Source organism: Carboxylicivirga linearis, assembly GCF_018271995.1.
In the GTDB taxonomy this organism is placed as follows: Bacteria; Bacteroidota; Bacteroidia; order Bacteroidales; family Marinilabiliaceae; genus Carboxylicivirga; species Carboxylicivirga linearis.
The window spans coordinates 1-57,671 of the sequence record NZ_JAGUCO010000025.1 but is presented as its reverse complement, the minus strand read 5'-3'; the positions used below and the strand labels follow the sequence as shown (position 1 = coordinate 57,671).

Below are 57,671 nucleotides of genomic sequence, written 5' to 3'. Positions count from 1 at the left end.
GATGTCGATGTTATATTATCATGCTGAGGCATTGCATTATGCTGTTATTGGTACGCCAAATAAACATGAAGTGGAGCAGGGCTTTTTTGTAAAATTTGGTGATGGAGGTGCAGATGTGATGCCTATAGGAAATCTGTTCAAAACCCAGGTGTATGAAATTGCACGTTATCTGGGAGTTCCTCAGGAAATTATAGATCGCACACCGACAACTGATACCTACTCTGCTGAGCAGACTCAGGAGGAATTCTTTTATCAAATGCCATTTGAAGATATGGATTTGCTTTGGTATGGATGGGAAAACGGATATAGTGCAGCGGAAGTGGCTCCTGTAATGAACTTGACTGAAGAAGCTGTTGTAAAGATTTTTAAGAATTTTGAGCGCAAAAAGAAGACAACTGATTATTTGCGTCGTCCTCCTATTCATGATTATCTATGCTAATCAATTAATAACAACGGATTAGCCTACATGATCTATGAAGATTTTGCCTTTAAACTTTAAACTTGTTTTAATGAACTGTGTTGATTATTTTCTTTCGGAACAAATAATAAATGAAGAACTATTTATACTGGGGCGATCAGAAGAGGTTAGTTTTAAAGAATTGGCTCAATTGGTTGCGAAATTAGCGGATTGGTTGAAAAATAATATTGGGGTGGATAATAAAATTTTGTTGTTATCCCCCAATAATTCATTCTTTATCACAGCCTATCTGGCTATAATGAAGTCCGGAAACGTAGTTGTGCCTTTAAATCCCGGAATTGAAAAGGATCAATTTGATTATATCAAAGAATTGTGCGAAACAGATCATGTGTTTATGGTAAAACAGGTCTGTAAAAGATTTCAAATTGATATAAATGATGTTTGGAATGAAGATTTCATAAATAACATAAAAACTACTAGCAATGAAACAGAATGGATAGATAATGCGATTAATGAGAATCAGTTAGCTCAAATTATATTTACTTCCGGATCAACTTCTTTGCCTAAAGGAGTTATGTTGTCACATAAGAACCTGATTGCCAATACTCAATCTATAATCACCTACCTGAAGTTGAACGAAAGTGATATAATGGAAGTGGTTTTACCATTTTTTTATTGTTATGGATTATCCTTGCTGCACACGCATCTAAAAGTTGGTGGAAAAATAGTTCTTAATAATACCTTTATCTTTTTAGGTTCGGTAATTAGTGATTTGCAGAAGTATAAATGTACGGGTTTTGCAGGGGTGCCAAGTCATTTTCAAATACTGTTGAGAAAATCTGAAACGTTTAAAAATACTGAATTTCCGAATCTGAGATATGTGACTCAGGCCGGAGGAAAACTACATACTACCTTTATTAAAGAATTTAGAGAATCAAAGCCTGAAACTCAGTTTTATGTGATGTATGGGCAAACAGAAGCAACAGCACGACTTTCATATCTTTCGCCTGATTTATTAGAAACTAAGTTGGGCTCTTTAGGAAAAGGTATTCCTGATGTTGAACTAAAAGTTGTGGATGATAAGGGTGAGAGTGTTCAATCCGGTGCGGTTGGAGAAATTGTGGCTCATGGAGATAATGTGATGTTAGGGTATTTTAAGGATGAGGAAGAGACGAAGAATGCCCTTGATAATGGCTGGCTGCATACAGGAGATTTAGCAACAATTGATGATGATGGTTTTATCTATCACGCTGCCCGTAAAAAGGAGATTATAAAAGTTGGAGGACGGAGAGTGAGTCCCAAGGAGATTGAAGAAGTAATTGTTGGTATTAATGGGGTTATTGATTGTACCATTGAAGCAGTTTCTGATGAATATTTGGGTGAATCCATAAAAGCAATAGTGGTGATGAATAAAGATTATAAGGAGGTGACGGATATATCAATTAAAGAGTATTGTGCTTCAAAACTGGCTTCCTACAAAGTGCCTGGAGTCATCGAATTTAAAGATAATGTTGATGTGAATGCAGCGGGTAAAAAAGTGAAAAAGAACTAACTCTCATGGAATAATAGCTTTTAGTCGTCAAATAAATTATACCTGTTACTCTTTTTTGAGTATACTTACAAAAAGGTTTGGGTGATGACTTCACGAGGGGCTACCATATCACGATTTTCTTCTGCAAGGCTTGTTGAAAAACAAAGTACTTTTGATGCTCGGTATACAACTATACAAAATCAAGGCAAAGAAGTCTATCGTTTCATAACCGAAAATGCATCTTTATCACAGGACAAAATTGTCGTCCGTAAATTAAATCAATCAAAATCAAGTTTAACGCAATCCGGTTTAAATGTGCTGGTTGATTTAAATCCTCTAACATTTGAAGATGGACAGAGATTTCTTTACCAGATTAATCACCTGCTTCTTGATGGTGGGATTTTCTTTTGTAATGTGAATGTATCTGGTATCAAAAAGCAAAGTCTTACATTTAAGAAACGAAAATCAAAGGCGGAAGTGTTAGGGCGATTGGTTAATTCAGGATTTTCAATTATTGATTTTAAGAATATCAATGGGGCACTTCATATCTGTGTAATGAAGACTGCTTTACCCAAATTAGAGCCGGGTTATCATCAGCGTTATATCATACCAATGATGCGTATTGGTAAAAACGGCAATAAGCTTAAAGTTTTTAAAATTCGTACAATGTATCCCTTTTCGGAGTATTTACAGGAGTATGTGGTTGGAATGAATGGTTATAATACCAAAGGGAAACCAAACAATGACTTCAGATTGACTCCATTGGGTAGATTTATTCGTAAATATTGGATTGATGAATTACCTCAGGTCTATAATCTGTTAAGAGGAGAGTTGGCCTTAGTGGGAGTAAGACCATTGAGTGAAGCTCGTTTTAAGGAGTTACCTATAGATATAAGAGAAAGAAGAATTCATTATAAACCGGGCTGTATACCTCCATACGTTGCACTTTTAATGCCAGATAGTAAGGGGAATATTGAGGCTGAGAGGATTTATTTATCAGAGAAAGAGAAATATCCACATTGGACCGATATTAAATACTTTTTTAAAGCTATATTTAATGTTTTATCCGGAAAAATTCTAAGTTCATAGGAGTAATAAATAAAATTAACTGATATCTAAAAGCTGCTTTTGTTAAAAGGCAGCTTTTGTTTATTTTGCTAACTCCTAAATCATCTGATTCTATGAAAAGATCCAACATTTATAGGTTTAGCTTTTTCCTTTATATACTTTCTCTGTTTTCGCAATTGTCTTTTGCTCAAAAAGTAGGACTTCCTGAAATTGAATATTTTAACAGAAGGCAATATGGCGCCGGAACCCAGAACTGGGGAATTAGTCAGAATGATAATGACTTTCTTTATTTTGCCAATAACGATGGGGTGGTAGAGTTTGATGGTGTAAGCTGGCAGCTTCATCGCGAAGAATCACCATTTGTTATCAGAAGTGTCGAATGTATTGATGACAGAATTTACGTCGGCTTGTTCAATAAAATAGGTTACTATCAATATGATGATTCTCTACGTCATTTAGTGTTTCATTCCTATCCTTTAAACGATGAACTTCAGAAGAGCGGAGATTTCTGGAATATTCATCAATGGAATAATAAAGTTGTCTTTCAATCTGAGAATAATTTATGCTTTTTTGAAGATGATCAACTGGTTAATACTATTTCGGCTAAGACACGTTACTCCTCTTCCTATATTGTTAATGGTTTATTATTGGTTCACGATGAAAGTGATGGATTGAAGGAAGTAAGAGGAGACAAGGCTTACCGTGTGTCAGGAGGAGACGTGTTTAAAGATAAGATGATTAACTCAGTTATGTCACTTTCTGATGATAAGATTGTTATTGGCACAATGACAGATGGTCTTTATATCTGGGATATGAATACCATAAAACCATGGAATATCCCTGCAAATGAAATGCTTACCAATGCAAATATTTTTAGTGGAACCAGCTATAAAGATGATTTTCTGGTTTTTGGTACCATACAAAGTGGTATTGTAATCCTAAATAAAAAAGGAGACATCGTAATGCATGTCGACAAAGATAAGGGGCTGAATAATAATACAGTACTAAGTGTTTTTGTGGATAAGGAAGGGAATATATGGGGTGGTTTAGATAATGGAATTGTCCGCTTAAATTTTAATTCAAGTATTACATTTTTGCAAGGGTATTATGATATCGGTACTGGTTATGTCATAAAAAATTATGAAGGGGAGTATTATATGGGTACCAATCAGGCACTGTTTACAATTGATGAGAAAACTTTGCATAATCCTTTAAAAACAAGAAAGGATTTTAAAAAGATTGCCAACTCAGAGGGACAGGTGTGGAGTTTGTATAAAGAAGGGAATCAAATTTTATGCGGACATAATTTGGGTGTTTTTGAAGTTGAAGGTAACAACGCTCGTCTGATAACGCCTCCTGTTATTAAGGGGGCCTGGTTATTTAAACCTGTACCCAATAGAAGTAACCTTATGCTTGTGGGAACATATAGCGGCTTGTTGCTTCTAGAGAAGAGTGATTCACGATGGAAGTATAAATGGAAAATAGAAGGTTTTGAAATATCGTCGCGTTTTATGGAGTGGGATAAAGAAGGAAATCTTTGGATCACGCACGGCTCAGAAGGGATTTTCAAGTTAAATTTTGATGTTGATTTCAAAAAAGTTCTCCTATCTAAAAAGTTTTCTTTTGATGATGTTGATAATAATTCAGAAGATGCGATTGTTACAAAAGTTGCTGATGATTGTTTATTCGTTGGAAATCAAGGGATGTATAATTATAATTTAAAGACGAAAACTTTTGAACGATATGTAAAATGGGATCATTTTTTTGAAAAGGGGGAGTTTCCTAAAATTGTTTATTTAGATGATTTTCAAAATTTATGGTATTTCCATTATGGAATGGTTGGGGTGCTAAGGCATATGGAGGATGCCACTTATAAAAAGATTGATTTTCCCTTTAAAGTTTTGCACAATAAACTGGTTAACAGTTTTGAATCTATATTAGTCCCTAATAATAATGAAACATTTTTCGGTGTTGAAGATGGTTTTGCGCATTACCTGGTAGATGAGGTGAAAAACTATCGTAGGCCATTTAAAATTAACATACGTTCTTTTAAAGGAGTTACTGATACGATACCATTTTTATTAAATCAAACAGATGATCATAAAGCTCAGCAGTCAGTCGTTCCGGTTTATGAATTTAAAAACAATTCATTTACAGTTCAATATGCAGCAAGTTACTATGAGGATAATGAAGTTGTATATTCATCCTATTTAAAAGGAGTGGATGTTTCATTTACTCAATGGTCCAATAGAACCATGAGGGAGTTTACCAAACTAAAAGAAGGTTCTTATGATTTTGTTGTTAAAGCTAAAAACAGGTATGGTGTTCAAACAAGTCCTATTACTTTTTCATTTGTAGTATTGCCTCCATGGTACAGAACATTGACCGCCAGAGTAGTATACCTTGTACTCATTTTAGGAATAACATTAACAGTTTTCTTGATATTTAATAAGAGATTAGAAATTAGTAGAACTAAGGAAAAGTTGAAGCAAAGAGAACTCTTTAAAGAGAAGGAAGAGGCATTGCAAAAAGAGGCCCTGAGAGCAGAAAAAGAAATGATTAAGATGCGAAATGAGAAGTTACGTAATGAAATGGTTCATAAAGAGAAGGAGTTAGCTAATTCAACGATGAATATTATTCGCAAGAATGAGTTTTTAAGTTCACTGAAATTGCAATTAAAAAAACTGAAATCAATTAGTGATAAATCGGAATTGGAAAGTAAAATACAGGGCCTAATAAGAAAAATAGATAAAGATTTGGATAGTGAGAGTTATTGGGAAGTATTTGAAATGCATTTAGAGCAGGTTCATGAGTCTTTCCTTGATCGTCTGAAAGAAGTTCATCCCGACCTGACTCCGAGAGAGCAAAAGTTAGCTGCCTATATACGAATGGGGATGTCTTCTAAAGAAATAGCTTCATTAATGAATATAACATCAAGGGCAGTTGAAAATAACAGGTATAAACTACGTCAAAAACTAAATATTGGACAAGGTGAGAATCTGGGAAGGTATATTTCAAATTTAAAATGAGGTTTCAAATCGTAAGTTGTGTTATTAGTTAATAAATGTAAATAATTTAGTTTGCTTTATTTTTGTAGAAATGAGTTGTATGTATGAGTAAAAAATTTGATTTAAAAAATTATAAAAAGCTGAAATAAAGCATTATATAATTTTAAATGTGAGTTTTTAGTGAGGTGAATGTTGGGTGTGAGTGAGATTAATGTGTGTCATTAAATTATAGAACGTTAACATTTAGTTCTATTTTTGACTCAGTTTTTATCATTAAACCCAAGTAATTATGAAACATCTGTTAGGGATTTTCCTTCTCTTTCTGACTATAACTAGTCAGGCACAAGAAATGACAGTTACCGGTACGGTAACAGATGCATCGGATGGTATGCCAATACCTGGTGTAAGTGTCATTGTTAAAGGTACTACAACGGGAACCATTACAACTGTTGAAGGTACCTACTCTTTAATGGTCAATCAGGGCGATTTATTATTATTCTCTTTTGTTGGTATGACCGACCAAGAAATTACGATAGATCGCGAAATTATTAATGTAGCCATGGAATCAGACATAACCGACCTGGATGAGGTTGTAGTTGTTGGTTATGGAGTTAAGAAAAAGGCGTTGGTAACCGGAGCAAATATTAATGTTAAAGGTGATGAAATTGTTGAAAAGAATACCGGAACCGCGATGGAAGCATTGCAAGGTATTACACCTGGAGTTAGTATTACCCGGAATAATGGTGCTCCCGGAGCAGGAACAAAAGTTACAATCCGTGGATTAGGTACCATTAATAATGCAAATCCATTATATGTTGTGGATGGTATACAAGTTGACGGTGGTATTGATTATTTAAATCCATCGGATATTGAATCAATAGATGTTCTTAAAGATGCAGCTTCATCTGCAATCTATGGTTCTCGTGCTGCTAATGGTGTTATTCTGGTTACGACTAAAAAGGCCAAAGAAGGTGCTAAAACCAGAGTAACATATGATGGTTATTACGGAGTTCAGAATATTTATAAGAACCTAACTCCTCTTAATGCGCAAGAATACATGTTTATAATGGATGAAGGGCGCACGAATGATGGTTTGGAACCATATGATTGGGAATCAATTCTTTTAAATAATAGTTGGCTAAATAACAATTATCCAAATGAATTGGGAACTCAATTAGGTGAAGATGTTTGGAGTATGCTTCAAGAAGGTTGGGAAGGAACCAACTGGATAGATGAGATGACTCAAAAAAATGCACCCATTCAAAGCCATTCGATTAACATTACTGGATCACAAAAAGATATGGTTTATGCAATTGGTGTATCTTATTTTGATCAATCTGGAATAATAGGAGGTGATATTACTGATGCAGGAATGAAGCGTATAACCACCCGATTTAATTCAGAAATGGTATTATTTAAGAATGATCGATTTGATATCGTTAAGATTGGTGAAAACTTCACTTATAATAATACTGAAAACAGGAGTGTTGCAACAGGTAATATTTATTGGAATGATCTTCATAATGCTCTCGTTCAGAATCCATTGATGCCGGCTTATTGGGATGAATCACCGGACGCAAATGGTTTTACACCAACCTTAGATGGTTTGGCAAATGATCAAACCAATCCTTTAGCTACTATGTTTTATAGAAGCAATTATGGTTGGGGAAAAAATAATACAATCGTAGGTAATGTTTACGCTGAGATTCAACCATTAAATGGTTTAGTTTTCAGATCATCATTTGGTATAAATGCATGGTATGGCAATAGTAGGTCATGGGCTCCAACATATGCTTTAGGTACTTTATATCAAAATGCAAATGATGCTGTGCAACAGGATGCATATCAAGGTGTTCGACATACCTATACCAATACTGTTAATTATCAGTTTCGCATCGATCAACATGATATCTCTGCATTGGGAGGTATTGAGATGATTAAAGAAGTTGATAATATGAATGTAGGTGGTCGTATTGCAAATACTATTTTTGGATCTCCTGAATATGCCTATTTAGATAATGCACAAAAAGGTGAGACATCGCAAGGTATTGATACTTGGGGTGCCAATTATGGAGCTCAAGGTGGTGGAATTCTTTCCTATTTTGGTAGAGTTTCATATGGTTTTAAAGAAAAGTATTTATTAGATGTTACCGTACGTCGAGATGGATCATCCAATTTCTCTGAAGGTAATAAATATGGAACCTTCCCATCAGTATCGGCTGGTTGGATAATGTCGGAAGAGGATTTTATGAGCACTTTGGATTTCATCTCTTTTGCTAAACTTAGAGCCAGTTGGGGACAAAACGGTAATGAGAGAATTGGAGCTTTTAAGTACAGTGCAAATATGAGTTATATTAATCCTGGATATTTCTTTGGTGATACCAAACCCGTTTCTGGATTAACTACTATTCCTACTAGAGTTCCAAATCCTAACGTTACATGGGAGACATCAGAGCAGTTAAACTTTGGATTAGATGCAAGATTTATAAACTCACGATTGGGATTAACAGTAGATTATTATAAGAAGACAACAAAAGACTGGCTGGTTGAAATTCCTTCTTTGGGAACAGCAGGAGCAGAAGCACCTTGGGGAAATGCCGGGTCGGTTGAAAACTCAGGATTTGAATTAATGTTAAGCTGGAATGACAATTTAGGCGAATTTAAATATGGAGCTACTGTTACCGGAGCTTTTAATAAGAATAAAGTAACACAACTTGATAATGCAGAAAAAACATTTCAAGGTCCAAGTAGTGTGATCTCACAAGGAACATCTTATGTGTCAAGAGTAATGGTAGGTGAACCTATTGGTTATTTCTATGGATATGAGACCGACGGATTGTTGCAAAATCAGGATGATGTAGATGCCTATGTTGCGCCTGAAGGAGCAGCTAATGCAGGACAACCTTATTTTGAAGATTTACGTCCTGGAGATGTTAAATTTGTAGATCAGAACGGAGACGGTGTTATTAATGAGGATGATAAAGTAAAAATAGGAGATCCAAATCCTGATTTTGAATTGGGTATTCAATTAAATGCTGAATTTAAAGGGTTCTACGCAAGTACAACTTTAGCAGGTAAATTTGGAATGCAGGTAATGCAATCATACAGATCTTTTGCTGACCGTTTTGATCAAAACTATACAACCGAAATTTTTGGAAGGTGGCATGGTGAGGGTACTTCAAATCGAATTCCAAGGTTAACATCGGGTTCTAATAGAAATACCAATTATGTATCAGATATCTATGTTCATGATGCAGATTATTTAAGAATAAACAATTTAACTGTTGGTTACAAGTTTGGAAAACTTCTTTCTGATGTTGACTGGGTTCAAGGTGCAAAACTTTATGTTGCGTTTAACAACCTATATACATTCACAAAATATAGTGGTATGGATCCGGAAGTTCGATTTGGACATGATGCAAGTTGGGCATCAGGAATAGACTTAGGTTTATATCCATTACCTCGTACAGTTATGTTAGGTGTAAATGTTACTTTCTAATTTAAACTAAATAACAATGAAAAAAATATTATATAGCGTTGGTCTATTGTTGGTGATGGGGCTTAATAGTTGTGATGATAGCTTCATCGAACAAGAAAACCTGTTTGAAGCCAGTTTGGATTCATATTATAAAACACCGGCACAGATAGAGGAAGCTATGGGCGGTGTCTACAATGCACTTTATGTAAATGGAGCTCATAGTAATGAACACCTCGCTGCCAATTTATTATCTGATTTAATGCTTGGTGGAGGTGGTCCTGATGATAAATCTGCCAAATGGGTTGATAATTTTGAAGATCCTGCTGAAGATACCTATAGAGATTTGTGGAAAGAAACATATAATGGTATTAATAGGTGTAATGCAATTCTTGAGGCAACTGTTGATGCTGATTACTCTGCGTTTTTTAAAACTCAGGAAGAAGCTGATGATTTTAAAAATCAGGCTATTGGTGAAGCTTATTTCATGAGAGGATTCCACTTATTTAGAGCTGCTAAGTTTTTTGGTGGTATGCCTATTATTCCTACAACTGATGCACCAAGGGATGTGCCTCGTTCTACTATGGGTGAGACGTTTGGACAGATTGCATCAGATTTTAAAATGGCGATTGAAACCTTGCCTGCAATAAAAGCAACAGATTTAGATATATCAACTTATGGACATGCCAATAAATGGGTGGCAGAAGCATATATGGCCAGAGCTTTCCTATTCTATACTGGTTATATGACTAATATTGAAAAGGCAGCTACTACAGAAATTGCTTTGCCAGAAGGAGGAACAATTTCAAAAGCTAATGTTGTGGCATATCTTAATGATATAATTGGCGAAAGTGGATATGAATTGTTAAGTGATTTTAGAAATTTATGGCCTTATTCATATGTGAATCAAAGTGCCAGTCAGTTTAATCCAGATGGAACTAATCCCGTCTTGCCTTGGGCTGCAAATCCAGATAATACTGATCCTGCTACTCCTTTGGCATGGGCTGGTCAGGATGGACCTCGATCTTCTATTGGAACTGGAAATACAGAAGTAATGTTCGCATTGCGCTATGCATTTGGAAATTGGGGCTGGACTAAAGGTCAGAGCTATAATAACCGAGTTTGTTTGTTTTTTGGAATTCGTGATAATTCTATGGTTCCTTTCGGACAAGGTTGGGGATGGGGAACGGTACATCCGTTGCTAAAGGCTCAATGGAGCGATGATGATCTTCGTAAAAAAGGTTCCATTCTTGATATGGGGGATGCCGAACAAGGAACAGGTGATTATCAGGCTAATAAAGGAGACCATGAAACAGGTATGTTCAATAAAAAATATACTACAATTCAGCATGGAGGACCAGATGATGTAAAAGGTATGTTTTATTACCTGTATGATATGGATAATGGTGATCCAATGCAGTTGTGGGCTGCACAGGATTTTTACTACTTACGTTATGCTGATGTTCTTTTAATGCATTCAGAGTTGACAGAAACTGCAGATGGAATGAATGAGGTTAGACGCAGAGCTGGTTTAGATGATATTGCTTATTCATTAGATGCGCTTAAGGAAGAACGTAAATTTGAATTTGCATTTGAAGGTTTACGCTGGTTTGATTTGGTTCGATGGGGTGATGTAGAAGATGATAGCAAGAACTTTTATTCAAATGAAGTAGATGTTGTTAATTCGGGTGTTCCAGCTACTTATAGCGTGAATTACCGTTCAGAAACAAAAGGTCTTGTTCCAATTCCTGAATCTGAAATTAGATTATCAGATGATGTGTATAAGCAGAACCCGGGTTGGTAAGCATTTTTTAATGTAAAAATTTAAGCAAAATGAAAATAAATAAAATATATAGTTTGCTCTTGAGTGCAATAGTTTTACTATTTATTGCATGTGAGCCTATTGAAGACAGGGAAGTGTTATCTAATAGCTTCAACCCTGATGAGATAGAATTGGAGGTTGTTCAAACGGCTGATGGTACTGGAAATGGTTTGTCTATTAGAATGAATACACCTGGTATAGCTGGGTATTGGGATTATAATATTGATAAAAAGTTTAGTGATCGGGTTGAGGTAAATTACCCAATCCCGGGAGAACAAACTTTCACTTTTCATGTAACTACTCCTTATATGACAGATGGCAAGCCTTCTGAAAAAGAGTATATTTCAAAAAGTATAACTATTCAGATAGATCAGTTAGATCAGCCACTACCAGATGCTTATTATTATTTAGTAGGTGATGACTTAGCAGGAAAAACCTGGGTCTTTGATGGAGGACCAAATCCTGATGGTGGATTATGGTGGTTTATGTCAGACCCGGCCAATCCATGGGGTATTTGGTGGAATGCGGCAGGTGATTGTTGTCCTCCTGCTGATGCTGCCGGAAAGATGGTTTTTGATCTGGACGGTGCAGCTAACTATACATATTATTCAAACGCAGATGGAGATCCAGTGACTGGAAGTTCATTTAAGTTTAATGCTGATTATTCTAAATTGTACATACAAGGTGATGCTAATCTACTAGGAACGATTGCAGGATCAGGTGGTGGTAATGCCGGAGTATACAATATTGTAGAATTCTCATCAGACAGGCTGGTTCTGCATGTTCCGGATGCTGAATGGGCAACAGGTTGGACTTGGGTGTTTGTGCCACAAGAATAAACGATTTTCATATACACGTCATTAAATTGACACTTAAACTTAGGTTATTGTATTTCCGGGATATGCCCGGAAGTACATAACCTTTCATCAACCTTTTTTATCGGACTAAAATAGTTTTACCTCATTATTTCATTGGCTTAATTAAAAGCTCTTGAAATAACATTGGGTTTCTATTGTCCAAATGATTGTTGCTAAAATGATTATAACCAGAAAAATTTTCTTCCTTATTTCTTTACTTCTTTCTTCTCTTCTAACGAGCGCTCAGGGTTTTTTGAGAACCAATGACAGAGAGATTGTGAACGATAATGGCCCCGTACTTTTGAGAAGTATTGGTACAGGTAACTGGATGATTCAGGAAGGTTATATGATGCAATCGACAAATGCCAGTGTAAATACTCATACTCAGTTTAGGGCAAAGCTGAATGAAATCATCGGTGAAGACAAAACTACAGAATTTTATAATTACTGGTTACTCAACCAGTTTAAGGAATCAGATCTGGATTCAATGAAAAGTTGGGGCTTTAATGCTGTTCGCCCGGCTCTTCACTACAAATGGTTTACATTACCCATCGAACAGGAAAAAAGAAATTTATCAGGAGAATTGGAAAATACCTGGCTATCGCAAGGATTTGAGATGTTAGATAGTTTGGTTGCCTGGTGCAGTAAAAATGAGATGTATGTCATTTTTGATATGCATGGCACTCCCGGAGGTCAAGGAAAAGATGCTAATATTAGCGACTATGATACCAAATACCCTTCATTGTGGGAAAGTGCAGATAATCAGAAAAAATTGGTTGCATTGTGGACTAAAATTGCCAATCGATACAAGAATGAAAAATGGGTTGGGGGATATGATATAATTAATGAACCCAATTGGAATGTTGATGGTACCGGAAACGAAAATGGATGTGGTTGTGAAGAGAATACTCTGCTTTGGGATGTACATCAACAATTAATTTCAGCCATAAGAAAAGTAGATACCAATCACATTATATTCCTGTCAGGCAATTGCTGGGGAAATAATTATGCTGGTGTTGATAACCATTCTTTATTAAAAGAGAATGAGAATATTGCATTGACCTTTCATAAATACTGGAATAGTAATCATTATAACTCAATAGCCTCATGGCTGGAGATGAGAAAAAAATATAACCTACCCATCTGGATGAGTGAATCGGGTGAAAACTCTAACCAATGGTTTGCTGATGCCATACAATTATTTGAAGATAATAATATTGGTTGGTCGTGGTGGCCGGTAAAAAAGAGTCGGCTTAATAACGTAATGAGAGTTACAACACCCCATAGTTATATCGATTTAATTCAATCATGGGAAGATGGTCAAACTCCATTAGATCCTGATAAAACGTATGAAGCTGTTATGGCTTATGCTGAGGCTCACAAAACCGAAAATTGCAGCGTAGGTAAAGATGTGATATTTGCTATGATGCATAATGGAAATAGTGAGGTCACAAAACCTTTTAAAGAACAAAAAGATGGACAATGGATTCAATCTGTTGATTATGATTTGGGAAAGGATGGTTTTGCCTACCATGATGAAATATCGGAAAATATCCATGTGGGAGAAACAAAATGGACGACCTGGAATAATGGTAATCAATATAGAAATGATGGTGTTGATATAGGACAAATAGAAGATGAATACTATGTAGGATGGACGGAAGATGATGAATGGCTTCAATATACTTTAAAGATTTCTAAAGCTGGAGTATATAAAATGCAACTAAAAACATCTGGAGCTGAAGGATCTGTCAATATATTGGTTAACGGTCAAACTGAGTCTGATAATTTTTATGTGGCAGCAACCGGTGATTCTTCGGAATGGACAATCAATGAATTTAATAATATTAACCTGCCTGAAGGTGAGGTACAGCTTCGTATTTATTTTAAAAATGGAGGATGTAATGTAAAATCCTTCAAATTGTTACCGATGTAAATTAAACCCAATGATTAAAACAAACTCAGCATATAAAAAACTATTTTTTAAAACAAGTATATTCTTGTTGGCTGCATCTATTCTGTCTGGATGTGAAAAAGAAGAAAATACACCTTCCTATCAACCCGATTTTGAGTATTCTGAACATACAACCTTAGGGAACACGCTTGTATTTGAAAATACATCCGAGGGTGAATATTACTATGTGAGATGGATCTTTGGAAACGGGGAACGTACGGATCGAATGCCTGTATCAGAAGGTCAAAATATGGAGGTGTTCTACCCTGAAAAAGGTGACTATAAAGTTGAGATGACTATTTGGGGTAGTCAGAGTGACTTAGCGGAGAATAAAACAATAAGTAAAACAATTACTATTAATGAAGATGTTTTTACTGCCTCATTTAATGTACAATTAAAACCGGGGGCGGAAAATGTAGCCGTACTCACAAACACAACGGAAGGCTCTTATGATCATGTAAGTTGGAAAGTAGAAGGAGAGGAGATTGCTGATAACGGTGATGAAGTAGAAGTGTATATGCCTTTGGCAGGAAAGTACGGTATATCAATGGAAATAGGACAGGGAGAGTATACCGCTGCCGTGGAACAAAGTTTTACTATTGCGCAGGATGATCCTGAGTACTTTAACCAATTTAAATTGGTTTGGTCCGATGAGTTTGATGGCACATTGGTTGATGATAGTAAATGGGTGCACGAAACAGGAATGCATGGATGGGGTAATAACGAATGGCAAAACTATACATCGGGTGATAATTCAACAGTAGAGAATGGCTTACTATCCATAACTGCAAAATTAATAGGTGAAGGTCAGCAAGTGGGTGATTACACTTCATCAAGAATGAATAGCATCGAAGATTTTACCTATGGAAAATTTGAAATTCGAGCAAAAATGCCGGAAGATAAAGGACCAGGAATATGGCCTGCCATATGGATGCTCGGAAGAAGTATTCAGAATGGTACATCGTGGCCTTTATGTGGTGAGTTAGATATTATGGAGTACGTAAGTTTCGACCCTAACCATGTATCATGTTCTATTCATACCGAAAGCAATAATCATGCAGCGGGTAACCCAATTGGTTCAGGCCATGTTGCTTTGGAAACTGCAGAAGAAGAATTTCATGTATATGGCTTATTATGGACTGAGCGTTGGTTGAAGTTTTATAGAGATGATGTAGATAATGTATTTCTAACTTATAACCGGCCTAACGAATATAACAAGCAAAACTGGCCTTTTGATGATCCGTTTTATATTCTGCTAAACGTAGCTGTGGGCGGAAATTATGGCGGAGTGCAAGGAGTGGATGACAATATCTTTCCTGCCACAATGGAAATAGATTATGTAAGGGTTTATCAATATTCAGAAGAGTAATGCATTAGGTAATTATATCAAACCATTGAATTATGAAAGGGAAAACAATATTTCAGGTTTCAGTATTAGCACTTTTGGTTTTAGTAAGTGTACTGCAGGGATGTAATAATAGTAAAAAATATGAGCTGGTGTGGAGTGATGAATTTGATTACACCGGGCTGCCAGATTCAACAAAGTGGAGCTACGATACCGAAGGTAATGCCTGGGGCTGGGGTAATAATGAGTTGCAGACATATACCAGCCACCTTTCTAAAAATGTAGAGGTAATCAATGGTAAATTATATTTAACTGCCTTAAAGGAAGATAGTTTAAGACAACCATATACTTCAGCTCGCATAATTAGTAAAGGAAAAGGAGACTGGTTATATGGCAGAATTGAGGTAAAAGCAAAAGTGCCGGGAGGCAAAGGAATATGGCCGGCCATTTGGATGCTACCCACCGATTGGGAATACGGAGGGTGGCCCGAAAGTGGTGAGATTGATATAATGGAGCATGTGGGCTATGAGCCTGATTCGGTTTATTTTACTGTGCATACCGAGGCTTATAATCATGGCATAGGAACCCAAAAATCAAAGCCTGTATATGCACCAGATACCGAGCATAACTTTCATTTATACAGCATTGAATGGACCCCCAAGAAAATAGATTTCTTTTTAGACCATGACAAAGTGTTCACTTTTAAAAATGAGGGGAAAACATCGGCTGAATGGCCTTTTGATAAACGCTTTCACTTATTGTTAAATGTAGCTGTAGGAGGTAATTGGGGTGGAAAACATGGAGTGGATAATTCCATTTTTCCATGTAGAATGATTGTTGATTATGTACGTGTTTACCAGAAGAAATAACAAATAGAAATATTTTAGAGTATGACTAAAAGTGTATTATTCGGAGTTTTTACTTTGATGTTATTGGCAGCCTGTCAATCTTCAAACAAGCCAAAAAATGATATGGATAGTAGAGTTGAAGAATTATTAGCACAAATGACCTTGGAAGAGAAGGTGGGGCAGATGAACCAGTATACCGGCTTTTTTGATGTTACAGGCCCGGCTCCATCAGAAGGAGATGCAAAAAATAAGTATAACCATATTAAAAGTGGTTTAGTTGGATCGATGTTAAATGTGCGTGGAGTAGCCGAGGTGCGTAAAATGCAACAACTGGCGGTTGATAGTTCCCGATTGGGCATTCCAATGATATTTGGCTTTGATGTAATACACGGTCATAAAACACTTTCACCTATTCCATTGGCTGAATCTGCCAGCTGGGATTTGGAAGCCATTGAAAAATCAGCCCGAATAGCGGCTGTTGAGGCAGCTGCCGAAGGTTTAAACTGGACCTTTGCGCCGATGGTTGATATCTCGCGCGATCCTCGTTGGGGACGAGTTATGGAAGGTGCAGGAGAAGATACTTATTTAGGAAGTAGAATTGCCGTTGCGCGTGTTAATGGTTTTCAGGGAGATGATTTAAGTGCTGAAAATACAATAGCTGCCTGTGCCAAGCATTTTGCTGCCTATGGTTTTGTTGAAGGTGGTAGGGATTACAACACTGTTGATGTTAGTTCATCTACCTTATACAATGTTATTTTACCTCCTTTCAAAGCGGCGGTGGAAGAAGCGAATGTGAGAACATTTATGAATGCTTTTAATATTGTAAACGGAGTGCCATCTACAGCCAATAATTTTCTTCTTCGCGACATACTGAAAGGCAAATGGGGATTTGATGGTTTTGTTATTTCTGACTGGAGTAGCGGTGCTGAAATGATGGCTCACGGGTATGCTAAAGATTTGGAACATGTAGCAGAATTAGCTGCCAAAGCTGGATCTGATATGGATATGGAATCGTATTCTTTTGTGAAGCATTTAGCTTCGTTGGTTAAATCAGGTAAAGTACAGGAATCGGTGGTTGATGACGCGGTTCGACGTATTTTACGTGTAAAATTTGAATTAGGATTATTTGATGATCCTTATAAATATTGCAACGAAGAGCGTGAGAAGGAGATGATTTATCATCCTGATCATATGGCTGCAGCCTTGGAAATGGCTAAGAAATCAATTGTCCTGCTTAAAAACGAAAATCAGACTTTGCCACTATCAAAAAGTCAAAAGAAAATTGCTGTTATTGGTGATTTGGCTGATGACAAAGATAGTCCACTTGGTAACTGGCGAATGGCAGGAGAGGATAACACTGCCGTATCTGTTTTAGAGGGATTACAAAAATACAATGCTGATGTAACGTTTGCTCAAGGAGTAAAATTGGTAACCGGTCCAACGGCATTTGCTGTTGAATTAGAGGTTAACACAACGGATAAAACCGGCATAAAAGAAGCTGTTCGATTAGCTAAAAAATCGGATGTTGTAGTAATGGTTCTAGGCGAACATGGTTTGCATAGTGGTGAAGGACGATCAAGATCTGATTTGGGACTACCCGGATTGCAGCAAGAAATGCTGGAAGAGGTGTACAAGGTGAATCAAAATATTGTATTGGTTTTGATGAATGGTCGTCCGTTAACAATCAACTGGGCTGATGAGCATGTGCCTGCCATTATAGAGGCATGGCAATTGGGTACTCAGAGCGGAAATGCCATTGCAGAGGTTCTTTTCGGAGACTATAATCCATCAGGTAAATTACCAATGACATTTCCAAAGAATGTAGCCCATATACCGGTATATTACAATCAATTCAATACCGGTCGTCCTGAACGTGAAGGAGGAGCATTATTCTGGCCTCATTACATGGAGGAATCGCATAAACCATTATATTCATTTGGTTATGGCTTAAGCTATTCATCTTTTTCTTATTCCAATTTAAAAGTGAATGTTGCCGGACCTGAGAAGGTTGAAGTAAGTGTAACAGTTATTAACGATAGTGATGTTGATGGCGAAGAAGTGGTGCAATTATATATACACGATAAAGTGGCCAGTATTGTTCGCCCGGTTAAAGAACTAAAAGGATTTGATAAAGTATTAATAAAAGCTGGAGAAAAGGCTGATGTTAATTTCATATTGACGGATAAAGAACTTGGTTTTTATAATGGAGCAGGAGAGTTCTTATTTGAACCCGGTGAGTTTGATGTGATGGTGGGAACCAGCTCTGATAAAGGTTTAAAAACATCCTTTGAATTATAATTATTAGGGAGGGCTATAAAATTCAAATTAGATTAACTGAAAACTGAAGCAATGCAATGGGATTGCGCATTTGAAAAAGTCCTCCCTTTTTTAATTAAATTCTTATGGTATGGGCATCAGTAGTGATTATAATGATTTGAAATTTAACTCTAGAAAGACCGGGAAGCTGAGAACTTGTTCGAAGATCGCCCGGCCGCACTTGAGTTAAATAATAAGAAGCAATAATCACTAGTGTAGCCTTGATTTTCTTTGTTTCGTTTCTTTTATCAAGAAAAGAAATGAAAAGCCTTGCGGCTTAAGCATTGAAAATAGATTAGAATGCTTGAATGGATTAAGTATTCTTTATTGTAATGACAGTGGCTTTACTGTGAGATAGATTTTAGATTTAATTATCAAGGTTTGTTTACCAAAGGGTAGACAAGCCTTTTTTTAGATCTAATATGCCACACGATGCAATCGGCGGCAGCGGTATCTAAAACTAATAGACAAATCCTTACCATATCCTATAAGATTCTCCTCGCTACCGCGCGAATCTTTCGCGTGGTATTTAAATAACCACATCTACAGCTTATTGCGGTATTTTAGTAAATAAAGGTTAACTTTAAAGTACATGTACCTATGATTAGTAATTAAGGTAGGGTAATGAGTCGTAATTATAAATTCCATAATCCGGAAGGAACTTACTTTGTTAGCTTTGCTGTAATAGAGTGGCTGGATGTATTTACATGCAACGATTATAAAGATATTGTAGTTGATAGTTTACGTTATTGCATTAAAGAAAAAGGCATGGAGATTTTTGCATGGAGCATCATGACAAACCATGTGCATCTGATTTTTAGAAGTGTAGGTGGAAGAAAGCCAGAGCAGTTGTTGGGCGATTTAAAAAGATTTACAAGTAAAGCTATTGTAAAAGCCATTGAAGATAATCCAGGTGAAAATAGGAAGAAGTGGTTGTTGGAACAATTTAAAAAAGAAGGTATGAAATCTTCAAACGTGAATGAATATCAATTTTGGCGCCATGATAATAAACCAGTTGAACTATGGAGTAATAAGGTGATTGATGAGAAACTCAATTATATAAATCAAAATCCTGTTTCGGGTGGATTAGTGTTTCGGGCAGAAGATTATTTATATAGCAGTGCCAAAGATTATGCTGGGGAAGAAGGACTTCTAAAAGTTGTTGTGATCAAGTAGTATGCCATACCAAAGATTATATAAGATATGCCACACGATGTAATCGTGCGGCAGCGAGTGAGTGGGTAGACAGGCCTTTTGTATTATGGCTCCGCTGTTTCGAGTATATCTTTTTTAATACTATTCAATATTCTGACTCTGGTATTTTTTAAGCCGTTTTTTTACAGTGGTATTGTTTTTTAAAATAACTACTTTAATAAAATCAGCATAGCTGCCATAGGTTTCTTTATTAGCTAATATCATTGCTTCGAGATAAACAATAAGCTGGCTGTTGACCTGTTTTAATAGTTTCAATTTTAACTGTGTAGTTTTGGGTTCCTTCTCTTCTTTAACTCTTTGTTTCATTAATACTTGTTCGGTTTGTTTAAAATCATCCTGAGCTATTTTTAGTCTTTCGATGTTTTCTAATACTCCCGACAACTCCTCACTAGCTTTGGAGTAGGGATCTTTTTTTAAACGTAAAAGAATGGCTTGTATATAAGTTGATTCGGCACTAAAGTTTTTATTCAATGTTTCCAACCCAAAATGTATAAACAATTGCATGAGCGTTTCAGCGTGGGTTTTGATGGATTGATCGGGATGATAAGTGTAACCCTGAACCAGATAATAAATGGCTCTAAAACGGTAATCTCTTTCCTGATCCTTGTTAGTTAGTTCCGACTTGTATTTTGTTTTATTAGACGCCTGTAGCAGTTGGTTACTGGTTTCTAAAATAGAAGATGATAATTGATTTAAGTATGTATCATTAATGTTATAATCAGATAACTGTTCGCATATTTTAATTGAAAGCGAATAGGCTTCCAGGGCTCGGGTTTGTGATAATATCTTTGGTATCATAGTTCTGTAATTTAGTCCATGCTTTATTCAAATTTCCCTTTGCTTTGAATGATTATAGTAAGCATATTCAATAAATATCTTCATTTTTACAGGTTCACAATCCACATGTATAATTTACTTATAGTCTTTTACTATTATCATCTCAATTATTTAATCATTATACAATTTATATAAATTTAATATAAAGGTAAATAATAATATAGATCGAGTAAAATATAATTTATGTAGGTATATAATTAATACTAGAAAGATAAAATTTTAAAAAGAGGTAAATACATATTAGGTACTTTTATTAATGTTACAATAAAAGTATTTACCCATAGATGATAATAATTATTTATGATAGGTAATTATTTAGGTGCTTTAAGATATGTTTTTATTTTGCTGCTTTATGAGTGCGAATTCTTTTTTTGATTAAAAGCAATTATTCTAAAGTAGTATGACATGAATAAGATTCGTGCAACAGCAAGTGTAGGCAATCTGTTTTTTATGAATCTTAGTTAATGGGTGTAAAATAAAGGTGTGTTTTAATATCTAATTATCAATTATTACCTTCAACACTTAAAATTTAAACCTAATGAGCAAAAAAATTAACAAATCTATAGGAGTGACTGTGCTTTCATTCCTGATAACTTTTTCGGTATGGGCCGAAGGAAAGAAGACGCTTGATTATACCGTTTATGATTCTTGGAAATCAATTGACAGAGGCTATGTAATTTCAAACGATGGTGATTATATATCATATGTGATCTCACCTCAGGAAGGTGATTCATATTTATATATCTACAACCGAACAACCGGGGCTTTGGATTCTATTTCACGTGGTAAAACACCCAGATTCTCATTTTCAAACAGCTTTTTAGCATTTAAAGTAGTGCCGCAGGCCGATACTGTACGGGCCTTAAAACTCGATAAAGCCAAGAAGGATAAATTCCCTAAGGATTCGTTGTTTATACAGTCTTTTTCTTCGAATAAAATAACCAAAGTAGCTAATTTAAAATCGTGGAGTGTACCGCGCGATGGTGGTGACTGGTTAGCCTATATGCTCGAAAAGGAAATTGAAAAACAAGAAGAAGCTAAAGATACAGCACAAGTGCAAACTGAGACTGCAGAGGTGACTGAGGAAATATCAACAACAGAAGAAGGGCAGCAAAAGGAAGAAAAAGAAGAGAAAAAAGATAAGAAGGATAAGAAGAAGTCGTTTAAATCAAAGGGTAAGCCATTGGTGTTTTTCCGTCCGTCAACAGGCGATAGTCTGTATATCGAAAAGGTATCGCACTATGATTTAGCTGATGATGGATCGGGTGCCTACATTGTGCAAAGTGTGGGTGATACAACCGAGGTGTCGAAGGTGCTGCGCTTTAATCCGGTATCATTTACAGTAGATACCATCTTCAAACAGATTGGTAAAATCAATAAGATATCCTCAGACTATAAAGCTTCGCAATGCGCCTTTTTATTTACTGATGATACTACTAAAGTGAAGGTTGATAGATTGTATCATTTCAAAAATAAGATGAAAGAACCGATTATGGTAATGGATACACTTCATGCCTCATTACCTGCAGAGTGGTCGGTGTTATCAAAAGGAAGTCTGAATTTTTCGCGCGATGGAAGTAAGCTGTATTTTGGTGCCGGCAAGCGTCCTCAGGAAGAGCCAAAGGATACCTTAACAGCTGATGAAAAAGTGCATGTCGACATTTGGAACTGGCAGGATAAGGAAATTCAGCCAATGCAAAAGAAGAATGTAAAACGAGATAAAGATCCTGCTTACAAATGTGTCTATCACATAAAATCGGGTAAGATTGTGCCATTGGAATCATCCAAATATAGATCAGTACGGGTACCAGATAAAGGTAATCTGAATATTGGTTTTAGCGCTGTTGATACCCCTTATAAAAGAGCTCAATCGTGGAGTGCTAAATGGTCGAACGATTACTATAAAGTAGATTTAATTACTGGTAAAAAAGAATTGCTTCAGAAAGATGTTAGTGGAAGAACTGCTTTGTCAGAATCTGGTAAATGGGTTGTTTTTTATCAGGCTGCCGACAGTGCTTATTTTTCAATAAATGTGGCTACGGGAAATAAAACCAATATTAGTAAAGGTGCCGGTGTGATGTGGGTTAACGAATTGCACGATACGCCAAGTGATGCAGGTGCCTATGGTATTGTTGAGTTTACTTCTGATGGTAAAAGTATTGTAGTCTACGATCGTTACGACATTTGGCAATTGGATTTGTCAGGTAAAAAGTCTCCGGTTTGTTTGACCAATGGTGAAGGCAGGAAGAATAATACCAGATTCCGATATATTAAACTCGACAGTGAAGAAGATTACATCGATTTAAATACCGAGTGGTTGTTAAAAGCCTTTAATGATGTAAACAAACAAAGCGGTTATTATAAACTGAAGAAAGGAATTTTGCAAAAGGCAATTGAAGGCGATTACAACATCTACAACCCTGTTAAAGCTAAAAATGCCGATGTTTATGTGTGGCGTAAGTCAACCTTTAAGCAGTACCCCGAACTGTTGCTAAGTGATGATTCATTTAAGGGGGAGAAGACAATTTCAAACACCAATCCACAACAAAAAGATTACCGCTGGGGTGATATACAATTGGTTGAATGGGTTGCCTCAGATGGTTTGACACATCAAGGGCTGTTGGTTACTCCGGAGAACATGGATAAGGATAAAAAGTATCCGATGATCTCTTATTTCTATGAGCGATTATCTGATCGTTTGCATAGTTACTATCGTCCTGCACCCAGCCGATCAACCGTTAACTGGTCGTTTTATGCATCCAACGGATATGTGTTGTTTATTCCTGATATCTATTATCGCGATGGCGACCCCGGGTTATGTGCTTATGAGGCAGTGGTAAGTGGTTGTTTGGCCATGGCTGATCGTTTTGATTTTATCGATCGTGAGCATATGGGCATTCAGGGACAAAGTTGGGGTGGATATCAGGTGGCACATCTGGTTACCAGAACCAATCTGTTTAAAGCAGCCATGGCCGGGGCTCCGGTAAGTAATATGACCAGTGCTTATGGCGGTATTCGTTGGGGATCGGGAATGAGCAGAATGTTTCAGTACGAGCATACACAAAGTAGAATAGGTGGTACTCTTTGGGAAAAGACCAATAAGTATATTGAAAATTCACCGGTGTTTTTTGCCCCTCAGGTGGAAACTCCTTTGTTGATAATGCACAACGATAATGATGGTGCTGTGCCCTGGTATCAGGGGATTGAGTATTTTATGGCTTTACGACGGTTGGATAAACCCGCCTGGATGTTGGTGTATAACAACGAAGAACATAACCTGACTCGTCGAGCCAATGAAAAAGACTTAAGTCGGCGAATGATGCAGTTTTTCGATCATTACCTGAAAGATGAACCTGTGCCTGTTTGGATGCATAATGGAATTCCTGCAGTTAAAAAAGGTGATGATTTGGGGTATGATTTAGTTGAATAGATGATTAATTACTAAATATTCAAACGCTGCTAGTTTAAGGCAGCGTTTTTTTGTTTCCAGAAGAAGAGAAATGAGCTTTATTTCAAAAAACGTTCATGTTTAGGATTGGATTTATCAAGCACAGAACAAACAATAACCTGGTTAGGGAATGCCGCTGTAAACTCTTTCTTTAGTACTTTTAAAGGTTCAGCATCCAACGAAAATTTGTTGAGGTAAAAGTAAATTTGTTTCACTATCAACGAATCTTTATTCTGTCTGATAATTGATTTTTCGATGAGGCTACCTTGATTAAACTTAATCTTGTCAAGTATATCTCCAACTAGTTTAGATGAAGGATGGGTATTAACAGCTGAATAGTAGAATACTTTTCCATCCTTACTTTTATACTCCTGATTGTTGGCCCCATAATAATCCTCAAATTGATTGATGTGCATATGGTATTCGGTGTTAAAACCATCTTCGGGATTGTATTCGCTTGATTTTGATAAATCTCTGTTGATTTCCTTAATACGATGTTTGGCAGGGTAGAAGCTTAAAGCATCCACTATAATTGAATCACCCACCTTTAATTCATCAACTATAATTTCATCTTTCTGATCGAAATAGGTAATGCCTTTATGTTGATAGCAATATTTTAAAGAGTGTGTTTTGTAGTTGCCTCCCACTGAAACATGGTCTCCATATACTTTCCCCTGGCAATGATCGTTAAATATTAATACATAATAGATGAGGTATACCAATAGAGCAAGAATTAATAAAACAATGCCAAAAGAGTATTTTCGAAGTAGGTAAGTAAAGTTAGGTTTGTTTTTCATTTTGTTAGGTTTGTTAATTAGCCGGGATCTGCAAATAAAGGAAGTTCATTTATGTTTTCACTTGTAGGTTCGCCATTGTTATGAGCCAATAAAAGACCTTCCTCTATTATCATCTCGCGGTTTTTAATGTCTTTCTCCTGTAGTCCTTTATTGATACCTTCGTTCACCATTCGTCCGGCTTGTAGCGGGAATTCGAAGAGTTGTGGATAGCTGTTTTCTTTATTTGGCTCATCAAAATAAGTTTTACAACTAGGTTCCGACATTGATAGATAAATTCTACAAGCAATAGGACGAGCAGGGTAGATGCTGCATGAACCATTCACCAGCAAAGGACATGGCATTTTGGAAGATAGTAATTCTTTATTATCCATTCTGCCGCGTTTTTGGTAATTGTTAAAAGCATTTTGCAGTATCACTTTTTGATCTTCCTGCTTCATGTTTAACTTCATGAATTCCCATATAAACAATACTTCATGCGAAGTGGTAAAAACAGGTTGATGGCAACACCAGCTGCAGCCTTTTTTGCAATCCATCGGCATGTTTTGTCGTTTGGCTTCATTGCTTAAAGCATCAACTAATCCGTCAATAGCATCTTGTGCCTGGCGCGTGGTATGTAAAATTGATTTCTTATCTGCATGGTCAGCTAATGAGGCATTAACAAGATTAAGGCCATCGTTAAAAAATATTTTTTCGTGCTCCGACATTTGACTTTCTTCCATTCTTAATTTTATTAGCTGTTATGAAATAACTTTTTCTTCCTGCGAATTAACAAACAAAATATCACCCAATTCATCATATCCATTAAAAACTTCGTTCTGAGAGTGTTTTAATTGTTCCTCCCTGAATCCAACAATGGTTAATCCAGCATCAGCCGAGTGTTTATTGATTAATGATTTTACCGAAACGTTTTCTTCTACGGGTAGTATTTCAATATTAGAAAGCGTAATAGGTAACCTTCCATCTTGCACCAGTTCTTGAAGATCTAGTCGGGTTTCTTCCATTTTTTCTTTTGGGCACATACTGTAAATTTTTATATGGCCTTTTTTCCATTCGGGATGTGAAAGAATGATATAACCCAATAAAATCATTAGGTTGGCATTGGTATGATCCGTTGGACGAATCCACACATGAATGCCATTTTTATATTTGATGGTTTTGTTCGATTGAGCAAACACGCAAACATCATAAGCTCCTGCTCGTGTTAGATTAATGTTTTCAATAATGCGATTCAGTTCATCAGCATATTGTTTATCGTATTCAAAAATCACCATGTTATTTTCCATTCCTGATATACTTGGTGACTGAATAGCCTGAGCAATGGCTGTAGTATAGGATGGCGAGATCATAGTGTCAATATATACCGAATGATCCTCATCATCACTTTGAATGTTAATCAGGCGGTTGAGTTCTTCTTTTGCTTCGGTATAGCTTTTTCTGGAAAAGTAACCTTCAATAAAATGAAAATAAGTGCCAAAACCGTGTTTATAAGATATCCAGTTCATCAACCTGAAAATCTTATCTCGTTCAAACGAGTGTGATGAAATACATAAAGCAGCAGGGCGCCATTCATCCTTTTCGTTTTTACCTTTATTGCGTTGCATGTATACCTGAAGCTTTCTGTTTACCTGAAAGATGGCTTCTTTGAAAATGGCCTCAAATCCTTTTCTGTCTTTATGGTAGCTATTGATATAAAGGTATAAAAGTGTGATGAAGATGTAAGCAATAATAGTGTACAATGCATTGATTTGAAACATCATCCATACGGATAAAACAAACCCGGCCAAACTAATGTACCATTTTGATCTGAAGCGTGGACGATAGGAAGGGGCTGATCCAAAATGATTCAGAAAAGAAATCAAACACAATGATCCATAGGTAATCATAAAAAACATGGAGATGATTTCGGCCACAAAATCTACATTTCCAAGACCCACAAATATGAAGGCGATGATTATGGCTATAAAAGACGCATTAACGGGTTCGCGCGAGCTGCCTTTTCCCTTAGCCAAAAAGGCGTTTACTTTAGTGGTAGGAAAGGAGCGGTCGCCCGCAAGGGCCTGTAAGGTTCGTGGTGCTACCAGAATAGACCCTAAAGCGGATGATATGGTTGACGCAGCCAATCCTATAGGAATAAGGATAAATCCACCAATGGCAATGTTTTTCATTACCAATTGTTGAGTTAACAAATCTTCCTGAGGAGAAGAGATGGCCAGCTTGTATACCACGGCACCATAAAAAAGCATGCCGGCCAGAGTGGCAAACATGGTTCCTTTTGGTATGCTCTTACCCGGATTTTTTAAATCGCCACTGAGTCCAACACCTGCCGTCATTCCTGTGAAGGCCGGAAAACAAATGGCAAAAACACTAAAGAAATCTTTACGGTTGAAAAAGCCAATGTTTTGATTGCCAATGATAGCTGCTTCCGTTTCGCTTGGGCTGCCAATAAAGAACGCTGCTAATGAAATAGCCAGTAAAACCACTACAATATAAAGTGCTTTTACACCCATGTTAGCTCCTTTTTTTAAAATCAACCACGACAGCATGGCCATAACCGGTAGGCTAATTGCCTGACGAGGTAATTCCCAACCAAAATTCTGACTCCACCATTCAAATAAAGGTTCAAATGTTTCGGTGAATGCAATTACATAAAAGGCCACACTGATGGCTTGCGACATAAATAAAGCCATGCCTATTGTTGCCCCAATATTTAATCCAAATGAACGCGAAATAATAAAATATTCTCCGCCTCCCTCAACCCTTTGGTTGGTTGCTATTTCACTAATAGCTAAAGCGGTTGGTATGGTTATTAAATGACCTAATATGATGATTAATATTCCTCCAAACAATCCGGTTGTGCCAACTGCATAACCAAAACGAAGAAATAATATAGCACCCAATATGGTGGAAATGGCTGTGAAGAATACGGGAGCAGTTCCAAAACCTTGCTTATTCGACATACTAGAGGTATTAAACAGTTATTGTTGATTAGGCTAAAAGTAACAACTTTCCATGTATTCTTCTACCGTAATATGATGTATCTAACATTTTTTATGAAAAAACAACCGCCTGTTGAGGAGTGAAGTTTGTGTAAGGGATACAGACGGTTGTGGGGATAATGACTTAATTTCTTAGTCTATTAAAATTTAAACCTATTATTGTTTGCTAAAATATATATTATAATTTATAAAATTTAGTGAGAAAGTGTAAAAAAAGGTGAGTGTAATTAAATTCAGCCTAAGTGTATGCTTTAAGCAATTAAGCGTTTATTGCCATCGTTCTGATAGCTTCTGTTATGGACTTAATGTTTCGATGAGATACAGTAAGCCTCTCATTATTGACTAATAAAATCTTTCTTTCTTTTTTGTTGATTTCAGTAATAGCCAGGTGATTAACAATGCAATTTCGATTGATTCGAATAAATGTGGAAGGAAGCAGATTCTCTAATTCTGATAAACTTTTATGGCATATTTTATCACTTTGGCTAAGTACAAACGTAGTTAGCCCTTGTTGATGATGTATGTAGTAAATATCATCAACTGCAAGTTTCAGAATCTTTTGATCACATTCTAATACTATATACTCAGTTGCCATAAAAAAAATATTAGGGTGCACACCTAATGTTAAGCTGCTTTCGTAGGTTAATTGCAAAAACTCAAAAACGTAACACCAAAAAAGAGAAAAAATGTAATATTTTTTTAGTTGGTTCTGTAAAGTGCTTATAAGTAGTGTTTAGAGTGCAAAAAAAAACCGGCAGTAAGCCGGCTTTTAAATTGGGGTTATTCAATTTCTTATTTCTTTTCTAAAGGGTATTCTTTAAAAATGTTACTAATCATTTTCTTGATTTTTGATTGCTTTTTTTGAGTAGATCCTTTAAATGCATCACTTGAAATACCTTGCCATATTAATTGTTTCTTCTCTCTATCAATAACATCAATAATCATGGTTCCATCGGTATAGGTATCATAACTTACTTTGTTAACATTGGTTCCAATTCCCCAACCGTAAGGGTAGTATTCGCTACCCCAGTAAAAATCGTTATTACGCGTAATCAAAGCAGTTTGCTTTTCTTTTGAAATAATCATCACTTTTACAATTATATCCGGTGATAGGTTTTGTTTCAACCCTCTTTCTTTCAATTCTTCTGCTATCACCTTGCCAATGTATTTTTTAGCCTCTGGTTTTATTTTCTCGGATTCAAGTCGTTCCATAATCAAAAAAGATTGATAGCTGGAAAAGTCAACAGTATGATCGGCGTTTGATATTACTTTAGTTGATGAACAGCCCGATAATATGAGAATAGTTGTAAGAGCTAAAAGCAGGTTTTTTAAATTCATAGGAATGGTATTAAAGTTTAATGATACTTAGTTTTAATGTTTTTAAGGAGTAATATTTAGATTTTACTTTTGAATAATTTGTAAGGTTAAATTATAACTTAAAGAATGTTTCAAATACTTTGGTAATATAGCTGTGATCTTTTACTCCTGCAATTTCGCGAACAGAATGCATTGCCAGCATAGGATTGCCAATGTCTACTGTTCTGATGTCCAGCTTTCCAGTTGAAATATTACCAAGAGTAGATCCACCGACCATGTCTGAACGGTTTACAAACTTTTGGTAAGGAATATCAGCCTTCTCGCACAGACTTTCAAATATGGCTGTACTTTCTCCATCGGAAGTATATTTTTGGTTTGCATGTATTTTAATAACAGGTCCGCCATTAATGGTTGGGTGAAGGACGGGGTCGTGCTTTTCAGGATGGTTAGGATGAATAGCGTGTGCCATATCAGCTGAAATCATATAGGAATTAAAGATAGTACGCTGATAGTCTTCTTGTGATTTTCCCAACTTCTCCATTATTCGCTCAATAATGTTGCGTAAAACGGGAGATCCTGCTCCTTGCTTGGTAAGACTTCCAACCTCTTCGTTATCAAAAATACATAAGAAGTGGGTTGATGTTTTACTGGTTCTGCCAGCAATAGCTTTTAATCCCGCATGTACCATAGCTAAATCATCTAATTTTCCGGATGATATAAACTCCTGGTTGGCCCCGATAACACAACCTTTATCATATTCGTAAAGAAATAAATCAAAGTCGAGTATGTCTTCCTGTTTTACTTTTAATTCTTCCGTAATTAGTTTTAACAGGTAATTATCTTTTTCAAAGGTATTAGATACGCTGGCCATTAATGGCAACATATCAACCTGTTTATTTAGTTCTACACCATCGTTAACTGACCGGTTTAAATGTATGGCCATATTAGGAATAACCAATAAAGGTTTTTTGAAAACGATGAGTTTAGATATTGGCTTTAGTATGTTTTTGCTTTTTATCAGTACTCTACCTGCAATGGATAATGGTCTGTCCAACCAGGTGCTAAGTATAGGGCCCCCATATACTTCTGTATTAAGTTTCAGGAGTCTTCCATCAGCCAGCATTTCAGGATCTGGTTTAATTTTAAATCCCGGCGAATCACTGTGTGCACTAACTAATTTTATTCCATTCTCTTCAATGGGCGTTGAACCCAGTTGAAATGCAAATAAAGCAGAGTCGTTTTTGGTGGTATAGTATTTGGCCCCTTTCTTAAGTTTCCAGCTCTCACCCATATTGAGCTCAATAAAACCGGCTTTGTTTAATATGGTTTTTGCCTGTTCTACCACATGAAAGGCGGTTGGACTTTGGTGTATAAAGTCTATTAATTCGTTAGCTAGTTGTAATTCCTGTGACATATCTTAAATTGTATCGTTCTATAAAAAGCGATTTAAATAAAAAGAGTTCAGATATTCAATGAGATTGATCATACACTGTTGAGCATAAAAAAAGCTGCTTCTCATGAAACAGCTTTTAATGCATTCTTAAAATGATAAATCTATGCTAATTTAACATTTACTGCGTTCAATCCTTTGCGGCCTTCCTGAAGTTCGTATTCAACTTCATCGTTTTCTTTAATTTCGTCGATTAGACCAGTTACGTGTACAAAGTACTCTTTGCTTGATTCTGTATCTTTAATAAACCCGTAACCTTTTGACTCATTAAAGAACTTAACAATACCTTTATTCATTATAAAAAAATTTGTTGAGATCGAGGTTCTTAGTTCAATCTCATAACTATAAAAATGTAATTAAAACAAATGTAGAAACTATTTTTATATAACAATAGTTTTTACCCATATTCTAATAAATATTTAACAACATTTTTACAATACTGTTCAAATCTAAAACTAACAATTTATATATGAAGGTATGAAGCTGGTTGTTAAAAACTCCTTGGAAGAACTTTCCGTATTTTCAATCAGGAAGTGTTATCTTCGCTAGCCACAGATAAGTTTTACAGGAAGTATATATAGGTTAACGTTTTAGTATTCATTTAAATGATAGTTTGTGTAGCAGAGAAACCGAGCGTAGCTTTTGAAATAGCCCAGATTGTTGGGGCCAAATCAAAGCGTGATGGTTACTATGAAGGTAACAACTATCAGGTTACCTGGACATTTGGTCATCTGTGTACCCTTAAAGAACCGCACGATTACTTACCCGCTTGGAAAAGATGGACAATAGGTTCTTTGCCAATGATTCCTTCGCGTTTTGGAATAAAATTAATTGATGACAAAGGGATTGAAAAACAGTTTAATACCATAAGAAAGCTGGTGGGAACTGCCACTGAGATTGTAAACTGTGGTGATGCCGGTCAGGAAGGAGAATTAATTCAGCAATGGGTTTTACTGAAGGCCGGAGCTAAATGTCCGATCAAACGTTTATGGATATCATCCTTAACAGAAGAAGCCATTCGTGAGGGATTTGAGAAGTTAAGAACGAACGAAGAGTTTAAAAACTTATATGCAGCAGGTAGTTCAAGGGCTATAGGCGATTGGCTTCTGGGCATGAATGCAACCCGTTTGTATACATTAAAATACGGCCAGCAAGGGCAGGTACTTTCCATAGGTAGAGTGCAAACACCTACTTTGGCCTTGATTGTAGAACGCCAGAAATCGATAGATGATTTTAAGCCTGAGCCTTATTGGGAACTAAAGACCAAATACAAAGAAGTATTGTTTTCGGCTACCAAAGGGCGCTTTATGAAAAAGGAGGAAGGGGAATCTTTTATGGAAAAAATAAAAGATTCGGAGTTTGTAATAAAAGATTTCTCCCGAAAGAAAGGAAAGGAGGCACCACCGCGTTTGTTCGACCTTACTTCATTGCAGGTTGAGTGCAATAAAAAGTTTGGTTTTTCCGCTGATGAGACATTAAAAATAATACAGTCGTTATACGAAAAAAAGGTAACTACTTATCCAAGGGTGGATACTACCTTTTTGAGTAATGACATATATCCAAAAGTACCCAATATTTTAAAGGGACTTAAAGATCATCATCGTTTAACCGAATCGCTTTTAAAGAGTAAGCTGAAGAAGTCAAAGAAAGTCTTTGATGATAAGAAAGTAACAGATCACCACGCCATTATACCAACGGGTGTATATGCCAATGCTTTAAGCAGAGATGAGAAACTGGTGTATGAATTAGTGACCCGACGGTTTATTGCTGCTTTTTATCCGGATGCTACCATTTCTAATACAGTTGTGATGGGTAACGCAGGCGGTGTGGAATTTAAAGCTACCGGTAAACAATTATTAGAGCCTGGTTGGCGCGTTGTTTTTATGGATAATAAAGAAAGCGAGAAAAAGGATGCTGAAATAATGCCTGAGTTCACAGTTGGTGAATCTGGACCACATGAGCCAGAGCTTTTGGAGAAAGAAACACAGCCGCCTAAACCTTATACCGAGGCAACTTTATTGCGCGCCATGGAAACAGCTGGTAAGCAGGTGGATGATGAGGAGCTGCGTGATGCCATGAAAGAGAATGGCATTGGACGTCCATCAACGCGGGCAGCTATTATTGAAACTTTGTTTCGAAGAAAATATATTTCTAAAGTCAGAAAAAATCTTCATCCAACAATAACCGGAACTCAGTTGATTGATACTATTAGAAACGACCTATTAAAGTCGGCAGAGCTTACTGGTATTTGGGAGAAGAAACTACGTGAAATAGAAAAAGGAGAGTATGATGCCGGTGAGTTTATGAATGAACTCAAACAAATGGTGTCCGACATAGTATTTCATGTTAAGCACGACAGAAGTGCCCGAAAGTTGGCTGTGGTTGATGAAGAAAAAGTTGCAGAAGATAAAAAGAAGTCTAAACCAGCCTCAACCAAAAAAGAAAAGGAGCTTGTTTGTCCGGTTTGTAAAGAAGGTAAAATGTTAAAAGGACATGCTGCCTGGGGATGCTCAAGGTTTAAAGAAGGATGTAAAACCGTTATCACATTTGAGAATTTTGGAAAGAAGCTAACCGACAAACAAATTGAGCAACTCATTCTGAAAGGAAAAACCAACCTGATTAAAGGTTTTACCATTGATGGCAATAAAATAGACGGTAAGCTTGTATTAAAATCCGATGCTACCGTTGAAATAGAAAAGGAGGAAGCATCTGAATGGATTTGTCCTTCTTGTGGAAAAGGAACTATTATTAAAGGAAAATCGGCCTATGGGTGCGATAATTTCAGAAATGGGTGCCGCGTTAGAATACCTTTTGAGATAGGAGGTAAGAAACTAACCGATAAGCAAGTAGAAGCAATAGTGTTGAAGGGTAAGTCGCCTCTAATAAAAGGGGTTGTAGAGGAAGGAGCAAGCGAAAAACACGATGGTTATTTGATGTTGGAATCAGGAGCTGTTATTTTTAAGGCAAAGTAATATACAAGGACTTTGCCGGGTGAGGTGCTTTTCTTACTTTTGAAAGCTTGATTAACTGGAGTGATTTTTGTGAAATAGATTTAAACGATCAACGTTTATACTATTGAGTTCATAAAAATGCTTTTGAAAAAATGAACATGAAACGAATCAATTATATTGTTTTAAAATTATCAATTGCAATGTTATTTGTTGTATTTACTGCTCAGGCGCAGCAATACGACGGTATGGAAAAAATTGTTATTGATGGTGAAGTATATTACCTCTATAAAGTTAAAAAGTCGGAGGGGCTTTACAGAATCAGTGTTAACTATGGTGTATCACAGAAAGAATTATTAGAGGCTAATCCGGATGCTGCTTTTGGACTAAAAGAAGGACAATTACTGAAGATTCCTGTTATTTCAGGCCGAAATAGTACGAAGCAAGAAATTCAATCTACTTCGTACATCTATCATACGGTGGAACAAGGACAAACTGTATATTTTATCTCCAAAAAATACGATGTTCCTCTTAAGGTGATATATGATAATAATCCGGGCAGTGATCAGACTTTAATAAAAGGAACCATCATAAAGATTCCGAAAGAATTACCAAAAGAGCAAGTTACAGAGGAGAACGAAAATGAGAATTACATTATTCATATCGTTCAGCCAAAGGAAACCATGTATGCTCTTTCGAAAACGTATAATGTTTCTATTCCTAAGATAATTGAAAGTAATCCGGCTTTAAAATCAGGAATTCTGGAGATAGGAAGTTCTATTCGTATCCCACAAGAAGCGAAAGAAGTTGCAGTTGTAAAAAATGAAAAGCAAGAGCTGGAAGATGATATGTATATATATCACAGCATTGAAGAAGGAGAAACTTTATATAGCATTGCTCAACATTACAATGCAAAACCCAATGATGTTGTTGAAGCCAACCCTTCGGCTGATGCCAGTGATTTGAAATTAGGTTATTTGGTAAGAGTACCTAAGGCTTCAATAAAGGCTTCTAAGGAAGAGGTTGAAAAGGGTGATAACCTGTTTATTTATCACAAGGTAAAACGAAAGGAGACCTTATTTGCCATATCTAGGAAATACAATGTTGATGTGGAAATTATTAAATCGGTAAATTCCGATAAGGATCTTACGCGTTTACGAAAAGGTGATAAAATTAAAGTGCCTAATCGTTATTGGTTTAAAGCCATTCACGAGAAAGAAGAAGAGTTGGCTGAAGATGCAGCAAAGGAAAGAGAAGAGGTGATGGATTTGACCGAATTGGATTGTAATTCGTATGATTATTATCTTGAAAAACAAACATTAAAAGTAGCTATTATGCTTCCTTTTAATGTGGAAGCTACCTTAAAGGCTAATATTATTGAGGAAGAGGATGATGAGGGTGAAATAACTGAGCGCGAGAGAGAAGAGAAGGTTGTTTCAAGGTATTCGAAAGTTTTTGTTGAGTTTTACCAGGGGGCACTGCTGGGACTGGAGAAATTGAAAGAGCAGGGTGTAAATGTGGAGATGTTTGTTTATGATACGGCGCCAGATTCTAATAAAGTTAAATCGATTTTAAGCAATGCGGAAATGCCGTATATGAATTTGATTATTGGACCGGCCTATCCGCAACATCTTTCATTTGTATCGGATTTTTCAAAAGAGCACTCTATTCCGATGGTGTATCCATTCTCAACCATAAATCATGAGCTGACCGACAATATTCATATGTTCCAGGCTATGCCAATCGATACTTTACTCTTTGATAAAATGGCTGATAAAATGCTTGAATCGTCCGTTGGAAAGCGTATTGTGATTATCAGAACGGAAGATGCAAAGTCAGAGTTTGAAAACAAATTCAGTGAATTAATCAGGAATAAAGTTTATTGGGAGAGTTTTAAAGAAGGAGTAGTTCCGGATTTTGTTGAATACAAATTTAAACAGGATGATTTAGCCAGCCTTGAAAAAATGTTTGCTAAAGATAAGGCCAATACGGTGATTGTTCCATCCATTGAAGAAGCTCAGGTAAACAGAATTATTACAACCATAAAGGGGGCGCAAAGCAAAACAAAAGCGGATGTTACATTATGGGGATTGCCTGAATGGTTAAAATACCAAACTATCAATCCTGAGGATATTCATTCGTTAAAAGGGCATATGTTCAGTTATTACTCTGTTGATTATGAGAATAAGGAAAGTAGTGAATTGATTAGTGAATATAGAAAATGGTTCCGCACCGAGCCTATGGCTATTTCACCTTATTTCCAGAATGCTAATGTTACATCAAATATTAGTCGATATAGCCTTTGGGGATTTGACATTACCTATTACTTTTTAAGTGCCTTAAAAGAGTATGGTAAAAACTTCGAGTATTGTATATCTAAACATCATCCATATGCAGTTCAGTCACCTTTAAATTTTGAACGAACTTCTAATTGGGGTGGGTATTACAATAGTGGATTATATCTGTTAAAATTTGATCCGGACTATAGCCTGAAAGTCGAACAAGTAAATAAATAAGATATACGAAAAAAGTCCTCTTTCGAGGACTTTCTCATTAAAACCAAGTTATTAGGAAAGGGACATTAGAAGTGTTCCTTTCTTTGTTTAAGCCAATATTTTATGTATTTATCCTGCGATATTAATCCAATCGGTCCTTCGTAAATTCCACCTGTTAAACGATCATCATAAACCCGTACAGCAATAGTTATTTGCTTGCTTTTCTCCAGAATTTCCAATGGAATATAATACCCTCTGAGTTTATTGTAAGCATCATCAAAGGTTCCAAAGTTATAAGGCTCAACTTTTCCGGTATTGCCGATTAAAACACCATTCACATAAACTTCATCCACATCATCTATTTTACCAAGTAATAGAACAGGAGAGTCACTGGTTAAATAATCAGGTACGGTTATTGTTTTTCGGTACCAGGCTATGCCATCGTATTGATCATAGCCTTGATCTTCCCAGGGAGAGGGAACATAAATGATATCCCAATTAGATTCATCCAGATTTATGTCGCTGTAATTCCGCTGGTCACCTACTTTAAATTTCCAGTTGCCTGAAAGGTTTACATCTGGTATTAATGGATATTTATTTTCCCAGATTCCAATTTTTCCGGAAACGATCCCACCTTCGCTTTGTGTATCGTAAATTCTAATGGCAAGTATGTTTTCTGATCCAAAAATAAGATCCTCTCTTTTTAAAAGATATAAACGGTGGGCATTATAGGCAGTTTTAAATTGAGGAGGAAAAGAACCACTTTTCCCGATTAATTTACCATTTAAAAAACACTCATCTACATCATCTATATACCCTAAATCAAGCCAAAGTTCTTTATCAGTGGCATCGGCCGGTAGGGTAAAAGAGGTTCGGTACCAGGCATATCCATCGTAACCGTTAAAACCTTGTTGTTCCCAGGGGCTAGGTACATAAATACTTTCCCAGTGAGAGTCATCATAATCATAACTCATCCACTCCGGTTTGTCACCTATACTGAATTTCCATGCGCCTCTTAAGGGTTCGTAAATTGTTAAATCTCTTTTTTGAGCTGTCATTATATTGGCAGATCCAATTAATATGAGGCTTATATATATTATTAGTTGTTTCATTTTATGGTAATTGATTTAGTCATATATCCATTCTAAGAATGTTTCCCAGGTACTTTTGTATTCTTTCAGCATATTTCGCATATCATCGGCTTGTTCTCGGGTTGCCAGACCAATAGGTCCTTCGTAGATACCACCATCCAACTGATCATCATAAACCTTTACAGCAATACTATTAAGATTGTTTTTTGACAGCAGATCACTTGGGATTCGATATATGCGTATTTGTTGATAAGCCGAGTTATTCCAGCTGGAACGACTATTTTTTGTCTCACCAATCTTTTTGCCATTCAAATACACTTCATCTTCATCGTCAATGCGTCCCAGTATTAAATACATGTTTTCATTGCTGGTGCCCGAAGGAAGATAAAAGTTGGTTCTGTACCATGCTATTCCATCGAGATAAGGCCATCCCTGGTCTTCCCATCTTCCGGGAACCTGAATTTTATCCCAGTCGGAGTGATTGTATTCTGATTCCTTATAACGGTTATTGCTACCTGTTTTGAAATGCCAGGTTCCTGATAAATCAAGAGTGAGGTAATCGCTTGTAATATCTTCGTAGATGGCCAGTGGGTGACTTCTGATGCCTCCATTGGCGTAGAAATCATACACTCTGATGGCAATAACATTGTCACCGTCTTTCCACAAGTTGGGTGGAATAATGTACTCTCTTTGCTGGTCGTATGCTGTTTCGGGGTGGGGAGGAAAACCACCTGTTGAGCCAATTAAAGAGCCATTCAGAAATACCTGATCGGCATCATCGATGGCTCCAATTTTTAGAATAAGATTATTGTTAGGTTTTGATTTAATAAAAATGGTTTTCCGATACCATGCAAAGCCGTTATAGTCGTTGTATCCTTGCGATTCCCAATCCTGACCTGTTCTGATCTTATCCCACATGCTGTCGTCGAAAGAAGGATTTTTCCATTGAGGCTTATCGCCCACAGAGAAGTTCCAGTAACCTTCGAGATTATATTTTTTTGTCAGTATTTGGGCCGAGCTATTTTGTGCAATGTATAAGCCAAGGATAAAACTGAAAAGTAAAATATGGCGTTGAAAAATAAACTTTAGCATCTTTTTTATTTTATGCGCATTAAATTAGAGTTTATTACCCAAAATAAGAAATGGCGATTCCTTAACTTTGTTTTTGAGAGCCTCAAGCAGGTTGATGAATAAATTTTAGATTCATGACAAACATTTTGCCGGATAACTTAGGGTTGGCTTCAATATTCTGTTTCTTAATAGTCTCTTTTACATATTTCAATAATCTTTCATCATTACCTTTAATTTTTACAACTTGTACATGGTTGTCTTCATCTATTGCCAGGTAAGCTACTACTTCTTCTTCACAATCCGGTTTCAGATATTCAAATGACGGACCTCTTAATGATCGACGAACTTCTTTTTTTATTTTCTGACAACACTTTTTCATTTCTTTTTCCGGAGTGTTTCGTGCTGATGCTTCTGTGAATAATGATCCAAGCATTAAAGCTGCAACTAATGTTAAAACTAATTTTTTCATGACTGTTTGTTTTAGATTAATAATGTATTATTTACATCAGCTAAAGTAGGGCGGTGATAACACCATTAAGTCATCTTAATGTCACCTGTTGTCATTAATTGTCATCAAAATGTCACAGGTGTTGTAATTTGTTTGTATAAATGGGTTTGTGGAGGACGGATGTATCAAGAAATAAGTGAAGTGAATAGGTTTGATTGTAGGAATGCGTATTGATAATTAGGTAATTAGTGTTATTTGGTTGACTTTATCTTTTAAAATAATTATTTTAATGTTGATGGTAAGTGTTGTGAGATATGACTATTCAGATTAAAACCAAACCTATGAATTACTCAATTCAAATTGATGCTGATAATAGAATTATACGCTATAAACATTCAGGAATTATTATAGCATCTGATATTGAATCGGCCTGGAATGATTTTCTGAAGTTGCCTGAATTTACTGAACAAGGCTACAATCTTCTTTCTGACTACAGAAATGGGAAATTTCATATAATGGTTGACGAGATATCGTTTATTATGGAATATATGTCTGCAATTGAAAATATAATAAGAGAAAAGAAACAGGCATTAATTGTTGATGATCCGTATTCCGTTGCAGCATCCATGATTTTTGAAAAGGAAGTATTTGATAAAACCGGGTTTGTTATTAAAGTTTTTTCTACCAAAGACTCGGCTCTCAAATGGTTATTGCACAAGCCCTAATTTTCTCATTAATGTCTTAGGGAATAGTATAATTTATAGTTTAGTTTTTTGCAATTTTATTAGACTGGCACTCATTACCATAATTAAATCCTATTTTTGTTTGTCTAAAAACATAATAAAATGAGTGAACACTATATTGAAGAATATGTGGTTCAGGAATCTGATATAGATGAACTTAATCATGTTAGCAATATCAAATATGTTGAATGGATTCAGGAAATATCTAAAGCCCACTGGTATAAAGTAACGAAAGGTACTGGTTTTGATACTAGTTATTTTTGGGTTGTTTCATCGCATAATATTGAATACAAGGCCTCCGCTTTACTGAATGAGACAGTGTTGATCGAAACTTATGTGGAAAAATTTGAAAAGGCCTTTTCTTATCGTATAGTTGAAGTAAAGGATAAAACTAGTGGCAAACTTTTAATGAAGTCATTAACCAAATGGTGTATGATGGATATGCAAACCAAACGAATAGCAAGGGTACCTAAGGAATTATTTGAGCTTTTCAGAATTAATTAGCGGGCATTTATCGATTTGTTAGGTAGCTTTATTGAGATACCTACTTTATATAAATCAGCATTGCTAATATTATCGAACGAAAACTTATGGTATTGGAAATTGAATGCAATTTTGTCTTTTATTGGAATGCTAATTAAACTATAATAACCCTCAGGGTAGTAGCCAACTCTAATTCCCGCATCATCATTTCTGCCAAAATGAGAACCAATTCCTGCATGATAGGTTGGTAAAGGGAACGGATTTATTGTGAAGTCGGAAATTCCGGTATCAAAATAAAATATTTTTTGTGGTCCAATGCGTAATCCCAGATATGGCATTATTCCGGTAGACAATCCATCATCTCCGGTTGTTGTGCCTATTGTTGCACCATAACCAATTCCAAAATTTGGCCAGTGATATCTGCCACCAAAAGATGTGCTGTAGAATAATTTGCTATTGTAAGAATTATTAAGGTTCTCTTTCGCTGGTAATATATTTGCCTGAAGAAGAAAAACATTACGTCTGTCACCCTCATAAAGGGTATTGAAATTAAATCTAACACCACCTCCGTAGAATTTTGATTGGCTTTTCATTTTTGTCCCCGGATCGCCCATGCAACCTTCAGAGCCACCTATGTAATAAGTGTAATCGAGGTTTCCTCCGGCATGATATAAATCCGTTGAAGTAAATTTGTCAGTGATCATTCTTTTAGGCTTCTTTGAATTTTCTTCAGAGCTTTGTCCCATTGTAAATAATAAAATGAAAACGGTGGAAAGGTAAACTACCTTTAGCTTGTGTTGTACAATGATAGTAGATAGCTTGAAAAATAATAAGATGCCTACATAAGTAAAGAATATTTGCAGTACCAATTTTTCAAGAGGAGTGAATATTGAATTAAAATAGAAAATTGCGACAAGTAAGAAAGCAAACCAGCTGAAACTTCGGTAAGCATAGAAAATATTAATTGGTAATTCGTGTTTTTGAGGAGTTTTGTATTCTCTTATAAACAGAACAGAACCTAATATCATAGTTAGGCCTATTGCGGTCCATTGTATTATTTTTAAACCATATACTATTTCACCTGTATATCCATTGGTGTATGGTTCTCTAAAAAATTCAATAATAAAACGAAAGAATATCAGGCTGAGTGCGGAGGTGAGCAAAAGACTTCCGTTTCTATTTAGTCTTTTTCGTATTGAGATAATTATTACCATTGTTAATATCCCAGCTATTATATAATATATGGGAACCGGATGAATAGCGAGACTGCATTCTGCATATTGGTTGATTAGGTTTTCTGTTTGATGATAATGAAAGGCTGCACTATTACTACCGTATTGAATTGCAATAGGGAAATTAGTAATAGTTCCATGGCAACACCCTTCGAACAAACATCCGAATCGTTGAACAATTACAGCTGATGGTAAAGCATATGCAAATGGTTCGAGGTAATTTTTAGGTAGTTTAAGTACATATAGTGCAAGTAATATTATTGGAATGGTAAGGAGAAAGCCAAATGCTCCGTTTTTTCCATTGAGGACTGATTCAGGTGGTGACAAAAAGATGTTTACAGATTCAGTAAAGCTTTCACCGCTACCCAGTTTCATGCCAATGATAAAGGAGGTTATAAAGGTTAATGCTATTAAGTTTGTTGAATGTATATTAAGTTTGCTTTTTCTGCCACTTACTATATATACGATAGCCAGCACAATGAATGCAGTAAGAAAGGTGAGGGAAAATATGGCTGCTTTATTGCCTTGGAGATGTATAAATAAAACGTTCATGAGCCTGTCTTATGTACATATAAGTTACGAAATAATGATAAGACAGGTCAAGTAAGATCATACCAAATAATAACTAATAGTAGTAAAAAGCTCCGGATCTTATGAACCAGAGCTTGTAGGTATCTTTTTCTCTATTAAATGGTTTTTATTCATAGGTAGTTGTCGGTTTAATGGAGGAGTATTCATCATATTCCTGATATAGGGATTCATCTCTATCGTGCCATATTCTTTTGCCAATATTGCATAGTTGGTTTAATATTGAAATTAATTCGTTGGCCGATTCAATATATTCAGTTTTGGTTTCTTCTTGCTCACTAATAAGTTGAGAGTATGTATTTATTGAATCAGTCAACTCAACAGAAATATCCATAATTTTATCAAGCTTCTTTTCAGTAATATGGCGTCGTTCTAATTCGGGTAATCGTGGTTTAGCTATTTTTACAACATATTGAGCATATTCTGCCAAATTGCATTCCGTGGGGTTGTGAAGGCATCTGAATTTGAATGAACGGAATTCCATTGATTTGGCACCAAATATAAGTCTGACTGAATTTTCCAATCCTTTAAGAATGGTATATAAATGGTTACGAATGGAACTGAGCTCTTCTTTTGCTTTTTGTAAATTTTCATCCAATTCAAAACGTGGAATTGTGTTTAGATCGTTACATAAGTCTGAGATTCTTTTAAAGGTCACTTCTTTTATACCGTATTCTCTAAAGTGTTTTTTGTCACGCTGAAGGAGATGTAATAACTTTTGGCTGTGCTGTATTAATTCAGTAGCAGAAAAGGTGAATTGCGGGGCAGAGTTTGAGTGCATAATTAAATGGTAATGGGTGTTTGGATTTTATTCTTAAACGCAGATCAAAGGATCTGAAGGAGCATCAAAAAATCACAAATTAATTTAACACTTTAATTCTTAAATTCATAATAAAGAAGCGGTTTATTAAAGAAAAGAATATTCAATAGTTATTGTTTATAACAGGAGAGTATTCTATAATATTTGATGTTATGCAGTCTGATGGTGTGTTTAATTAATATTGCAGGACACTCTTTATATTTTAAAGGCATATTGTTATATGAATAACAAAATATTATTGAAGTGATACAAAAGAATACTTAGAATATTTCAGTTGGTAGCAATATTTGTACTGAATAATATATCTAATCGATTGGATTGTATTAATTAATATAGTTCAGATTTGGCATTTTTGTAATGGTTCAAAATCTATGATAGTATGAAAAAATATATTTGGCTTGTAGTTGTTGCAATGTATGTATTAGCAGGCTGTAAGCAAGTTTCTAATGATGACAATTACTTCGTAAAAGTAAAGAATACTGCGTTTGTAATTAATGATCAACCTTATCAATATGTTGGAGCTAATTACTGGCAGGGAATGAATCTGGGAGCTCCCCGGAGTGGCGACCGGGAACGGTTGATAAAAGAACTGGATCAGCTGCAGGCCATGGGTATTAAAAATCTGCGCGTGTTGGCAGCAAGTGAGGCCGATTCAGCAGGTCGCTATTGCATTCATCCGGCAGTGCAACAAGCTCCGGGAGTGTATAACGAAGAAGTTTTAGAGGGGCTGGATTTCTTTCTCAATGAAATGTCGAAACGTGATATGAAAGCGGTAATGGTGTTAGGTAACTTCTGGACCTGGAGTGGCGGTTTCCCACAATATCTGAACTGGGCTGGTGCCGGTGATATACCATACCCGCAGGATGAGGAGCATAGCTGGACGGAGTTTGTAGATTATTCAAAACAGTTTTACACCAATGCTAAGGCGCAGGAAATGATGAATCAATATATTGAATTTATTGTTTCGAGGACTAATACGGTTAATGGCATAAATTATACTGATGATCCAACCATTATGGCCTGGCAGTTGTCAAACGAGCCAAGAGGGTACGATCAGGTAGAGGTTTATCAGCAGTGGATCAGTAAAACAGCCAGGTTGATTAAGCAGCTTGATTCAAACCATTTGGTTTCGATAGGTAGTGAAGGAAATGCAACCGGCCCATGGGATGGTATTAATGTGTTGGAAGATAATAGGGTAGAAGATGTTGATTATATTACCATGCATATTTGGGCTCAGAATTGGGGTTGGTACACACCCGGACAACCAGACAGCGTATACCAGGAGGCTATTAAGAAAACAGAAGCTTATTGGGATGCGCATGTGGCAGCAGCTAAGGAGTTAAATAAACCTCTTGTATTGGAAGAATTCGGGATAGCTCGCGATGGGGCTTCATTTGATGTTAAAGCAAGTACTACAAGCAGAGATCAGTTTTATAAGTATTTATTAGGGAAGGTGGAGACTTCAATAGAAAGTGAAGATGTGGTATGTGGTGTTAACTTTTGGAGTTATACAGGATCAGGACGTCCACCACGACCAGGAGAATACTGGCAATTGGGTGATCCGTTTATTGGTGATCCTCCACATGAATTACAAGGATGGTATGGAGTTTATGATACAGATACAACAACTATAACTATTATAACAGATGTAGCAACTACAGTTAATAAACTTTAGTATGCAAAAAAAAGAGGTTGTCTTAGTCTTGGGACAACCTCTTTGTTTATCTTAATGTATCTGACTTTAAAAAGCTTCGGTTATACCAAAATAAACAACACCACCATCTTTACCCACGGCATAATCAACTTTCACGTTTAAGCGTTCGTAGGCCATTACTCTATATCGTGCACCAATTGCTACCGTAGGAAGCCATGGCGCATCTTTAAACTTGTTTGATAAGTTATTTGCATCATTACCGTCACCAAAAACCTTACCCATACCAACTGCACCAATAAATCCCAGTTTATGATTTAACCATGGGGTTTCTTTACGATATTCGGCTTCCATACTTATCAGGTTACGATCCATATATTTACCAACTTCATATCCGCGTTGCACATTGGCTCCACTTCTTCCGTAATTAGACCAGAAGCTGCGAGGGGCATCAGATGAAATAAAACGCCCGGTTCCATGAATAGCCAGTATATTGCTTACATTGTTTCCCAAGGTAAAAAACTGGCGATAATCGGCGTAGTATATGTTAGGAGCATTATCGCCCAACATCTGTTCCATTGATACCAGAGCTCTAACACCTTTGTATGGATAGTTAATATTGTCGCGGTTATCCCATGTGGCAACGTATTTTAATCCGCTAAAACCTTCAGTAGCTTCACTAAAACTGTTTGCCTGTAGTAATTCAGTTGACCTGTCGTCGCGCCCTTCCATACGACGACCAGAGTATATGTAACCTACTCCCGCGTACAATCGGTCGTACACTTTACGTTCTGCCATCACACTAATGTAGGTCATGTTAGATGAGATACGAGCGTTTTCATATACAGGATCTTCAGCAATCGGGTTTTCCGATAAAGTCATGTTTTGATTGATCTTACCAAACAATGCCATTCCCGTTAAACGCCAGGTATCTTCGTTTAAAAACAAACGCTGATTTATTCCTCCCAGCATTGAACCATTGGTTGTAATATTACCAAAAATGGCTGATGATGATGGTGGAGACACCAAATCTCCTTTAGAAGGATAATAGGTTAAAACATTTATAATATTAATCCCCCATTTAGTTGAAGGTTCATAAGAAGGTAGTGGTATAAACCGGTATTTTATTCCTTTTCTTTCTTTAACATCATCAAAAATGCGTTGGCCATGCTCGTCAAATTGAATTTCTTCCTTTTTGTCTTCAGTTTTTAAAGTATCCTTCTGGGCAAAAACAGAAGACATAACAATACATAGAAACAAAGCTGTTGTTAATAATTTCACTGCTAAAAGTTTAATATTTAGCGGCAAAGCTAAGGCTTTAAGAGCATTAGTTCAATATATATTGGTTTCCTTAACGAAATAGCTGAAAATTTAATGTGTAATTCTAAATTATAGTTGAAATTTAGATTGACCCTTAATTGGTATAGTTTATCTCAGGTAGGTGTAAGTGTTGATTAATGAGCAGGATAATAGTAGGTTGTAAAGAATGATGTTTCGTAAGTCTTTAAAGATATTTGTTAATTTAAATTAAATGAAAATGTAAATAGTTGTAAATGTCAACTAATATATACTTCTTTGTATTATTAATAAAATCAGAATGGAAATACACCCATTAGGAATGATAATTGGCAGTATGCGTGGAATATTTCCACGGTTAATGATTGCCAGGATGAATGAATTAGGATTTCATTATACTTTTGATCAATGGGTTGTTTTAATGGTATTAGCATTTAAAAAGAAGCAGGATATGGTTCAGCAGGATATTGCTGAATTTATGAATAAAGATAAGTCGCTAGTACTTAGAATAGTTGATGTGTTAGAGAAAGACGCATTAATTGCGAGAACAACAGATTTAAACGACCGAAGAAGAAATATTATTAATTTAACAACTAAAGGAAGAGATCTTACTAACCTATTTTATAAGGAAGAGCAATTAATTTCGGAAAAATTGTTGGAAGGACTCACAGAAGAAGAGGTTAATAGTTTCTATAAGGTTATTTCGCACGTTAAGAGCAGAGCTCAAGAGTTATAAAAGTTTTTTTTACTCTAAAAGTTGATAAAGTAAACTATCGACAAGTGCAACTATGTGTTTTTAATAAAAATAAATAGATAATTGACATGAAAATGAAAACGATAGCTCTTGGAGTATTTGGGTTTTTCATAATGGTTTCATGTTCGCAGAAACCGACTCAAAGTATGAATCAATCTAGTGTGAAAACATATCCGGTGCAAAAAATGGCAGCCAAAGATGTGGAGTTACACACTGTTTTTCCCACTGTGTTACAGGGTGAGATTGATATTGAGATTAAACCCCGTATTGATGGATTTATTGAAGCTGTGTATGTTGACGAAGGTTCGATTGTAAAAAAGGGGCAGGTACTGTTTGAAATAAACTCTCCTGTATCAGAACAAAACCTTGAAACAGCTGAAGCTAATTATAATACCGCAAGATTGGATGTGGAACGGATGCGCCCTTTAGCTGATAAAGGAATCATCAGTAATGTTTTATTACAAACTTACGAGAATGCTTTCAGTTCTGCCGAAGCTGCTTATGAGAGTGCAAAGGCAACCTTAAGCTGGACAAAAGTAAAAAGTCCGGTAGATGGTATTGTGGGCACTTTACCTTTCCGCTTAGGTAGTTTGGTGAACAGTTCAAGCGTGCTTACTTCGGTTGCTAATACACAACATGTGGTAGCTTACTTTTCGATGAACGAAAAAGAGTTGCTTCAGTACATGAGAAGCTGGGAAGGGGATACACAGGCTGAGAAAATCAAAAACATGCCATCAGTAAAGTTAATGCTGGCCGATGGTAGTGAATATGAGCATGAAGGACGAATTGAAACCATTTCGGGCGTGGTAGATGTAAACACCGGATCGGTTAACTTCAGAGCTGTATTTGATAATCCGAATGGCTTGCTGCGCAGTGGTACCAGTGGTCAGGTTATCATCCCCCGAACCATGAAAGATGTTTTCTTAATTCCTCAGAAATCAACCTTCAGTCAGCAGAATAAAGTGTTGGTGTTTAAGTACGAAGATGGAAAAGCAAAGCAAAAAGTAATATCTGTAAAATCAACTCCCAACGGACAATATTATGCTGTTTTGGACGGCCTTAAAGGTGGCGACCAGATTATAACAGACGGTGTAAGTACGTTAAAAGATGGAATGGAAATACAGATTCAATAACCTAAATCGCACATAATGTTAAAGACATTTATAGAACGACCGGTTCTGTCAACGGTCATATCCATACTTTTTGTGGTGCTGGGAGTAATTGGTATTTATACCCTCCCGGTAGAGCAATATCCCGATATTGCACCACCAACGGTATCGGTTGCTACCTCCTATAGTGGAGCCAATGCCGATGCTGTATTAAATAGTGTAATCATTCCTTTGGAAGAATCAATAAATGGTGTGGAAGGAATGACTTACATGACGTCTACAGCTTCTAACGGAGGTTCTGCTCGTATTGATGTTTATTTTAAACAAGGTGTAGATCCTGATATTGCAACGGTGAACGTACAAAACAGGGTGTCGCAGGCAACCAGTTTATTGCCTTCTGAAGTAACGCAAGTGGGGGTTACAGTACAAAAAAGACAAAGTAGCCGTATCTTATTCCTGGCAGTATCTTCACATAGCGACGATTACGATGGTGAGTTTATTCAAAACTATGCCAATATTAATATCATTCCTCAGATTAAAAGGGTTGCCGGTGTAGGTGAAGCCAGTGTATTTGGTGCCAGAGACTATTCTATGCGTGTCTGGTTGAATCCGGGTAAGATGGCAGCATATCAAATTACTCCAACGGAGGTAATAGCTGCTTTGCGTGATCAGAATATTGAAGCTGCACCGGGAGAACTGGGTGCTAATAGTAATCAGTCTTTTCAATATGCATTACGATATACCGGCCGCTTAAAAACTGCAGAAGAATTTGAAAATATCATTATCCGATCAACAGATGCGAAAGTATTAAAGCTGAAAGATGTATCGGATGTTGAGTTGGGATCATTATCATATAGTGTAAATACCTTAAATGATGGAATGCCGGCTGTGTTGATTGGTATTAGTCAAACTGCCGGTTCTAATGCACAGGATGTAATCGATGAAGTTAAAGCTGTAATGAAAGATGCTGAGCAGGATCTTCCTCCCGGCATCGAATACACTTTTCAAATGGATGTTAGTCAGTTTTTAAATGCATCCATCGAAAAAGTATTGCATACCTTGCTCGAAGCCTTTGTACTTGTGTTTTTTGTAGTGTTTTTATTTCTACAGAATTTCAGAGCAACCCTTATACCGGCTATTGCAGTACCGGTTGCCATTATCGGAACCTTCTTCTTCTTGTTAATCTTCGGATTTTCAATTAACCTTTTAACTCTTTTTGCCCTGGTATTGGCAATTGGTATTGTGGTAGACGATGCCATTGTGGTAGTAGAGGCGGTGCATGCCCACATGGACGCTGGTGAGAAAGATGCCCGCAAAGCTACTATTAAGGCATTGAGTGAGATTGCTCCTGCCATTGTTTCTATTACTTTGGTAATGTCGGCAGTGTTTATTCCGGTAAGTTTTATTGGCGGTACCAGTGGTGTTTTCTTTAAACAGTTTGGTTTGACATTGGCAATTTCCATTGTTATTTCCGCTGTAAATGCCTTAACATTAAGTCCGGCATTGTGTGCCATTTTTCTGAAAGCACATCATATGCCTGAATTGAAAGATAGAAATCTGATCCAGCGTTTTTACTACTATTTCAATATGGGCTTTAATGCTATGACCGATAAATATGGTAAGACCCTTAATTTTATGGGGCGCAAAAGAAACCGATGGGTGACAGTAGCTTTAGTGGCTGTTTTTGGAGGTATCTTTTATATGCTTATTGGAATGATACCAACCGGTTTTGTGCCGCAGGAGGATAGTGGAGGTGTAATGGGAATGGTTACCCTGGCCCCGGGTGCTTCATTGGAGCGTACCGATAGTGTAGTAAATGAAGTAGCTCGTATTGCTGAAGAAATCCCACATGTTCATACAGTAACCAGCTTAAGTGGTATAAGCTTTTTAAGCGGAGCGGGTAGTTCATATGGTTCACTTATCATTAAAATGGATCCATGGAACGAGCGTGAAATTACAACCAGTGATGTGGCTGCTATCTTAAAGCAGCGCACTGATAGCATAAACAATGCTACCTTCTTGTTTTTTGGCACACCAACCTTGCAGGGATTTGGTTTAAGTAGTGGGGTAGAGCTGAAGATGCAGGACCGTACCGGAGGTGATGTAAATACCTTCTTTAATGTAACCAACGAATTTTTAGCAAAGCTACGTGCCCGTCCGGAAGTGATGATGGCCATGACCACGTTCGACCCACGATTCCCACAAAAAGAGATTGAGGCCAATGTGGCAAAAATAAAAGATGCCGGAATTACGCTAAGTGATGTTATGACTACCATGCAGGCTTATGTTGGTAGTATGTATATATCTAATTTCAACCTGTATGGAAAGCAATTCCGGGTAATGGTTCAGGCACATCCAGAGTATAGGACCAAATTGGAAGATCTGAATCATCTGATGGTGAAGACCGGAAGTGGTGATATGGCACCTATAACAGAGTTTATCAAGATAAACGATGTAACGGGTCCGCAAGCCTTAACCCGTTTTAACCTGTTTACCAGTATGGATATAACCATCATACCTAATTTTATGGATGGATATAGTTCGGGTGATGTGTTGAATGCTATACGCGAAACAGATTTGCCAACCGGATATGGTTACGATTTCTCGGGTATGACGCGTGAAGAAGTGAACAGTAGTAGTCAAACAGCTATTATCTTCTTGCTGTGTTTGGTGTTTGTGTATCTGTTATTATCGGCATTGTACGAAAGTTATTTATTGCCTTTGGCAGTTATCTTCTCACTTCCTTTTGGTTTGGCAGGTGTGTTTATCTTCATCTTCCTTTCGATGATGAACGGAAGTGGTATTGTAAATAACATCTACGTTCAAATATCGCTAATTATGCTGATAGGCCTGCTGGCAAAGAATGCTATTCTGATTGTGGAATATGCTTTGCAACGACGAAAACAAGGAATGGATATTGTTAAAGCAGCCGTGAGTGGTGCCGTAGCTCGTTTACGACCTATTCTGATGACTTCCTTTGCATTTATCTTTGGTTTGCTTCCGTTAGCTGTGGCTAAAGGGGCCGGTGCTATTGGTAATAAATCAATTGGTATTAGTGCAATCGGAGGTATGTTAATCGGAACACTCATTGGAATTATTGTTATTCCAACCTTGTTTATCCTGTTCCAGAGCCTTCAGGAAAAGGTAAGTAAAAAAGCATTTGCAACTGACCTAAGTGACGATAATCATGATAAAGAATAACAGAATGCAAAATAAAATATATAAATACATGGTGTTGCCGGGCTTTTTAGTTTGGGTTAGTCTGGCACACACCGGTTGTAAGAGCGGTAAAAACCTGGGGGGATTGAATACCGATACCTCCGGTTTGTACCGCACCGAAGAAGATATAACCGATACCACCTCCATTGCTAATCTTTCGTGGAGCGAATATTTTAGCGATGATCAGCTCAAAAGTCTGATTGAGGAAGGTCTGGCTAATAACCTTGATATGAAGGTGGCCATGGAGCGAATCAATCAGTCGCAATCGGGTTTAAAGATGGCCAAGGCAGCCCTGTATCCGACATTAAACGCAGGTGGACAAATGGAATATACCCGTTTCAGTGCTGGCGACAGAGGGAAAGATGTGCTGGGTTATGAAGCTAATAATATTACGCTAGGCTTATCTACCTCATGGGAAATTGATGTATGGGGGAAATTGAATAGTCGGAAAAAAGCTCAATTGGCAGCCTATTTAAACAGTCAGGAATATGCTGTGATGGTGCAAACTAACCTGGTGGCAGGTATTGCCAATTATTATTATACCCTTACTGCATTGGATGAGCAGTTGAGGATTACGGAAGAAACCATCAAATTGTTAAGCGAAAATGCTGTTGCTATGCAGGCTTTAAAGGAAGCAGGTATGCAAAATGGTGCTGCTGTAGAACAAAGCAATGCCTTGTTGTATAGCACGCAACTTTCGGTTCCTGAGCTGAAAAGTCAGATTCGTGAGGTGGAGAATGCTATGTGTGTATTACTGGGGCGTAAACCCAGAGAGGTACAACGCAATACCATAGGAATGCAACAGGTTCCTGATGAAATGCAATATGGAGTTCCGTCGCAGTTGTTGGCTCGACGACCAGATGTAAAACAGGCAGAACTTTCCTTTCGAATGGCGTATGAACTAACTAATGCAGCACAGGCAAGCTTATATCCGTCTTTTACTATCAGCAGTGGTTCGTTGGGGTATAGCAACAGTACCTTTTCTGACCTTTTTAGTCCTGAGAATATTGCGGCCAACATTATTGGCGGTATCACGCAACCCATATTTAATAATCGACAATTGCGAAGTAATCTGGAAATAGCCAAATCGCAACAGCGCGAGGCTGCCCTTACTTTCGAAAATACTTTACTAACAGCAGGACAGGAAGTGTCTGATGTGTTGTTTGGTTTTAAAGCATCGCTTGCTAAAAACGAATTGCGCGGCAAGCAAATAGCTTCTTTAACAACAGCTGTTGATTTTACCAATGATCTGTTAATGGCCGGAGAAGCAAATTATTTAGAAGTGTTGACGGCTCAGCGTAGTTTATTAACAGCACAGTTAAATCGGATAAGCGATAAATTGGAGCAGTTAAACTATTGCGTGAGTCTGTACAAAGCTCTTGGTGGAGGCTCCAAGTAAAGACGTATTGTCTTTTTTTTTGATAGTTGATGTAGTGTAACCTACTGAGGTAGGTTTTGTCCCCGACAATGTGTGCTGTCGGGGATTTTTTTTGTTAAAAAGTTAACTTTTTGTGGTTGATAATGTGCATACTAAAGAGAAGTGATGGATAAAAACGAAATTTAGTGGTAGGGTGCTGAAGTTTTCATTCGGTTAGTATATGTAATTCAATTCAACACTCATTAAAAATATAAAGTTATGAAAACACTTGAACGGATGATCGCGGTATTTATTTTGGCCGTTTTAGTAGTTATACCGAATGTAAACGCCCAAACTAAAACCCAAACTAAAGATCAGAAAAAGGATCAGATTAAAGATCCGATACAAGATCAAAAGAAAGATGGTTCTTGTACAGTTGATCCTACAGCAACATTAACAGCTGAGGCTGGAGATCAGGATCGGGACCGGCTTAAAGATGGATCTTGTGATGATGGTCCGATAGGAGACCAAGACCCGGATCAGGACAGAGATCGAAACAAAGATCAGAAAAAAGATGGTTCTGGACAGGACGATCAAGCCACTGCAACATTAAAAGCAGGTACTGCAGATCAGGATCGGGACCGACTTAAAGATGGATCTTGTGATGATGGTCCGATAGGAGACCAAGACCCGGATCAGGACAGAGACCGAAACAAAGATCAAAAGAAAGATGGTTCTGGTCAAGACGATCAAACAACCGCAGCATTGAAATCAGGTACAGGTGATCAGGATGGCACCCCGGATCAAGACAGACTAAGAGATGGATCTTGTGATGATGGTCCTATAGGTGATCAAGACCCGGATCAGGACAGAGACCGCATTGGTAATCCTAACTATGCCAATCTTTCTTCAGGTCAACAAGCTATGTTAAAACAGAATCAGGCCAGTGCCCGTCAGTTCAGAAATACTTTTATGAAAACGCTTAGCGATGAACAATTAGCCATTCTTGAAAATGGTGAAATGACTCGCGAACAAAAGCGCGAAGCTATCAAAGCCAGTTTGTCGGAAGAACAAAAAGAGATGATGCAGGCACAGACTCAGGTGCAGGCAGAAAATCGTCAACAGTTTCGTAATAGCTTGACAACAGAACAGAAAAAGCAAGCCCGTCAGCGCATTCAACAAGGTGAAAACAGCGAAACAGCTAATGCTATTCAAGAACGCACTCGTCAAAGAAGCAGACAAGAAATAAGACAAGAAACACCCGGTGGTTCAGGAAACGGAGGATCTGGGAATGGGACCGGTGGAAAATAATCTGTAATATAAAGAAGAGGCTACCGGTAAGGCAGCTTCTTCTTTTATCGTTTAAAAACAAATGTATTAATAACAACATCTGCAACATATATTACTGAATTGCTTATCATGAGAAAAGCTGTCATTCTTCTATTACTAGCATTTTTATCTTTTCAAAGCTATGCGCAACGCCTCGATATTATGGATAAAGAAAGAGTGGAAAGGGTTGATTCTCTTTTAAGCGATATTTTGTTTGAAGATGATGACTTAATGGATCTGTTTGATGTAAAGCAGAATTTTCATTTTTTGTATTTATCCAGCTCATGGAGCAACCGCACTTATTATGCCGGGCGAGAGAACGGAGATTATCAATCCAATCTGTCCGGGCAACTTTATTATATGAGTTCGTCCGGTTTCTTTGCCGGTTTATCGGGAAGCTGGTATAGTCAGCTGGATCCGAATTACCGCAGTACCATCCTTACCGTCGGCTTTGGCAAAGGATTAAAGAAACATCCTTTTCTCAGGTATCGTTTTTCGGCCGATTATTTCTTATTTCATGTTAATGATCCTGAATTTGATCCCATCTACAATAGCAGTTTCAATGCCGGTATCACCATTAAAAACCAATCGTTGGGCACTCGGTTTGATGGATCGTTATTGGTTGGTCAGGAAGTGGGTCAACAATTCTCGTGGAATACCTATGGATATGTGTATCTAACAAAATTTGGCAAGTATAATTATTTGCGATTAGAGCCCGAAGTGTCGCTTTTCTTTGGTTCTGAGGCTGCTGAATTTTTGTTGAACGAGGCTTATTTCGATCCCTCAACTAATGAAGAGGTAGGTACTTTTTATCGCGATGTTTTTACCTTATTGAATACTCAGCTTCGCTTACCAATAAGTTTAAACTGGGGTAATTTTGATATGCAACTTTCATATATCTATAATATTCCACGTACAGTTGGCGACAGTGAGTCGTACCCCAACACTTCATATATCCGGTTTTCGTTAGGTTATATATTTAGTTTATAGTCAGTAGTCAGTAGTCAGTAGTTAGTGGTTTGTTGTGCGAATCAACAGTTGAACCCACTTTGGGGTTCCTTTATAATACGTTCATATTCCACGGGTTCCACCCATGGCTATTTATATTAAATCCATTCTGGATTTGAAAATGTCTGAAGGACATTAACAATAATAGCCTCGTGCGGAGCACGGGGTGACTATTTGACTAATGATACAACCCCGAATGTGGGTTGAACTTTGCAGTAAAACAATTTGAATTGTTGATTTGCATTAGTGTTTAGTTTTTATCGGATGACCATGTAATTACTATTCTGCCAACCTTTTTTTGCCTTTAGTTGCATTTATAGTCGTTAATGGAATGAAAACAGCCTGCCCTCAAAATATATAGGTCATTAGTAGTTTATTTGTTACTTTTATTACTTCGATGATTAAGGCATTTTAAGCATTTTTCAACCATCATATTATACATTGAAAAAATTGTGTATAGGGAGTGTAGCTAGTTGGTTATAAGTGCGCGAAATTTGTTTTAATTAAGATAACCCAGATAGATAACACTCTTAATAGCTAATAATGAGAAGTTTTTGTTTCACAATACTGTTGTGTTTGTTTGCATTTATACAAACAGGGCAGGCAAATAGTGCTTCTAAAAGCTTCGATCTCTCCGGCTTAAACCAAAAACATCAAAAGAAGAATGTTCTTATACTAAATGCTTATCATCAAAACTATCATTGGGCTGATGAAATAATGCGAGGAGTGTTCTCCGAAATGGGCGATAAGGAATCGTACGAATTGTATGTTGAGTATATGGACACCAAACGATGTTCAGATTCTACCTACTATACCCATTTAAAAGATATATACCTGTATAAATATAAAAAGGTGAAGATTGATGTGATATTGGCATGTGATGATAATGCTTTAAACTTCATGCTAATGTATCGCGATGATATCTTCCCGGAGGTGCCGGTTTCGTTTTGTGGGGTAGTTGATTTTCATCCTTCCCGCATAGAAGGGAAACAACATTTTACCGGTGTGTATGAGACATATGATGTGCCGGCTAACCTGGATATGATCATGAAACTGCATCCTACTACAAAAAAGGTGGTAGTTATATCTGATGTAACCGAATCGGGAAAAGCCTTAATTGCGAGGATGAAAAGAGCCGAACCCAATTATAAGGATAAAATTTCGATTGATTATTTAATTAATAAGGAACCGGATGAAATAGAAGAATACTTCACTCAAAAACAGGAAAACACGGTTGTGATATGGGCCATTTACCTGCGACTGCCTGATGGCAGATTTATTTCGAGTGATGAAAGTATCAGTTTTGTGTCTTCTGTTACTTCTTTGCCTATCTATTGTATTTGGGATGTGGTTGGTCAGGGTGTTGTAGGTGGTAAAATAACAACTCCTTTCTATCAGGGATCAACAGCAGCAGATATTGCCAATCGAATACTGGGTGGTGAAAAAGCATCAGATATAGCGGTTTCGGGCAGTCCGATGTTTTATAAGTTTGATTACACACAATTAGTTAAACATCAGATATCAATAGATAAAATACCCAAAGGAAGTGTTGTGTTAAATCAGCCTGACTCATTTTGGCAGGCTCACAAAAAAATTATCACCACATTACTTGTTATAATAGTGTCGCTGGTGCTGGTTGTGCTTACACTGGGGTATTTATATCGAAAGAGTAAGAGGGCCGAAATAGAAATAAAGAATAAGAATAAAGAGCTTGAATTGTCAAAGGCAAAGGCAGAAGAAAGCGACCGTTTGAAAACAGCCTTTCTGGCTAACCTAAGTCACGAGATAAGAACCCCAATGAATGGAATTATTGGTTTTACCGAGTTGGTTAGAAACAGTAATCTATCACCCGATGAGGTTAATCAGTTTATGGATGTTATACATCAGAGTGGCAATCGACTGCTTCATCTGATTGATGATTTGGTTTACATTTCCAAGATTGAAGCAAATCAGATTATTATTAACAGGGCTAACGTTAGTATTAATGAGTTACTTGATGGTGTATACTATTTTTTTAAGCCATTGGCACAACAAAAAGGAATTGCATTTACCTGCGAGAAAAACTTTGAAGGAGAGGTGTTGGCATATATTGATAAGATGAAGTTAGAACAGGTACTCACCAATTTGTTAAGTAACTCGTTTAAGTTTACCAGTAAGGGATCCATTACATTGATTAGTTATCTTTCTGATGGATATATCTTTTTTAAAGTTAAGGATACGGGTATAGGCATTACCGAAGATATGCAAAAGGTGATTTTTAATCGCTTTATACAAGTGGAAAGTAGCTCAAAGAACGGAACAGAAGGAATGGGACTTGGACTGTCGATATCTAAATCTTTTGTTGAGATGATGGGAGGTGAGATATGGGTAGAATCGCAGCAGGGGTTAGGTTCTGAGTTCTTTGTTAAACTACCGTTGGAGGAAGATCAAGATTCCGGTTCCCAGGGATAGTGCAATCACCTGTCAATCTACAATGTTAATTAACAGATCTATAAATATATATCCCCTCTGGGGATAGTTTATCAACTTCAGAGAAGTTGTATATCTATAGAATATTAAAAGATAGGCCTCTTCATTACAACTCCATCGGAGTTGCATGTAAACAATGGCATAACCTAGTAAATGAATTAATTAATGTACACCATTGATTCCTTTTTCAGGTACAACGTTTCGTATTAAACACCTTATCCCGACCTTCTCCTGTAAGGAGCTACTCTTTTAACGCTTTATTGTTCGATGCACACAATGCTAGCATATAGCTTTGCTTTTTTCTTTCAAGTGTCGCATTAAGGGCCATCATAATGTTTAGCTCTTCTTTTGATTTTTTTATGCCTCAAGCCGGCAGGGCTTTTACTTTTTTTCAACAGTCAAAAAAAGTAAACAAAAAAGGCCGCGGCTGCATTAGCGCTGATCATTTACTATTGTAGCTCTTAAGCGCGGCCGGGTGATCTCGGAGGCAAGCTCCGAGCTTCCCGGTCTTACTAAAGATCTACTGCTATTTAATAATCATCCCTAATGAGGCCGAAAATGAGTGTAAGGACAAGGTTTTTTTCTTTTTAATCAATTTTCTTTGTCTGCCAAACAAAGAAAGGTAGCAAAGAAAATTCACCACGAATGCTGCCTTTCCGAAATAGTCTACCCACAGTCCGGCCCGAACAAGGGCCCTATTTCCAAAAGCCCGCGCCATTCGTGGACACCCGCCGCACCAGCAATAGGTTAACTTTTGGTTTTCAACCATCAATAAGTTTACAATGGATTTTATTAATGAATGGAATGGAATTAACAGGCCTTAGTCCATTTGGTTCCGCAGATGGGGCACCCGCAGGA

At 36.8% G+C, this 57,671-nt stretch carries 39 protein-coding genes (1 of these 39 running past the window's edge); 25 read left to right on the top strand and 14 right to left on the bottom strand.

Features of this window, described 5'->3' with window-relative positions; translation table 11 throughout:
- From nadE to KEM10_RS19985, 12 genes are all read left to right on the top strand, one after another.
- Window positions 1-439, top strand: the 3' portion of a protein-coding gene (gene nadE, locus KEM10_RS20040) for an NAD(+) synthase (protein ID WP_212218728.1). Its footprint begins 545 nt before the window's first position; 439 of the gene's 984 nt are visible here — the last part of the coding sequence; the start codon falls outside the window, past its left edge; the stop codon is at window positions 437-439.
- Window positions 440-509: 70 nt separating this feature from the next.
- Window positions 510-1,970, top strand: a complete 1,461-nt coding sequence (locus KEM10_RS20035; protein WP_212218725.1) for a class I adenylate-forming enzyme family protein — start codon at window positions 510-512, stop codon at window positions 1,968-1,970.
- Between the two features lie 84 nt (window positions 1,971-2,054).
- Window positions 2,055-3,038 (top strand): sugar transferase, encoded by a 984-nt coding sequence (locus KEM10_RS24815; protein ID WP_317196696.1) that lies wholly within the window; start codon window positions 2,055-2,057, stop codon window positions 3,036-3,038.
- Window positions 3,039-3,130: 92 nt separating this feature from the next.
- Window positions 3,131-6,046, top strand: a complete 2,916-nt coding sequence (locus KEM10_RS20025) for a LuxR C-terminal-related transcriptional regulator (protein WP_212218722.1) — start codon at window positions 3,131-3,133, stop codon at window positions 6,044-6,046.
- Window positions 6,047-6,314: 268 nt separating this feature from the next.
- The gene (locus KEM10_RS20020; protein WP_212218718.1) at window positions 6,315-9,524 is read left to right on the top strand and encodes a SusC/RagA family TonB-linked outer membrane protein; all 3,210 of its coding nucleotides are present in this window, start codon (window positions 6,315-6,317) and stop codon (window positions 9,522-9,524) included.
- Window positions 9,525-9,540: 16 nt separating this feature from the next.
- Window positions 9,541-11,304, top strand: a complete 1,764-nt coding sequence (locus KEM10_RS20015) for a RagB/SusD family nutrient uptake outer membrane protein (RefSeq protein WP_212218715.1) — start codon at window positions 9,541-9,543, stop codon at window positions 11,302-11,304.
- A 29-nt stretch (window positions 11,305-11,333) separates the two neighbouring features.
- Window positions 11,334-12,161, top strand: a complete 828-nt coding sequence (locus KEM10_RS20010) for a hypothetical protein (RefSeq protein ID WP_212218712.1) — start codon at window positions 11,334-11,336, stop codon at window positions 12,159-12,161.
- 196 nt (window positions 12,162-12,357) lie between these two features.
- On the top strand, window positions 12,358-14,115 hold the full coding sequence (locus KEM10_RS20005) for a cellulase family glycosylhydrolase (protein WP_212218709.1): 1,758 nt from the start codon (window positions 12,358-12,360) through the stop codon (window positions 14,113-14,115).
- A 10-nt stretch (window positions 14,116-14,125) separates the two neighbouring features.
- The gene (locus KEM10_RS20000; RefSeq protein WP_212218706.1) at window positions 14,126-15,502 is read left to right on the top strand and encodes a glycoside hydrolase family 16 protein; all 1,377 of its coding nucleotides are present in this window, start codon (window positions 14,126-14,128) and stop codon (window positions 15,500-15,502) included.
- 32 nt (window positions 15,503-15,534) lie between these two features.
- Complete coding sequence (locus KEM10_RS19995; protein WP_212218704.1) at window positions 15,535-16,347, top strand: glycoside hydrolase family 16 protein; 813 nt, start codon at window positions 15,535-15,537, stop codon at window positions 16,345-16,347.
- A 21-nt stretch (window positions 16,348-16,368) separates the two neighbouring features.
- Entirely contained in the window at window positions 16,369-18,624 is a 2,256-nt protein-coding gene (gene bglX, locus KEM10_RS19990) for a beta-glucosidase BglX (RefSeq protein ID WP_212218700.1), read from the top strand.
- 642 nt (window positions 18,625-19,266) lie between these two features.
- Window positions 19,267-19,818, top strand: coding sequence for a transposase (locus tag KEM10_RS19985; protein ID WP_212218698.1), 552 nt, complete (start codon window positions 19,267-19,269; stop codon window positions 19,816-19,818).
- Window positions 19,819-19,938: 120 nt separating this feature from the next.
- On the opposite strand, the gene KEM10_RS19980 is transcribed toward KEM10_RS19985, so the two are convergent.
- The gene (locus tag KEM10_RS19980; RefSeq protein WP_212218696.1) at window positions 19,939-20,655 is read right to left on the bottom strand and encodes a DUF6261 family protein; all 717 of its coding nucleotides are present in this window, start codon (window positions 20,653-20,655) and stop codon (window positions 19,939-19,941) included.
- Between the two features lie 577 nt (window positions 20,656-21,232).
- Between KEM10_RS19980 and KEM10_RS19975 the strand changes: the two genes are divergently transcribed.
- On the top strand, window positions 21,233-24,124 hold the full coding sequence (locus tag KEM10_RS19975; RefSeq protein ID WP_212218692.1) for a S9 family peptidase: 2,892 nt from the start codon (window positions 21,233-21,235) through the stop codon (window positions 24,122-24,124).
- Between the two features lie 77 nt (window positions 24,125-24,201).
- Here the strand turns inward: KEM10_RS19975 and KEM10_RS19970 are convergent, their stop codons facing one another.
- The 7 genes from KEM10_RS19970 to KEM10_RS19940 form a co-directional block, all read right to left on the bottom strand.
- Window positions 24,202-24,939: a hypothetical protein gene (locus KEM10_RS19970; protein WP_212218689.1), complete on the bottom strand. Its 738-nt coding sequence runs from the start codon at window positions 24,937-24,939 to the stop codon at window positions 24,202-24,204.
- Window positions 24,940-24,956: 17 nt separating this feature from the next.
- Window positions 24,957-25,658, bottom strand: coding sequence for a YkgJ family cysteine cluster protein (locus KEM10_RS19965; RefSeq protein ID WP_212218686.1), 702 nt, complete (start codon window positions 25,656-25,658; stop codon window positions 24,957-24,959).
- Window positions 25,659-25,676: 18 nt separating this feature from the next.
- Complete coding sequence (locus tag KEM10_RS19960; RefSeq protein ID WP_212218683.1) at window positions 25,677-27,896, bottom strand: APC family permease; 2,220 nt, start codon at window positions 27,894-27,896, stop codon at window positions 25,677-25,679.
- A 298-nt stretch (window positions 27,897-28,194) separates the two neighbouring features.
- Window positions 28,195-28,530: a LytR/AlgR family response regulator transcription factor gene (locus KEM10_RS19955; protein ID WP_212218680.1), complete on the bottom strand. Its 336-nt coding sequence runs from the start codon at window positions 28,528-28,530 to the stop codon at window positions 28,195-28,197.
- Window positions 28,531-28,727: 197 nt separating this feature from the next.
- On the bottom strand, window positions 28,728-29,273 hold the full coding sequence (locus KEM10_RS19950; protein WP_212218677.1) for a DUF4136 domain-containing protein: 546 nt from the start codon (window positions 29,271-29,273) through the stop codon (window positions 28,728-28,730).
- A 91-nt stretch (window positions 29,274-29,364) separates the two neighbouring features.
- Window positions 29,365-30,666: a M18 family aminopeptidase gene (locus KEM10_RS19945; protein ID WP_212218674.1), complete on the bottom strand. Its 1,302-nt coding sequence runs from the start codon at window positions 30,664-30,666 to the stop codon at window positions 29,365-29,367.
- Between the two features lie 140 nt (window positions 30,667-30,806).
- On the bottom strand, window positions 30,807-30,998 hold the full coding sequence (locus KEM10_RS19940) for a cold-shock protein (protein ID WP_212218671.1): 192 nt from the start codon (window positions 30,996-30,998) through the stop codon (window positions 30,807-30,809).
- Window positions 30,999-31,307: 309 nt separating this feature from the next.
- Between KEM10_RS19940 and KEM10_RS19935 the strand changes: the two genes are divergently transcribed.
- Window positions 31,308-33,674 carry a type IA DNA topoisomerase gene (locus KEM10_RS19935; RefSeq protein ID WP_212218668.1) on the top strand — a complete coding sequence of 789 codons (2,367 nt, stop codon included), beginning with the start codon at window positions 31,308-31,310 and terminating at the stop codon, window positions 33,672-33,674.
- A 137-nt stretch (window positions 33,675-33,811) separates the two neighbouring features.
- On the top strand, window positions 33,812-36,166 hold the full coding sequence (locus tag KEM10_RS19930) for a PBP1 and LysM peptidoglycan-binding domain-containing protein (RefSeq protein ID WP_212218665.1): 2,355 nt from the start codon (window positions 33,812-33,814) through the stop codon (window positions 36,164-36,166).
- Between the two features lie 65 nt (window positions 36,167-36,231).
- Here the strand turns inward: KEM10_RS19930 and KEM10_RS19925 are convergent, their stop codons facing one another.
- The 3 genes from KEM10_RS19925 to KEM10_RS19915 all read right to left on the bottom strand — a co-directional run bounded on the left by KEM10_RS19925 (window position 36,232) and on the right by KEM10_RS19915 (window position 38,776).
- Window positions 36,232-37,257 carry a glycoside hydrolase gene (locus KEM10_RS19925; RefSeq protein ID WP_212218662.1) on the bottom strand — a complete coding sequence of 342 codons (1,026 nt, stop codon included), beginning with the start codon at window positions 37,255-37,257 and terminating at the stop codon, window positions 36,232-36,234.
- A 15-nt stretch (window positions 37,258-37,272) separates the two neighbouring features.
- Window positions 37,273-38,328, bottom strand: a complete 1,056-nt coding sequence (locus tag KEM10_RS19920) for a sugar-binding domain-containing protein (RefSeq protein ID WP_212218659.1) — start codon at window positions 38,326-38,328, stop codon at window positions 37,273-37,275.
- Window positions 38,329-38,410: 82 nt separating this feature from the next.
- Entirely contained in the window at window positions 38,411-38,776 is a 366-nt protein-coding gene (locus KEM10_RS19915) for a hypothetical protein (RefSeq protein ID WP_212218656.1), read from the bottom strand.
- A 320-nt stretch (window positions 38,777-39,096) separates the two neighbouring features.
- On the opposite strand from KEM10_RS19915, the gene KEM10_RS19910 reads away from it, so the two are divergent.
- Together KEM10_RS19910 and KEM10_RS19905 are read left to right on the top strand one after the other, a co-directional pair.
- Window positions 39,097-39,480: a hypothetical protein gene (locus KEM10_RS19910; RefSeq protein ID WP_212218653.1), complete on the top strand. Its 384-nt coding sequence runs from the start codon at window positions 39,097-39,099 to the stop codon at window positions 39,478-39,480.
- Between the two features lie 120 nt (window positions 39,481-39,600).
- Window positions 39,601-40,002, top strand: coding sequence for an acyl-CoA thioesterase (locus tag KEM10_RS19905; protein WP_212218650.1), 402 nt, complete (start codon window positions 39,601-39,603; stop codon window positions 40,000-40,002).
- Here KEM10_RS19905 and KEM10_RS19900 read toward each other — a convergent pair.
- The gene (locus KEM10_RS19900) at window positions 39,999-41,765 is read right to left on the bottom strand and encodes a prolipoprotein diacylglyceryl transferase family protein (protein WP_212218647.1); all 1,767 of its coding nucleotides are present in this window, start codon (window positions 41,763-41,765) and stop codon (window positions 39,999-40,001) included. The genes KEM10_RS19905 and KEM10_RS19900 overlap by 4 nt on opposite strands.
- Window positions 41,766-41,910: 145 nt before the next feature.
- Window positions 41,911-42,582 carry a hypothetical protein gene (locus tag KEM10_RS19895; RefSeq protein ID WP_212218644.1) on the bottom strand — a complete coding sequence of 224 codons (672 nt, stop codon included), beginning with the start codon at window positions 42,580-42,582 and terminating at the stop codon, window positions 41,911-41,913.
- A 418-nt stretch (window positions 42,583-43,000) separates the two neighbouring features.
- Here KEM10_RS19895 and KEM10_RS19890 point away from each other — a divergent pair, with 418 nt between their 5' ends.
- Entirely contained in the window at window positions 43,001-44,296 is a 1,296-nt protein-coding gene (locus tag KEM10_RS19890) for a glycoside hydrolase 5 family protein (protein WP_212218641.1), read from the top strand.
- A gap of 66 nt (window positions 44,297-44,362) precedes the next feature.
- Here KEM10_RS19890 and KEM10_RS24810 read toward each other — a convergent pair whose 3' ends face one another.
- Window positions 44,363-45,553 (bottom strand): BamA/TamA family outer membrane protein, encoded by a 1,191-nt coding sequence (locus KEM10_RS24810; RefSeq protein WP_212218639.1) that lies wholly within the window; start codon window positions 45,551-45,553, stop codon window positions 44,363-44,365.
- Window positions 45,554-45,869: 316 nt separating this feature from the next.
- Here KEM10_RS24810 and KEM10_RS19880 point away from each other — a divergent pair, with 316 nt between their 5' ends.
- The 7 genes from KEM10_RS19880 to KEM10_RS19850 all read left to right on the top strand — a co-directional run bounded on the left by KEM10_RS19880 (window position 45,870) and on the right by KEM10_RS19850 (window position 56,795).
- Window positions 45,870-46,304: a MarR family transcriptional regulator gene (locus KEM10_RS19880; RefSeq protein ID WP_212218636.1), complete on the top strand. Its 435-nt coding sequence runs from the start codon at window positions 45,870-45,872 to the stop codon at window positions 46,302-46,304.
- A 92-nt stretch (window positions 46,305-46,396) separates the two neighbouring features.
- Window positions 46,397-47,455 (top strand): efflux RND transporter periplasmic adaptor subunit, encoded by a 1,059-nt coding sequence (locus KEM10_RS19875; RefSeq protein WP_212218633.1) that lies wholly within the window; start codon window positions 46,397-46,399, stop codon window positions 47,453-47,455.
- A gap of 15 nt (window positions 47,456-47,470) precedes the next feature.
- Entirely contained in the window at window positions 47,471-50,632 is a 3,162-nt protein-coding gene (locus KEM10_RS19870) for an efflux RND transporter permease subunit (protein WP_212218629.1), read from the top strand.
- A gap of 4 nt (window positions 50,633-50,636) precedes the next feature.
- Window positions 50,637-52,049 (top strand): efflux transporter outer membrane subunit, encoded by a 1,413-nt coding sequence (locus KEM10_RS19865; RefSeq protein ID WP_212218627.1) that lies wholly within the window; start codon window positions 50,637-50,639, stop codon window positions 52,047-52,049.
- Between the two features lie 237 nt (window positions 52,050-52,286).
- Window positions 52,287-53,318: a hypothetical protein gene (locus KEM10_RS19860; RefSeq protein ID WP_212218624.1), complete on the top strand. Its 1,032-nt coding sequence runs from the start codon at window positions 52,287-52,289 to the stop codon at window positions 53,316-53,318.
- 108 nt (window positions 53,319-53,426) lie between these two features.
- Window positions 53,427-54,326 (top strand): hypothetical protein, encoded by a 900-nt coding sequence (locus KEM10_RS19855; protein ID WP_212218621.1) that lies wholly within the window; start codon window positions 53,427-53,429, stop codon window positions 54,324-54,326.
- A 561-nt stretch (window positions 54,327-54,887) separates the two neighbouring features.
- Window positions 54,888-56,795, top strand: coding sequence for a sensor histidine kinase (locus KEM10_RS19850; RefSeq protein ID WP_212218618.1), 1,908 nt, complete (start codon window positions 54,888-54,890; stop codon window positions 56,793-56,795).
- Window positions 56,796-57,671 lie beyond the last annotated feature (876 nt).

What these genes read in the sequence shown, in the direction of transcription:
- KEM10_RS20035 (WP_212218725.1), top strand. Translation starts at nt 510, where the DNA reads ATGAACTGTGTTGATTATTTTCTTTCGGAACAAATAATAAATGAAGAA.
- KEM10_RS24815 (WP_317196696.1), top strand. Translation starts at nt 2,055, where the DNA reads ATGACTTCACGAGGGGCTACCATATCACGATTTTCTTCTGCAAGGCTT.
- KEM10_RS20025 (WP_212218722.1), top strand. Translation starts at nt 3,131, where the DNA reads ATGAAAAGATCCAACATTTATAGGTTTAGCTTTTTCCTTTATATACTT.
- KEM10_RS20020 (WP_212218718.1), top strand. Translation starts at nt 6,315, where the DNA reads ATGAAACATCTGTTAGGGATTTTCCTTCTCTTTCTGACTATAACTAGT.
- KEM10_RS20015 (WP_212218715.1), top strand. Translation starts at nt 9,541, where the DNA reads ATGAAAAAAATATTATATAGCGTTGGTCTATTGTTGGTGATGGGGCTT.
- KEM10_RS20010 (WP_212218712.1), top strand. Translation starts at nt 11,334, where the DNA reads ATGAAAATAAATAAAATATATAGTTTGCTCTTGAGTGCAATAGTTTTA.
- KEM10_RS20005 (WP_212218709.1), top strand. Translation starts at nt 12,358, where the DNA reads ATGATTATAACCAGAAAAATTTTCTTCCTTATTTCTTTACTTCTTTCT.
- KEM10_RS20000 (WP_212218706.1), top strand. Translation starts at nt 14,126, where the DNA reads ATGATTAAAACAAACTCAGCATATAAAAAACTATTTTTTAAAACAAGT.
- KEM10_RS19995 (WP_212218704.1), top strand. Translation starts at nt 15,535, where the DNA reads ATGAAAGGGAAAACAATATTTCAGGTTTCAGTATTAGCACTTTTGGTT.
- bglX (WP_212218700.1), top strand. Translation starts at nt 16,369, where the DNA reads ATGACTAAAAGTGTATTATTCGGAGTTTTTACTTTGATGTTATTGGCA.
- KEM10_RS19985 (WP_212218698.1), top strand. Translation starts at nt 19,267, where the DNA reads ATGAGTCGTAATTATAAATTCCATAATCCGGAAGGAACTTACTTTGTT.
- KEM10_RS19980 (WP_212218696.1), bottom strand. Translation starts at nt 20,655, where the DNA reads ATGATACCAAAGATATTATCACAAACCCGAGCCCTGGAAGCCTATTCG.
- KEM10_RS19975 (WP_212218692.1), top strand. Translation starts at nt 21,233, where the DNA reads ATGAGCAAAAAAATTAACAAATCTATAGGAGTGACTGTGCTTTCATTC.
- KEM10_RS19970 (WP_212218689.1), bottom strand. Translation starts at nt 24,939, where the DNA reads ATGAAAAACAAACCTAACTTTACTTACCTACTTCGAAAATACTCTTTT.
- KEM10_RS19965 (WP_212218686.1), bottom strand. Translation starts at nt 25,658, where the DNA reads ATGGAAGAAAGTCAAATGTCGGAGCACGAAAAAATATTTTTTAACGAT.
- KEM10_RS19960 (WP_212218683.1), bottom strand. Translation starts at nt 27,896, where the DNA reads ATGTCGAATAAGCAAGGTTTTGGAACTGCTCCCGTATTCTTCACAGCC.
- KEM10_RS19955 (WP_212218680.1), bottom strand. Translation starts at nt 28,530, where the DNA reads ATGGCAACTGAGTATATAGTATTAGAATGTGATCAAAAGATTCTGAAA.
- KEM10_RS19950 (WP_212218677.1), bottom strand. Translation starts at nt 29,273, where the DNA reads ATGAATTTAAAAAACCTGCTTTTAGCTCTTACAACTATTCTCATATTA.
- KEM10_RS19945 (WP_212218674.1), bottom strand. Translation starts at nt 30,666, where the DNA reads ATGTCACAGGAATTACAACTAGCTAACGAATTAATAGACTTTATACAC.
- KEM10_RS19940 (WP_212218671.1), bottom strand. Translation starts at nt 30,998, where the DNA reads ATGAATAAAGGTATTGTTAAGTTCTTTAATGAGTCAAAAGGTTACGGG.
- KEM10_RS19935 (WP_212218668.1), top strand. Translation starts at nt 31,308, where the DNA reads ATGATAGTTTGTGTAGCAGAGAAACCGAGCGTAGCTTTTGAAATAGCC.
- KEM10_RS19930 (WP_212218665.1), top strand. Translation starts at nt 33,812, where the DNA reads ATGAAACGAATCAATTATATTGTTTTAAAATTATCAATTGCAATGTTA.
- KEM10_RS19925 (WP_212218662.1), bottom strand. Translation starts at nt 37,257, where the DNA reads ATGAAACAACTAATAATATATATAAGCCTCATATTAATTGGATCTGCC.
- KEM10_RS19920 (WP_212218659.1), bottom strand. Translation starts at nt 38,328, where the DNA reads ATGCTAAAGTTTATTTTTCAACGCCATATTTTACTTTTCAGTTTTATC.
- KEM10_RS19915 (WP_212218656.1), bottom strand. Translation starts at nt 38,776, where the DNA reads ATGAAAAAATTAGTTTTAACATTAGTTGCAGCTTTAATGCTTGGATCA.
- KEM10_RS19910 (WP_212218653.1), top strand. Translation starts at nt 39,097, where the DNA reads ATGAATTACTCAATTCAAATTGATGCTGATAATAGAATTATACGCTAT.
- KEM10_RS19905 (WP_212218650.1), top strand. Translation starts at nt 39,601, where the DNA reads ATGAGTGAACACTATATTGAAGAATATGTGGTTCAGGAATCTGATATA.
- KEM10_RS19900 (WP_212218647.1), bottom strand. Translation starts at nt 41,765, where the DNA reads ATGAACGTTTTATTTATACATCTCCAAGGCAATAAAGCAGCCATATTT.
- KEM10_RS19895 (WP_212218644.1), bottom strand. Translation starts at nt 42,582, where the DNA reads ATGCACTCAAACTCTGCCCCGCAATTCACCTTTTCTGCTACTGAATTA.
- KEM10_RS19890 (WP_212218641.1), top strand. Translation starts at nt 43,001, where the DNA reads ATGAAAAAATATATTTGGCTTGTAGTTGTTGCAATGTATGTATTAGCA.
- KEM10_RS19880 (WP_212218636.1), top strand. Translation starts at nt 45,870, where the DNA reads ATGGAAATACACCCATTAGGAATGATAATTGGCAGTATGCGTGGAATA.
- KEM10_RS19875 (WP_212218633.1), top strand. Translation starts at nt 46,397, where the DNA reads ATGAAAACGATAGCTCTTGGAGTATTTGGGTTTTTCATAATGGTTTCA.
- KEM10_RS19870 (WP_212218629.1), top strand. Translation starts at nt 47,471, where the DNA reads ATGTTAAAGACATTTATAGAACGACCGGTTCTGTCAACGGTCATATCC.
- KEM10_RS19865 (WP_212218627.1), top strand. Translation starts at nt 50,637, where the DNA reads ATGCAAAATAAAATATATAAATACATGGTGTTGCCGGGCTTTTTAGTT.
- KEM10_RS19860 (WP_212218624.1), top strand. Translation starts at nt 52,287, where the DNA reads ATGAAAACACTTGAACGGATGATCGCGGTATTTATTTTGGCCGTTTTA.
- KEM10_RS19855 (WP_212218621.1), top strand. Translation starts at nt 53,427, where the DNA reads ATGAGAAAAGCTGTCATTCTTCTATTACTAGCATTTTTATCTTTTCAA.
- KEM10_RS19850 (WP_212218618.1), top strand. Translation starts at nt 54,888, where the DNA reads ATGAGAAGTTTTTGTTTCACAATACTGTTGTGTTTGTTTGCATTTATA.